The sequence below is a fragment of the Hymenobacter jejuensis genome (assembly GCF_006337165.1).
In the GTDB taxonomy this organism is placed as follows: Bacteria; Bacteroidota; Bacteroidia; order Cytophagales; family Hymenobacteraceae; genus Hymenobacter; species Hymenobacter jejuensis.
Genome location: NZ_CP040896.1, coordinates 57,672 through 115,342 on the forward strand (window position 1 = coordinate 57,672; position 57,671 = coordinate 115,342).

At 55.1% G+C, this 57,671-nt stretch carries 52 protein-coding genes, 1 other RNA gene and 1 riboswitch (2 of these 54 cut by a window edge); of the genes, 25 read left to right on the forward strand and 28 right to left on the reverse strand.

What is annotated here, in order from left to right; genetic code table 11:
- A protein-coding gene (ffh, locus tag FHG12_RS00160) for a signal recognition particle protein (RefSeq protein WP_139513487.1) crosses the window boundary here: on the reverse strand, positions 1–1,081 show its 5' portion. 263 nt of this gene lie to the left of the window's left edge; only the first 1,081 of its 1,344 coding nucleotides appear in the window; it begins with the start codon at positions 1,079–1,081; its stop codon lies off the left edge, out of view.
- A gap of 236 nt (positions 1,082–1,317) precedes the next feature.
- Between ffh and FHG12_RS00165 the strand changes: the two genes are divergently transcribed.
- On the forward strand, positions 1,318–2,637 hold the full coding sequence (locus tag FHG12_RS00165) for a glycosyltransferase family 4 protein (RefSeq protein WP_230471233.1): 1,320 nt from the start codon (positions 1,318–1,320) through the stop codon (positions 2,635–2,637).
- A gap of 22 nt (positions 2,638–2,659) precedes the next feature.
- Here FHG12_RS00165 and FHG12_RS00170 read toward each other — a convergent pair whose 3' ends face one another.
- Positions 2,660–4,522: a hypothetical protein gene (locus tag FHG12_RS00170; protein ID WP_139513488.1), complete on the reverse strand. Its 1,863-nt coding sequence runs from the start codon at positions 4,520–4,522 to the stop codon at positions 2,660–2,662.
- 186 nt (positions 4,523–4,708) lie between these two features.
- Here FHG12_RS00170 and pseB point away from each other — a divergent pair, with 186 nt between their 5' ends.
- The 10 genes from pseB to FHG12_RS00220 all read left to right on the forward strand — a co-directional run bounded on the left by pseB (position 4,709) and on the right by FHG12_RS00220 (position 16,326).
- On the forward strand, positions 4,709–5,728 hold the full coding sequence (pseB, locus tag FHG12_RS00175) for a UDP-N-acetylglucosamine 4,6-dehydratase (inverting) (RefSeq protein WP_139513489.1): 1,020 nt from the start codon (positions 4,709–4,711) through the stop codon (positions 5,726–5,728).
- Between the two features lie 255 nt (positions 5,729–5,983).
- Positions 5,984–7,138, forward strand: coding sequence for a UDP-4-amino-4,6-dideoxy-N-acetyl-beta-L-altrosamine transaminase (gene pseC / locus FHG12_RS00180; RefSeq protein WP_230471234.1), 1,155 nt, complete (start codon positions 5,984–5,986; stop codon positions 7,136–7,138).
- 57 nt (positions 7,139–7,195) lie between these two features.
- Positions 7,196–7,888 carry a glycosyltransferase family protein gene (locus FHG12_RS00185; protein ID WP_230471235.1) on the forward strand — a complete coding sequence of 231 codons (693 nt, stop codon included), beginning with the start codon at positions 7,196–7,198 and terminating at the stop codon, positions 7,886–7,888.
- A 1-nt stretch (position 7,889) separates the two neighbouring features.
- Positions 7,890–9,377 carry a UDP-2,4-diacetamido-2,4,6-trideoxy-beta-L-altropyranose hydrolase gene (gene pseG / locus FHG12_RS00190; protein WP_139513492.1) on the forward strand — a complete coding sequence of 496 codons (1,488 nt, stop codon included), beginning with the start codon at positions 7,890–7,892 and terminating at the stop codon, positions 9,375–9,377.
- A gap of 4 nt (positions 9,378–9,381) precedes the next feature.
- Positions 9,382–10,431, forward strand: a complete 1,050-nt coding sequence (gene pseI, locus FHG12_RS00195; protein WP_139513493.1) for a pseudaminic acid synthase — start codon at positions 9,382–9,384, stop codon at positions 10,429–10,431.
- Positions 10,432–10,471: 40 nt separating this feature from the next.
- The gene (locus tag FHG12_RS00200; protein ID WP_139513494.1) at positions 10,472–11,419 is read left to right on the forward strand and encodes a hypothetical protein; all 948 of its coding nucleotides are present in this window, start codon (positions 10,472–10,474) and stop codon (positions 11,417–11,419) included.
- Entirely contained in the window at positions 11,406–12,110 is a 705-nt protein-coding gene (locus tag FHG12_RS00205; RefSeq protein WP_139513495.1) for a PIG-L deacetylase family protein, read from the forward strand. Before FHG12_RS00200 ends, FHG12_RS00205 begins: the two co-directional genes overlap by 14 nt.
- Before the next feature lie 26 nt (positions 12,111–12,136).
- Entirely contained in the window at positions 12,137–13,420 is a 1,284-nt protein-coding gene (locus tag FHG12_RS00210) for a hypothetical protein (protein WP_139513496.1), read from the forward strand.
- 14 nt (positions 13,421–13,434) lie between these two features.
- The gene (locus FHG12_RS00215; protein WP_139513497.1) at positions 13,435–14,835 is read left to right on the forward strand and encodes a DUF7033 domain-containing protein; all 1,401 of its coding nucleotides are present in this window, start codon (positions 13,435–13,437) and stop codon (positions 14,833–14,835) included.
- Positions 14,836–14,850: 15 nt separating this feature from the next.
- On the forward strand, positions 14,851–16,326 hold the full coding sequence (locus tag FHG12_RS00220; RefSeq protein ID WP_139513498.1) for a lipopolysaccharide biosynthesis protein: 1,476 nt from the start codon (positions 14,851–14,853) through the stop codon (positions 16,324–16,326).
- Here FHG12_RS00220 and FHG12_RS00225 read toward each other — a convergent pair.
- Positions 16,319–16,960, reverse strand: a complete 642-nt coding sequence (locus tag FHG12_RS00225; RefSeq protein WP_139513499.1) for a hypothetical protein — start codon at positions 16,958–16,960, stop codon at positions 16,319–16,321. The genes FHG12_RS00220 and FHG12_RS00225 overlap by 8 nt on opposite strands.
- 695 nt (positions 16,961–17,655) lie before the next feature.
- Here FHG12_RS00225 and FHG12_RS00230 point away from each other — a divergent pair.
- The gene (locus FHG12_RS00230; RefSeq protein WP_139513500.1) at positions 17,656–18,477 is read left to right on the forward strand and encodes an SDR family oxidoreductase; all 822 of its coding nucleotides are present in this window, start codon (positions 17,656–17,658) and stop codon (positions 18,475–18,477) included.
- Between the two features lie 58 nt (positions 18,478–18,535).
- Complete coding sequence (locus FHG12_RS00235) at positions 18,536–21,163, forward strand: MGH1-like glycoside hydrolase domain-containing protein (protein WP_139513501.1); 2,628 nt, start codon at positions 18,536–18,538, stop codon at positions 21,161–21,163.
- A 107-nt stretch (positions 21,164–21,270) separates the two neighbouring features.
- On the opposite strand, the gene FHG12_RS00240 is transcribed toward FHG12_RS00235, so the two are convergent.
- From FHG12_RS00240 to FHG12_RS00255, 4 genes are all read right to left on the reverse strand, one after another.
- Entirely contained in the window at positions 21,271–22,749 is a 1,479-nt protein-coding gene (locus FHG12_RS00240; RefSeq protein WP_139513502.1) for an amino acid permease, read from the reverse strand.
- Positions 22,750–23,078: 329 nt separating this feature from the next.
- A riboswitch (SAM riboswitch) is annotated at positions 23,079–23,170 on the reverse strand.
- Positions 23,171–23,243: 73 nt separating this feature from the next.
- Positions 23,244–23,996 carry an EcsC family protein gene (locus FHG12_RS00245; protein WP_139513503.1) on the reverse strand — a complete coding sequence of 251 codons (753 nt, stop codon included), beginning with the start codon at positions 23,994–23,996 and terminating at the stop codon, positions 23,244–23,246.
- Between the two features lie 128 nt (positions 23,997–24,124).
- The gene (locus FHG12_RS00250; protein ID WP_139513504.1) at positions 24,125–25,135 is read right to left on the reverse strand and encodes a Gfo/Idh/MocA family protein; all 1,011 of its coding nucleotides are present in this window, start codon (positions 25,133–25,135) and stop codon (positions 24,125–24,127) included.
- Between the two features lie 53 nt (positions 25,136–25,188).
- A complete protein-coding gene (locus FHG12_RS00255) occupies positions 25,189–26,325 on the reverse strand; it encodes a DegT/DnrJ/EryC1/StrS family aminotransferase (protein ID WP_230471236.1) in 1,137 nt (378 codons plus the stop codon).
- 156 nt (positions 26,326–26,481) lie between these two features.
- On the opposite strand from FHG12_RS00255, the gene FHG12_RS00260 reads away from it, so the two are divergent.
- On the forward strand, positions 26,482–27,423 hold the full coding sequence (locus FHG12_RS00260) for a DUF6565 domain-containing protein (protein WP_139513505.1): 942 nt from the start codon (positions 26,482–26,484) through the stop codon (positions 27,421–27,423).
- A 72-nt stretch (positions 27,424–27,495) separates the two neighbouring features.
- Here FHG12_RS00260 and FHG12_RS00265 read toward each other — a convergent pair whose 3' ends face one another.
- From FHG12_RS00265 to FHG12_RS00295, 7 genes are all read right to left on the reverse strand, one after another.
- On the reverse strand, positions 27,496–28,404 hold the full coding sequence (locus tag FHG12_RS00265) for a glycosyltransferase family 2 protein (RefSeq protein WP_139513506.1): 909 nt from the start codon (positions 28,402–28,404) through the stop codon (positions 27,496–27,498).
- Between the two features lie 15 nt (positions 28,405–28,419).
- Positions 28,420–29,109 (reverse strand): cell division ATP-binding protein FtsE, encoded by a 690-nt coding sequence (locus FHG12_RS00270; RefSeq protein WP_139513507.1) that lies wholly within the window; start codon positions 29,107–29,109, stop codon positions 28,420–28,422.
- 74 nt (positions 29,110–29,183) lie between these two features.
- Positions 29,184–29,387, reverse strand: coding sequence for a fructose-6-phosphate aldolase (locus FHG12_RS00275; protein ID WP_139517639.1), 204 nt, complete (start codon positions 29,385–29,387; stop codon positions 29,184–29,186).
- A gap of 88 nt (positions 29,388–29,475) precedes the next feature.
- Positions 29,476–30,132 (reverse strand): fructose-6-phosphate aldolase, encoded by a 657-nt coding sequence (gene fsa / locus FHG12_RS00280; RefSeq protein ID WP_139513508.1) that lies wholly within the window; start codon positions 30,130–30,132, stop codon positions 29,476–29,478.
- A gap of 115 nt (positions 30,133–30,247) precedes the next feature.
- Positions 30,248–31,948, reverse strand: coding sequence for a M28 family metallopeptidase (locus tag FHG12_RS00285; protein WP_139513509.1), 1,701 nt, complete (start codon positions 31,946–31,948; stop codon positions 30,248–30,250).
- A gap of 309 nt (positions 31,949–32,257) precedes the next feature.
- Positions 32,258–32,354: signal recognition particle sRNA small type (ffs, locus tag FHG12_RS00290), an RNA gene on the reverse strand.
- 186 nt (positions 32,355–32,540) lie between these two features.
- Complete coding sequence (locus tag FHG12_RS00295; RefSeq protein WP_139513510.1) at positions 32,541–33,059, reverse strand: carboxypeptidase-like regulatory domain-containing protein; 519 nt, start codon at positions 33,057–33,059, stop codon at positions 32,541–32,543.
- A 322-nt stretch (positions 33,060–33,381) separates the two neighbouring features.
- On the opposite strand from FHG12_RS00295, the gene guaA reads away from it, so the two are divergent.
- Both guaA and FHG12_RS00305 read left to right on the forward strand, forming a co-directional pair.
- Positions 33,382–34,914: a glutamine-hydrolyzing GMP synthase gene (gene guaA / locus FHG12_RS00300; protein WP_139513511.1), complete on the forward strand. Its 1,533-nt coding sequence runs from the start codon at positions 33,382–33,384 to the stop codon at positions 34,912–34,914.
- A 121-nt stretch (positions 34,915–35,035) separates the two neighbouring features.
- A complete protein-coding gene (locus FHG12_RS00305; RefSeq protein WP_139513512.1) occupies positions 35,036–35,734 on the forward strand; it encodes a type 1 glutamine amidotransferase in 699 nt (232 codons plus the stop codon).
- Between the two features lie 45 nt (positions 35,735–35,779).
- On the opposite strand, the gene FHG12_RS00310 is transcribed toward FHG12_RS00305, so the two are convergent.
- Complete coding sequence (locus tag FHG12_RS00310; protein ID WP_139513513.1) at positions 35,780–36,466, reverse strand: DUF1361 domain-containing protein; 687 nt, start codon at positions 36,464–36,466, stop codon at positions 35,780–35,782.
- A gap of 351 nt (positions 36,467–36,817) precedes the next feature.
- On the opposite strand from FHG12_RS00310, the gene FHG12_RS00315 reads away from it, so the two are divergent.
- The 5 genes from FHG12_RS00315 (at position 36,818) to FHG12_RS00335 (ending at position 42,763) form a co-directional block, all read left to right on the forward strand.
- Positions 36,818–38,845, forward strand: a complete 2,028-nt coding sequence (locus tag FHG12_RS00315) for an ABC transporter substrate-binding protein (RefSeq protein WP_139513514.1) — start codon at positions 36,818–36,820, stop codon at positions 38,843–38,845.
- A 69-nt stretch (positions 38,846–38,914) separates the two neighbouring features.
- Entirely contained in the window at positions 38,915–40,240 is a 1,326-nt protein-coding gene (gene hemL, locus FHG12_RS00320; protein WP_139513515.1) for a glutamate-1-semialdehyde 2,1-aminomutase, read from the forward strand.
- A gap of 249 nt (positions 40,241–40,489) precedes the next feature.
- A complete protein-coding gene (locus FHG12_RS00325) occupies positions 40,490–41,353 on the forward strand; it encodes a hypothetical protein (RefSeq protein WP_139513516.1) in 864 nt (287 codons plus the stop codon).
- Positions 41,354–41,446: 93 nt separating this feature from the next.
- Positions 41,447–41,983, forward strand: coding sequence for a dCTP deaminase (gene dcd, locus FHG12_RS00330; protein WP_139513517.1), 537 nt, complete (start codon positions 41,447–41,449; stop codon positions 41,981–41,983).
- Positions 41,984–42,241: 258 nt separating this feature from the next.
- Positions 42,242–42,763, forward strand: a complete 522-nt coding sequence (locus FHG12_RS00335) for a hypothetical protein (protein WP_139513518.1) — start codon at positions 42,242–42,244, stop codon at positions 42,761–42,763.
- Between the two features lie 90 nt (positions 42,764–42,853).
- On the opposite strand, the gene gldC is transcribed toward FHG12_RS00335, so the two are convergent.
- The 6 genes from gldC to FHG12_RS00365 all read right to left on the reverse strand — a co-directional run bounded on the left by gldC (position 42,854) and on the right by FHG12_RS00365 (position 48,782).
- Positions 42,854–43,189, reverse strand: coding sequence for a gliding motility protein GldC (gene gldC, locus FHG12_RS00340; RefSeq protein WP_139513519.1), 336 nt, complete (start codon positions 43,187–43,189; stop codon positions 42,854–42,856).
- A 131-nt stretch (positions 43,190–43,320) separates the two neighbouring features.
- Positions 43,321–44,445 carry a DNA polymerase III subunit beta gene (gene dnaN / locus FHG12_RS00345; protein ID WP_139513520.1) on the reverse strand — a complete coding sequence of 375 codons (1,125 nt, stop codon included), beginning with the start codon at positions 44,443–44,445 and terminating at the stop codon, positions 43,321–43,323.
- A gap of 138 nt (positions 44,446–44,583) precedes the next feature.
- On the reverse strand, positions 44,584–46,314 hold the full coding sequence (gene gldG, locus FHG12_RS00350; protein ID WP_139513521.1) for a gliding motility-associated ABC transporter substrate-binding protein GldG: 1,731 nt from the start codon (positions 46,312–46,314) through the stop codon (positions 44,584–44,586).
- Entirely contained in the window at positions 46,314–47,039 is a 726-nt protein-coding gene (gene gldF, locus FHG12_RS00355; protein WP_139513522.1) for a gliding motility-associated ABC transporter permease subunit GldF, read from the reverse strand. Before gldF ends, gldG begins: the two co-directional genes overlap by 1 nt.
- Before the next feature lie 103 nt (positions 47,040–47,142).
- Positions 47,143–48,051, reverse strand: coding sequence for a gliding motility-associated ABC transporter ATP-binding subunit GldA (gldA, locus tag FHG12_RS00360; protein WP_139513523.1), 909 nt, complete (start codon positions 48,049–48,051; stop codon positions 47,143–47,145).
- A gap of 35 nt (positions 48,052–48,086) precedes the next feature.
- Complete coding sequence (locus FHG12_RS00365) at positions 48,087–48,782, reverse strand: SDR family oxidoreductase (protein WP_139513524.1); 696 nt, start codon at positions 48,780–48,782, stop codon at positions 48,087–48,089.
- Positions 48,783–48,852: 70 nt separating this feature from the next.
- On the opposite strand from FHG12_RS00365, the gene FHG12_RS00370 reads away from it, so the two are divergent.
- Entirely contained in the window at positions 48,853–49,572 is a 720-nt protein-coding gene (locus FHG12_RS00370) for a GIN domain-containing protein (protein ID WP_165699256.1), read from the forward strand.
- A 37-nt stretch (positions 49,573–49,609) separates the two neighbouring features.
- On the opposite strand, the gene purU is transcribed toward FHG12_RS00370, so the two are convergent.
- Positions 49,610–50,446 carry a formyltetrahydrofolate deformylase gene (gene purU / locus FHG12_RS00375; protein ID WP_139513526.1) on the reverse strand — a complete coding sequence of 279 codons (837 nt, stop codon included), beginning with the start codon at positions 50,444–50,446 and terminating at the stop codon, positions 49,610–49,612.
- Between the two features lie 26 nt (positions 50,447–50,472).
- Positions 50,473–51,186: an SDR family oxidoreductase gene (locus tag FHG12_RS00380; RefSeq protein WP_139513527.1), complete on the reverse strand. Its 714-nt coding sequence runs from the start codon at positions 51,184–51,186 to the stop codon at positions 50,473–50,475.
- Positions 51,187–51,301: 115 nt separating this feature from the next.
- Here FHG12_RS00380 and FHG12_RS00385 point away from each other — a divergent pair, with 115 nt between their 5' ends.
- Positions 51,302–52,033, forward strand: a complete 732-nt coding sequence (locus FHG12_RS00385) for an MlaE family ABC transporter permease (protein ID WP_139513528.1) — start codon at positions 51,302–51,304, stop codon at positions 52,031–52,033.
- Between the two features lie 88 nt (positions 52,034–52,121).
- The gene (locus FHG12_RS00390; protein WP_139513529.1) at positions 52,122–52,925 is read left to right on the forward strand and encodes an ABC transporter ATP-binding protein; all 804 of its coding nucleotides are present in this window, start codon (positions 52,122–52,124) and stop codon (positions 52,923–52,925) included.
- 70 nt (positions 52,926–52,995) lie between these two features.
- Here FHG12_RS00390 and FHG12_RS00395 read toward each other — a convergent pair whose 3' ends face one another.
- From FHG12_RS00395 to FHG12_RS00410, 4 genes are all read right to left on the reverse strand, one after another.
- Positions 52,996–53,535: a YfiT family bacillithiol transferase gene (locus FHG12_RS00395; RefSeq protein WP_139513530.1), complete on the reverse strand. Its 540-nt coding sequence runs from the start codon at positions 53,533–53,535 to the stop codon at positions 52,996–52,998.
- Between the two features lie 121 nt (positions 53,536–53,656).
- Positions 53,657–54,277: a bifunctional nuclease family protein gene (locus FHG12_RS00400; protein ID WP_139513531.1), complete on the reverse strand. Its 621-nt coding sequence runs from the start codon at positions 54,275–54,277 to the stop codon at positions 53,657–53,659.
- A gap of 160 nt (positions 54,278–54,437) precedes the next feature.
- On the reverse strand, positions 54,438–55,415 hold the full coding sequence (locus FHG12_RS00405; protein WP_139513532.1) for an electron transfer flavoprotein subunit alpha/FixB family protein: 978 nt from the start codon (positions 55,413–55,415) through the stop codon (positions 54,438–54,440).
- A gap of 89 nt (positions 55,416–55,504) precedes the next feature.
- A complete protein-coding gene (locus FHG12_RS00410) occupies positions 55,505–56,245 on the reverse strand; it encodes an electron transfer flavoprotein subunit beta/FixA family protein (RefSeq protein WP_139513533.1) in 741 nt (246 codons plus the stop codon).
- A 75-nt stretch (positions 56,246–56,320) separates the two neighbouring features.
- Between FHG12_RS00410 and FHG12_RS00415 the strand changes: the two genes are divergently transcribed.
- A complete protein-coding gene (locus FHG12_RS00415) occupies positions 56,321–56,659 on the forward strand; it encodes a tetratricopeptide repeat protein (RefSeq protein WP_139513534.1) in 339 nt (112 codons plus the stop codon).
- Here the strand turns inward: FHG12_RS00415 and FHG12_RS00420 are convergent.
- Positions 56,626–57,671: the 3' portion of a cobalamin B12-binding domain-containing protein gene (locus FHG12_RS00420; RefSeq protein WP_139513535.1), read on the reverse strand. Its footprint extends 67 nt past the window's final position; 1,046 of the gene's 1,113 nt are visible here — the last part of the coding sequence; the start codon falls outside the window, past its right edge — the gene reads right to left on this strand; it ends in the stop codon at positions 56,626–56,628. The two genes, FHG12_RS00415 and FHG12_RS00420, sit on opposite strands and share 34 nt — an antisense overlap.

A 57,671-nucleotide genomic window follows, 5' to 3' on the forward strand; every position in this document is an offset into this window, starting at 1 on the left:
CGTCTTTAATGGCTTTGCTCATGCCCGGAATCATGCCGACCAAGTCCTTTAGGTTGCCCATCTTCTTGATCTGCTCCAGTTGGGAGAGGAAGTCATCGAAGTTGAACTGGTTCTTGCGAATCTTTTGGTTGATGCGCTTGGCCTCGTCTTCATCGAACTGCTGCTGAGCGCGTTCTACCAGCGAAATTACGTCGCCCATGCCCAAAATGCGCTGGGCCATGCGGTCGGGGTAGAACATGTCCAGCGCCTCCATCTTTTCACCTGTCGAGATGAATTTGATGGGCTTCTCGACTACCGAGCGGATGGAAAGAGCCGCACCACCGCGCGAATCGCCGTCGAGCTTGGTGAGCACTACGCCGTCGAAGTTGAGGCGGTCGTTAAAGGTCTTGGCCGTATTTACGGCGTCCTGACCCGTCATCGAATCGACTACGAACAGCGTTTCCGAAGGGTTGATAGCCTTCTTCACCGCTTCGATTTCGCGCATCATTTGCTCGTCGATAGCCAAGCGGCCGGCGGTGTCGATGATGACTACTTTCTTATTGTTCTTCTTGGCGTAGTCGATGGCGTTGCGCGAAATCTCGACCGGATTCTTGTTTTCCGGCTCCGAATACACCTCCACGCCAATCTGTTCGCCCAGCACTTTCAGCTGGTCGATAGCGGCGGGGCGGTACACGTCGCAGGCCACCAGCAACACGGTGCGGTTCTGCTTTTTGATGAAGCTGGCGAGCTTGCCGGCAAAAGTGGTCTTGCCCGAGCCTTGCAAACCGCTCAGCAGCACAACTGCCGGATCGCCTTTGATGACAATATCCTGCTTCTCGCCGCCCATGAGCAAGGTAAGCTCGTCGTACACGATCTTGACCATGAGTTGGCCCGGCGATACGGCCGTGAGCACGTCGCGCCCCATTGCCTCGTCCTTGATCTTGTCGGTTACTTCCTTGGCTACCTTGTAGTTAACGTCGGCATCAACAAGGGCCCGGCGAATTTCTTTGATGGTCGCCGCAACGTTGATCTCGGTAATGCTGCCTTGGCCTTTCAGGGTCTTGAAGGCGCGATCGAGTTTGGTACTTAAGTTATCGAACATCGGTTGATGTACTGAGTAGTTGTATTGTAATAAGCTGATTTACTTCAAATTACGAAGATTAAGCCAGCACAAGTTTTTTGCAAGGATAATGCGGTTGGCAAATCAAAAAACGCCGCAAACTCTTGTCGCATTGTAGCGCTGCTTCGCAAATTGAAACGAGAAGCCGCGAAGAATTGCTCCCAAAATTAGCCAGAAAACCTCGAAAGCCGACGACTTCTTACCTTCGTGCTTTCACCTTGTTCCATTCCCCGTCCTTGGCCCCTGCCCGCCTCCTCGTCATTACGTATTACTGGCCGCCCTCCGGAGGCGCAGGTGTGCAGCGTAGCCTCAAGTTTGTCAAGCACTTACCGAGTTGCGGCATTGAGCCAACGGTTATTACCGTCGACCCAAATAAAGGTGCTTACCCAGTCCTCGATGAGTCGTTGGCGGCGGAAATTCCGGCGGGCGTACGCGTCATTCGCACCGATACGTCCGAGCCATTTGGGAGTTACAAGAAGCTAACCGGCCGCCAGCAGATCCCGTACGGCGGCTTTGCCAACGAGAGCAAAACGAGTTTGCAGCAACGCTTTTTCAAGTTTGTGCGCGGCAACGTGTTTATCCCCGATCCGCGTCGCGGCTGGAACAAGCATGTACTCCAAGCGGTGAGCGACTTAATTGCCGCCGGGGAGCATTTCGATGCGGTGCTGACCAGTTCTCCACCGCATTCTTCCCAACTAATCGGGCTGGAGCTAAAGAAGCGATTCGGCTTGCGTTGGCTGGCCGACTTGCGCGACCCTTGGACGGACATATACTATTACAAGGAGCTAAATCACACCCCACCTGCTCGTTGGCTTGATGCGTGGTACGAACGCCAAGTACTGGAACAGGCTGATGCCGTGCTGGTTACCAGCCCCGATACCAAACGGCTTTTTTTGGGCAAATCGCCTCAGCTGTCGGCCAAGAAATTTCATGTGTTGCCCAACGGTTACGACGAAAGCGATTTTAACGCTCCTTCTTCGCCACCCACTGACTGTCTGCTGATTACGCACACGGGCACCATCACCGAAACCTACCACATCGAGCTATTTCTGGCGGCCTGCGCCGAGTGCGCCCGGCGCCACCCCAATGTGCCGTTGCGGCTGCGTTTTGTGGGCAAAGTATCGGAAGAGGTGCGGCGGCAGATTGCGCAAAACGGGCTGTCAGGAATTACAGAACTGCTGGCCTTTGTGCCTCACCACGAGTCGGTGACGCACTTGCTGCACGCCTCCGTGCTGCTGATGGCAATCCCGGACGTGGTGCCCAATTTTGGCATCTTACCGGGCAAAGTCTTTGAGTATCTGGCTGCTAATAAGCCCATTATCTGCATTGGCCCTGTGGGGTCCGACGCAGACAATTTACTGGAAGAATGCGGCGCCGGGCGAGCCATTCCTTACGATGCCTACAACGCCATGCTCGACCATCTGGAAACCCTCGTAGCCCAGTGGCTCGTCAACCCCAACCTGGACTTGCCTGCGCTCAACCACGCCCGCTACTCCCGCAAAGCCCTGACGGGCCGGCTCGCGAAACTGGTTCGGTAAAACGATCGTGCCGGTTGGTACGCTACCGCAGTTTTTCCCACACTCCTTTTAGCTTGCCCGGTACCCGACTGGCAAGCTGAGCGCGCCAATCGGCCCAAGCAGAACGCGGCAATTGTCGTCCGTGCCACGCGCTTATAGCCTCGGCTACTCGCTGTGCCAGCGTGCGGTAATGCGCCCGGTGGTAATGCCGCAGGTTGTTGGTGACATCAGCGGGCGTCCGGACAAAATCGCGTACGTCGATGAGAAAGCAATTATCAGCTTCGGCCACAAATTCAGCAAGCGCCTGATTCATAATAACATGCCGCTCTTTGGCACCTGGCTCGTTAGAACCAGGCACTTCAATTTCGGCACCGTTCAAGAAGAAAACAGGCACTGCACTGGGTAGCTGCTCGCGCAGCCAGCGAAGGTTTTGCTTAAAACGGAGAGGTGAAATCTGGCCTTCAAACTGAAAATCGTGGCGGAAGCGCTGCAGGAAGGCTTCGTCCATGCCGCGGAAGCGCCGCTGCTTGTAGCGAGCCGCTAGTGCTGCCAGGTCGGCAGTTGTGAGGTCGTGGTAGCCGCCAAAAGGAATATCCAGACCGGTTGCTTTTTCACGGTACACGTCCTGGGTATAATCCATCAACGGACTGTAAATCAAAGCATCATAATCAGCCGACCATAGTTTGGTATCGAATGCCTCCTGCCCCAAAAACGGCAAAGACGCCGCAAGGCGTTGTTGCTCGGGAGCGGGCAGTTCACGGCCGGCCCGCAACAGCGCCGTATGTTCGATGTGAACCGGAACCTGGTTTTCGTTGACGTAGTTAAACTCTTCAATTACAGATAGTTGAAAAGCCTGCAAAAACGGCGTCATCTGCCCTAAGTCGCAGCCACCCTTCAGCAACACCCGCAACTGCGTTGAATCGACGGTTGGTGAATCACCTACAACAAGTTGCTTATCAACATCTTGCGCATCAACCGTTATCCAATCGGGGCGGTCGGTGGTGTTGAGCTCTGTGGCCACTTCGCCTTGCACTTCCAGCGCCGGGAAACCAAGCCATGCGCACGTAAATTGCTCGATGCCAAGGTGCAGGATGCGGCAAGAAAACACGAGTTGTTCCAGGCGGTTTTCGGGCTGGTTGAGGCAATAAATGCCCACTAAGCCGTAGTCGCCAAAACGGTCGTGGACGCGCACAGTGCCCCAGCGGCGGCTTGGATCGGAGAAGCTCGCGCGCAACTCCTCTTTTGTAACGCGCTTCTTGGTGAAGTTCAGTTGATTAGACCGGTTGATCAATTCCTCAATCCGGTCGAGATCGGGAATGACGGCGGCGCCTTCGCGAAACGCAATGTGTACTTGCGAATCGCGCAGAAAGGCCACGTTGTCTTGGTAAGCGGACCGCGCCTGCTGCTGCCGTTCGAGCAATTTGTATTGCTCCAAACGCGAAAACTCGGGGTCAGGTTTGCCGCTTGCGCGCAGTACAGGCGCCCAGTGCGGCAAGTCGGCAGGGTCGGCTACCTGCAGCTTGGGGTTGTAGTACTGCGCCTCGGCCCGGTTGATGGGGTTGTCGTCGAGAAAGAGCGCATTAGGAGCCCGCAGCTGCATCTTTTCCAGCAACTCCTTGATTATGGGGCCTTTAGGTTGCCAGCTAATCTGAGGAAATACAAACAGATCGCGAATGCCAAGCTCTATTAACTTGGCTTCGGCCGCTGCAAAATCATTTTTGGAAACGATGGTATGTACGATGCCGCGGGCCGCGGTGTCGCGCACCAAAGCCAGATTTTCTTCCAGGGCCTCTACTGCCCCTTCCGAGAGCGTACCGCGCCAAAACGTGTCGTCGAGGTCCCAGATAATGACTTTGACGGGTTCGGGAAGGGCAACTTTGGGAACGGTATCTGAAATAGCGGTCATGGTGCGCTCGGCGAAGCCTCTCTACCGTAAGTAGTTCCGATCGGTGCCACGAAGCGGTAGAAAAGCCTCGTGGGCTCGGTATGGCAAACCTGAAGAAGCCGCCAGCGCACAAAAGTACGCAACCTCGTTCCGGAATGCCTACTTTTGCCCTCCTTATGCCAACCAGTACAGGTTGCTTTCTTACGTATGGCCCTCGACTTAAATCATAAATCCATCCTGGTGACCGGCGGCACCGGCTCATTCGGCAAGCAGTTTGTGCAGACCGTATTTGAGCAGTTTCCGCAGGTGAAACGCTTGGTTATTTACTCGCGCGACGAGCTGAAGCAGTACGAAATGTCGCAGGTATTCCCGCACGCCAAGTACCCGGCCATTCGTTATTTCATTGGCGATGTGCGCGACGGAGAGCGCCTGAAGCGGGCCTGCGAAGGTGTCGACATCCTTGTGCACGCCGCAGCGCTCAAGCAAGTGCCCGCCGCCGAGTACAACCCGATGGAGTGCATCAAAACCAATATTTTCGGCGCCGAAAACGTGATCAATGCTGCACTCGACTGCGGCGTGAAAGACGTGGTGGCCTTGAGCACAGACAAGGCCGCAGCGCCGATCAATCTCTACGGCGCCACGAAGCTTTGTTCCGATAAGCTGTTTGTGGCCGCCAACAACATGAAAGGCCGGCGCGATCTGCGGTTTTCGGTGGTGCGCTACGGCAACGTAATTGGCTCGCGTGGCTCGGTGGTACCGTTTTTCTTGCAGCGCCGGCATAGCGGTGTATTGCCCATCACCCACCCCGACATGACGCGCTTCAACATTTCCTTGGAGCAAGGCGTTGATCTGGTGTTGTATGCGCTGGAGAACGCTTGGGGCGGTGAGATTTTCGTGCCTAAAATTCCGAGCTATAAGATCACGGAAGTAGCCAAAGCCATCGGCCCGGATTGCCGCCAAGAGATTGTAGGCATCCGCCCCGGCGAAAAGCTGCACGAAGAAATGATCACCGAAACTGATGCCTTAAGCACTGTCGAGCTGGACAAATACTACGTGATTCTACCTTACACACCGCAGTGGGACACGGAAAAATTCATTCAGCATTTCGGGGGTAAACGCGTGGCAGCCGGCTTCCACTACGATTCGGCCAACAACGACGAGTGGCTCGACGCCGAACAGATCCGCGAAGAAATCCGGCTGCACGTAGACGCTACTTTTCAAGCTTAAGCTCTCAAAAATTATCACTAAAAAAGGCCGCCTTATGCAAGGCGGCCTTTTTACATAAATGATTAATAATCAATTGTTTATGAAATGATCTTTTCCTCACCACGAAAGGTTGAGAACGCATAAGGCAGAAGCATCGACCTTGTGCGCTGACTTGGCTTTGAAATCATTTGGGGCCGCAGAATGCTTTACCTTTGCGGCCCTGCCTACCGGCTGATTCGGCCTAACCGCTCGTACTTTTCATTCCTGCTTTATCACGTGGAGACACCCATTCCTTACGGTCGCCAACACATTACCGCGGCCGACGTGCAGGCCGTAACCGAAACCCTGCTTTCGGATTTTCTTACGCAAGGGCCCAAAGTGGCGGAGTTTGAGGAAAAATTTGCGGCCTATATAGGTGCCAGCTATGCCGTAGCAGTCAGCAATGGCACAGCGGCCTTGCACTTGTGCACGCTGGCGCTCGAGGTGCAGCCCGGCCAGCGCGTGATCACCACGCCTATCACCTTTGCGGCGTCGGCTAACTCGGTGCTCTATTGTGGCGGCGAGGTGCATTTTGCCGACATCGACCCAGCTACCGGACTGATTGATTTACAGAAGGTTCGCCAGCTTTTAGCAGCTCATCCCAAAGGCTATTTTCATGGCCTTATTCCGGTAGATTTTGCGGGCTTGCCCGTGGATCTTGAAGCAGCGCGTCAGCTTTGCGACGAGTTCGGCCTGTGGCTGATCGAAGATGCTGCGCATTCGCCGGGCGGCTTTTTCACCGATAGCCAAGGCGTAGCGCAGTGGTGCGGCAATGGCCAGTACGCCGACTTGGCCATTTTTTCATTCCACCCGGTCAAGCACATTGCCACGGGCGAAGGCGGCATGATTACCACCAATCGTAAAGATCTGTACGACAAACTGTTGCTACTCCGCACCCACGGTATCACCAAAGATCCGGGCTTGCTGCACCACCACCACGGCGGCTGGTACTACGAAATGCAAACGCTGGGCTACAACTACCGCATGCCCGACATGCTTACCGCTTTGGGTATCAGCCAATTGCAGCGTGCCGACGAAGGCCTTGCACGGCGGCGGCAACTGGCCGCGCGGTATGACGCAGCGTTTATAGCTATGCCCGGCGTACAGCCTTTGGGCACAGCGCCGGGACATGCATACCACCTGTACGTGATTCAGGTAGACGACCGCAAAGGCCTCTACGACTTCCTGCGCACAAAGCAGATTTTTGCGCAGGTACACTACATCCCGGTGCATACCATGCCGTACTATCAGCAGCTGGGCTGGAAAAAAGGAGATTTCCCGCATGCGGAGGCGTACTATGATCACTGCCTGAGCATTCCGATGTTTCCCTCGCTCACGGATGAGCAGCAGGCGTACGTTGTGGCTTGTATCCAGGAGTTTATCACTCACTAAGTGCCTCGTATGACCTTACCGGCGGCGCCCCGTATCGGCATTATTTCCCAGGCTCGCATGACAAGCACCCGCCTACCAGGCAAAGTGCTTATGGCAGTCGGCGGCCGGCCCTTGCTACATTACCACATTGAACGGCTTGCAGCCAGCCAACTACCTATTTATCTGGCTATTACCAGCAATGCTACCGACGACGCGCTGGCACAATTTGCGGCGGCAGCGCATCTGCCCTGTACCCGCGGCGATGAGCAAGACGTGCTACGCCGCTACCAGCAATGTGCCGCCGAAAACAATCTGGATATCATCGTACGCGTCACTTCCGATTGCCCTCTGATCGATGGAGCGCTGGTGGCGCAGGGCGTGCAGCAGTATCTGGCCCAGGGTGATGGCAGACTTTACTTATCCAACGCATTGGAGCGCACCTTTCCGCGTGGCTTCGACTTCGAGATTTTTTCCCGCGAGTTGCTAGAGGAAGCTCATCGCGAGGCAACCTTGCCCAGCGACCGCGAGCACGTCACGCCCTATATCCACCAAAATCGATCAGGGAACGTTCACTTTCAGCACTTTACCCGCTCCCACGATCGCAGCAACTACCGCCTGACGGTCGACACGGCGGATGATTTTCGCCTGATCCAAGTGTTGATTGAACAGTACAATGCGGCGTCGCTTCCCGCCGAAGCCCTAATCGAGCTGCTGGATGCGCACCCCGAGCTGGTAGCCCTGAATGCCCACGTAGAACAAAAAAAGTTGTAGCATGAGCGCAGGGCCGCGGGTAATTTTTCGGGCCGACGGCAACTCCCGCATTGGGTTGGGGCACATTGTGCGCTGCCTTGCCCTGGCTGAAATGCTCGGCAGCGCCTTCCGCTGCGAATTTATCATCCGGGAACCCGACGAGGCTGTCCGCCTGCAAATTCTGGGCGTTTGTGACTCCTTGACGGAGATACCCGCGGCTCTTGGCCTGCCTGATGAGCCTGTCTGGTTGCTGCAACAGGTGCAACCCCACGACATTCTGGTGCTGGACGGCTACGGATTTGATTCGAAATACCAGCAAACGCTTAAGCAACGTCGGCAGGCGCTGGTGTGCCTCGATGACTTGGCTAATCAGCACATTTGGGCCGACGTCGTGATCAATCATGCGGGCGGTATTGCGCCAAGCGCATACTCCTGCGAACCGGGCACGACGCTGTGTTTGGGCCCTGCCTATGCATTGCTTCGGCCTGAATTTCATAAGTCCACCCAATCGCTTAATTATCAGATAGATAGTAAATCTATCTTTTTGAACATGGGCGGCGCTGACCCCGAAAACCATACGCTGACACAGCTACTGGCGCTGCGACATCGGTTTCCTCACCACCTACTGCATGTAGTAACCGGCGCTGCTTATCCGCATCAAAAGACCTTGGAAGATGCGACTGCTACCCTAGCCAATGTGCGCCTGCACCACTGCCTCAACGCAGGTGCCTTAGCGGCGCTGCTTGCGGAGTGCAGCATGATGGTGTGCCCGCCGAGCGGCATGGCCTACGAATGCTGCGCCGTGGGCGGCTTGCTGCTGCTGCATCAGATCGCTGATAATCAACGTAACCTGCTTGCCTACCTGACTTCATCGGGCCTTGCCTTACCGGTCGCGGCAATTGAAAGCTTGTCGGATGATGGACTAGCGGCAATTGCTGAGCAGATGCGCCAACTCCAACGCCAGGTTTTTGATGGACTTGCCGGACAGCGTTTGGTGAAAGTTTTCAGTGCATTATACCTAGCGTTTAAGCTCACTGCACGCCAAGCGGCGGCTGCCGACGCAGCGCAATACTTTGCCTGGGCCAATGACGCTGACGTACGCCGCAACGCGATCCACTCCGAGCCGATTGCATGGCCGACGCACCTTGCTTGGTTTAGTCGCCGCCTCGCCGACCCAGACGCTTATTTGTATCTATTTGAAGATCAAGGCATACCAATCGGGCAAGTGCGCATCGAGTTCGACGACAGCAAGGGCACCATCGACTATTCGGTGGCCGCTGAGCACCGCGGACGCGGCTTGGGGCTAGCGATTTTGCGACGCGCCATTATGGAGATTCGCCGCGACCGTCCGGACGCGGCTGTGTTGGTGGGCCAGGTAAAAACCCAAAACCGGCCTTCGTGGCGGGTATTCGAGCAACTGGGTTTTGTGCGCCAAGACCCCGTAAGTTTGCACCACGAATCGTACGAAGTATTCCGGCTGGACATTGCGCCGTCGGGCCACCTTTCCTAATTCCATGCAGGATATCATCATCGGCAACCACCGCATCGGTGAGGGCAACGCACCATTTATCATCGCCGAAATGTCGGGCAACCACGGCCAATCGCTGGAAAAAGCCCTGGAAATCGTGGATGCCGCCGCCGATGCGGGGTGTCAGGCGCTGAAAATTCAGACCAGCACCCCCGATATGCTGACCCTCGACAGCCGCGAACCCGATTTTATCGTCCGCGGCGCCAACGATGACTGGGAAGGCCAATCTTTATACGAACTCTATACCACCAACCACACCCCTTTTGAATGGCACGCGCCTATTTTTGCTCGCGCTGCCGAGCGCGGCATGGTGGGTTTCAGCTCGCCCTTTTCGGTGGAAGCCATTGATTTCCTGGAAACTCTGAACTGCCCGATTTATAAGATTGCCTCGTTTGAAAACAACTGGCCTGATCTTATCCGGCGGGCGGCGCGTACGGGCAAACCCGTAATTATTTCCACGGGCATGGCCGATCTGGCCGACCTCGAACGCATGGTGCGCACCGTGCGCGACGAAGGCAACGACCAGGTGGTGTTGCTGAAGTGCACGAGCACCTACCCCGCCGTGCCGCTCGATACCAATTTGCGAACCATTCCGCACCTGCGGGCTATGTTTGGCTGCCAAGTCGGTCTTTCCGACCACACCATGGGCACGGGCGTGGGCGTAGCAGCCACGGTTTTGGGCGCTACAGTTATTGAAAAGCACCTTACGATCCGGCGCTCGGATGGCGGCCCGGATTCTTCCTTTTCAATGGAACCAACCGAAATGCGTCGTCTGGTGCAGGAGTGTCAGCAGGCCCAACAAGCCTTAGGCACAGTACATTACGGCCCCACAGCTGCCGAGCAGAAGTCGCTGGCTTTTCGCCGCTCCATCTACGTGGTGAAGGATATTGAAGCGGGCGAGCTGCTGACCGAAGACAACATTCGCGTCATCCGGCCGGGGCATGGCTTAGCGCCCCATTACTTGCCACAGGTGCTAGGCCGACCGGCGCGGCAGGCCATTCGGCGGGGCACGGCGCTTACGTGGTCCGTATTGTAAGCCACGCGGTTAAACGACCCATTTTTCTACCTTCACGGCTATGGAAATCCGGAAATTTGACAACGGGAGCTACATCATTGCTGAGTGCCTACACATCGGCAATAACTTTCGCATCGGGCCCAATACTACGATCCGGGCCACCGAATGCCACATCGGCAACAACGTAACGATCGGCGCGGGCAATGCCTTTTTGATCGGCCAGCGCTTGGAAATCGGGGATCTGACCATCTTTGGCAACGCCAATAACCTGACCGCCCGTACTGTTACGGTGGGCGAATATGTCTTTTGGGATTCGAATGTAGTTGTGGGCCACGGAGGCAAATTCAGCGAAGACGCCCACCTGCGCGTGGGTTCATATTCTATGATTTGCGCCCGTATCACGCTGAATGTCAACCACTCCATTTCCATCGGCGAGTACGTCGGCATTGGAGAGGACGTCGCCGTCTGGACGCACGGCTCCTACCTCCCTGTGCTAGAGGGCTTTCCGGCCGACTTTGGCCCTGTGAGCATTGGCGACAAGGTGTGGCTGCCAGCCAAATCGACGGTACTGCCCAACCGCCGGATAGGCAACAATGTAGTTATTGGAACTAACTCTTTGATTAACAAGGATTTACCCGATGGCTGCTTAGCTGGCGGAATTCCGGTGAAGATTTTGCGCGAGAAAATCTATCCCAGTCAGGATACCGGGCGCAACGAAGAACTAGTGCGGCGCATCATTCATGACTATCAGCAGTTGGCGGCCTACAAGCAACTCTCTGTTGAAATTTCTTACGACACGCATACGCAGCAAGTACGCTGCAACGGCGCAGTCTTCCACCTCGATACCATGAAAACCAGCGGAACCTTTACGGCTGTGGAAGAAGATTTTCGGGACTTTTTGCGCCGCCGCGGCATTAAGTTTTACAACGGACAACCTTTCTCGTCCGTTTTGCCAGAAGAATACCGTCGTCTTTTAGCCGTATCCCCCGACGCCGATGGAGTTGACTAACAAGAAGATATTGGTTGTAGTGGCCCACCCCGACGACGAGTTGCTGGGCTTGGGAGCCAGCATTCACCGTCTGGTGCAACGGCAAGGGTGCACGGCTCGGGCCATTATTCTGGGTGAAGGCATTACGTCACGATCGGCCGTTCGCGATCCGGAAAAATGGTCAGCCGCGCTGACAGTGCACCGCAGCAATATCGAACGGGCAGCTACCGCCATCGGCTACACCTCTACCGGCGTGTATGATTTTGCCGATAACCGCTTCGATTCGGTAGATCTACTGGATCTGGTAAAGGTTGTGGAGCAGGAGAAAGAAGCCTTTCAGCCTGACATCATTTTCACCCACCACGGCGGCGACACCAACATCGACCATCGCCGCACGTTCGAAGCCGTGGTGACGGCTTGCCGACCGCTGCCGGGCGAACCCATGCGCACGATTCTAGCTTGCGAAACGCCTTCGTCAACTGAGTGGCAAGCGGCAAATTATCCCAACCCATTTTTGCCCAATTTTTTTCTGGCCGTGTCGGAGGCGGATGTAGACGCTAAAATTTCCGGCATGGAAGCCTATGAGTTTGAGAAGCGTACCTACCCACACCCCCGCTCCCCGGAAGCACTTCGTATTTTGGCGCAGCGCTGGGGCATTGTGATCGGCCAGCCGTATGCGGAAGCTTTTATGCTGGTGCGCCACATTGGCTAACCTGCTGAAGCGATGACCGAAAGAACATGGTGACCCGGCTAGTAGCACGCCTGCAGGATATTTTGTACGTCCGCTTTACGGATCATTTTGCTTCGTTCCCAGCACATGTGCTGGCCAGCATCTCCCCGCCCAATCCGCTTAAGCGGCTAGTCAAAACACTGGGCTACAGCGTGGTAAGGCTACTCGGCAATGTGTTTCGGCCCATTCGCAATCCCGAAAACCTGCATGGCGCGGTGTGGCTGTATGTAGTTAGCCAGAACAATTACGAATCGCTGCAATTCATCCGGGAAAGCCGCCCAGACACGGTGCTGGTAGCAGGCCAACAAAAGGAAATTGGCCGGTACAACAAACTAGTCAACCGCCTTTCCCTTCGTCGTAAGCTACTGTACTACTGGCAATTACCCATTGCCATTTGGGGCTTATACAAACGAGAAGGCAAGAGAGCCTGGCGCTTTTTCGATCTGATTTTCAACGCTATTGGCTACTACGAAGTGTACGTGCGGACGCTGCACCACTACCGTCCGCGGGCCATTATTTTCGCCAACGACCACAACGACGATGCGCGCGCGTTGCTGCTGGCTGCCCGCGCCTGTGGCATCCCGACCGCCTACGTGCAACATGCGAGTGTTAGCACCAATTTCCCACCGCTGGGCTTCGATCTGAGTTTGTTGGAGGGGCAGGATGCGCTCGACAAATACCGTCAGTGCGGCCCGATCCGGGGCCGTGTTGAATTGGTGGGCATGCCCAAAGCCGACTCTTTTTTGACACAACGTAATCTAAATCAACACGTTGCGCATGTTGGTATCGCTTGCAACATTCTGGACGATACGGACGCAATCGCGGTCGTGGTTGAGTACTTGCTGCGTGAGTTTCCTGCGCTCACGTTCACCTTCCGCTCGCACCCCAGCGACCGGCGCGACTTTGTTTTCCTGCGAGCGCACCCGCAACTGCTGGCATCGGATGCGCGCCGGGAAAACATATTCGAGTTTCTGCTTAAACAGGACGCGTTGATTGCCGCTGATACCTCAACTCACCTCGAAGCTACCCTCCTGAATGTAGCGAGTCTGTATTACCGTTTCAATCCGCACGGCGTTGCGGAAGACTATTATGGCTACGTCGCGCACGGCCTCGTCGATCAGGCCCATACGCTTCCCGACTTAGCTGCCCTGCTTCGTAAATACCAGGCATACAAGCCATTGGATCATTATCACCGGGCAGCTTATTACAACGCAACACTTGGCACGCCTGACGAGGGCTACAGCCAGCGGCGCGCGCTGAGCATAGTGCAAGCTTGGCTTCCGTTGGTCTAGTATCTTCGCGCGTAATGGCTTCTGCTCAATCTGTTACGCCTTCTCGGCTCGCCTCAGCGGCGGCCTCCACCCAAGCCAGACTGGCATATATACTGCTGCATTTTAGGGTCGCCTACCCCGGTGCCGCAGAGGTTTCGATTGGCTATGAGGGTACGGGCTCCCAAGTAGAAATAACGGCTGGCGCTGGGGCTTTCTTTAGCCAGACGTCTTCTTATCCGCCCGCGCCCACTTGGCGCGAGTGGCACGGCCGGCGAGTGCCGTTTTTCTTCGACGTTGCTCCGGCTGCTGAGCTACTGAAGTTTTCTTCAGAACGCGTTGTTATTCAAGCAGATATAATTTCAGGAGCGTTTTATCTGTTGAGTGGATGGCAGGAATATTTCTCGGAAGCCCGCGACCAACATGGGCGGTTTCCGTTCCAAGCCAGTGTGCAGCAGCGCTATGGCTTCGTGACACTACCCGTGGTAAATTATTACTTCGACGTGCTTAAAACAGCGGTCGAGCACATTACGGGGCGGAAGTTGCAGTCGCGTCGCTGGACGGACGAAGCACCATTTGCCACGTTTGTAACGCACGACATCGACAACCTTCACAGCGCCTGGAAAGCGCCCGCTAAAGCAGCCCTGCGCCGGCGCAATTGGCTGGCCTTCGGTCGACAACTGTGGCTTCGTTTCACCCATCCCGACGCCTGGGACAACCTTGAACACGTGCAAACAGCTGTAGCTGAGCACAATGCAAAGAGCACGTTTTTTTTGTTGCCCCAGCATCAGCCGGCGCCCAACGGCACACCTAATGCAGACTACCGACTCCAGAGTATCTGGCGGAGGATGCAGAGTTTGCAGGCCAAAGGAGCAGAATTAGCGCTACACGGCAGCATTGGCACCGCGACTAACATTGATCGGCTGCGCGGCGAGGCTTCTAAAATAAATACTTCAGAATCAGATACTTGCGGATTGCGCTTTCACTACTTAAGCTGGGAACCCCGCATCACGCCCCAACTTGTTGACCAGCTGCATTTTGCCTTTGATTCGACGCTTGGGTTTGCCGAGCATTTTGGTTTTCGCCATTCCTACTGCCTTCCCTTCTATCCCTTTGATTTTGAGCACGGTAGAGCGCACAACTTTCTCGAGATTCCGCTTAACGTGATGGATGCCACGTTGCACCACCCAAAGTACCTTCAGCTCCAGCCCACTGAAATTCTGCCGGCGCTCACGCCGATGCTACAGGAAATCGAGCGGTTTGGGGGCATCTTTACCCTGCTGTGGCACAACGAAAACTTCGACCCGGCCAACGAACTGACCGGGCCGCGGCAGTTCCACGCCATCATGAAGTACCTTCGCAGCCGCAACACCGCATTTCTGACGGGCTCTGAAATTCTGGCGGCGCAAAATCGGCGGGCAACCGGCGATTCACACTGATAAGGCATAACTGAATTGGGCATCGTTCAGCGGCAAGGGCTGCGCAACACTGTTATTTCGTATTTCGGACTGGGACTAGGCTTCGTCAATACGACGCTGCTGCTGCCTAGCTTCCTGGAACCCAGGCAGATGGGCCTGACTACGGTGCTGGCATCTATTGCCACGATTTATGCGCAATTATCGGCGTTTGGCTTTGCCAGCATGGGCATTCGGTTCTTTCCGTATTTCCGCGACGCCCAAAACCGCCACCACGGGTTTTTGCCGCTGCTGCTTGGGCTGCCGTTGCTCGGGTTTGCCGTCATCACGGTGCTGTACCTGCTGGGACGCCCGCTGGTGCTGCAGCTATACACCCACGACGCCGATTTGCTGGGTCCTTACTATCTGTGGGGCGCGGTGCTGGCGCTGTTTACGCTGCTGTATTCGTTGCAGGACGCGTACCTTAAAAGCCTGTACCACACGGCTTTCTCTTCCTTTTTGCAGGAAGTGCTACTGCGTATCCTGATCGCGGTGGTGGCCTTTCTGTTTGGCAAAGGCTACCTCACGTTTCACGAGTTTGTGCTGGCGTATATCGGCGTCAACAGCTTGATAACGTTGGTGTTGACGGCCTACTTGGCCGCCATTGGTGAGCTACACTTACGGCCGACGCGGGCTGTGCTGCGGGTGCGGCCGGTGCGGGAATTGGTCAATTTTGGAGCGTTTGCACTGCTATCAAACATCTCGGGTACCATCATCATGTCGGTCGATTCGCTGATGCTGGGTTCGAAAAGCAGCTTTGCCGATGCCGGGATCTATGCCATCGCCATGAACATTAGCACGGCGCTGGTGATTCCGGCGCGGGCGTTGGGCAAAATCGCTTTTCCCCTGCTGGCCGATTATTGGAAGCAGCAAGACCTCACCCGCATGGCCAACTTTTACCGCCGCACCACGCGCCTGCTTGCGGTCGCGGGTTGCTGGCTGGCGCTGGGGATTGGCCTCAACCTCGATTTTATTTATTCACTCATTAAGCGCCCCGAGTACGCGGCCGGCACTACGGCGGTGCTTTTGCTGCTGGCCGGGCGGCTGTTCGACAGCATTACGGGCGTCAATGGCCTGATCGTGGTGACGTCGCCGCGGTACCGTTACGATCTGATTTTCAACATCTCCCTGGCCGTGGCTACGGTGGTGCTCAACCTGCTGCTGATTCCGCCATTGGGGCTGCAAGGGGCCGCCTTGGCCGCACTGCTTGCTTTGGTCAGCATCAATGTGGCGCGCACGTGGTTTGTGTGGCAAAGCTACCGCATGCAACCATTTGACTATCAGATAGTTATGATATTGGGTGCGGCCGCTCTTGCGGGGTTAGCAGCTTGGAGCCTGCCCTTGATTCACTCCATCTTTGTGACGATGCTCTTGCGCTCCGGTTTGCTTACGGCGCTGTATGCGGGCCTTTTGCTAGCCACTCCGTTGCGCCACGACCTGTTGGCTTTTATCAGAAAGACAAGCACCTCTAAATAAGAGACTTAAGCCGAGAAAGCACGTTCTCGACGGTAATGGGCTTGCGCTTGGGCTTTTGCGTGGTGGGCGTGAAAAAGCCGCGTTGGGCGTAGTCGATGTCGATGTGGTGCTTCTCAAACAGCTCCAGCACCACTTTCTTATCCCACTGCTTGCTGACGATGCCCGTCGCGTCGTAAGGAAACAAATCGTTGTGCGGATACAAGTCGCGGTTGAGCGTGTAGAAGGAATCTTTGACGCGGTGCGCCCGCTTGTTACCAAAGTACTCGAACTGCCACGGGTTTTCGTGCTTGCGCACGTAGCGCCGCATCTTCTCTTTGTTGAATAGAGAGGCCTGCAAACTAATGCGGTAGGCATCTTTCTGGCCTACCGTCCACAAATCAGGGTGGAACGACGGGGTGAACGGGCCTAGGTTACCCGGATCGGACAGGCCTACATACGTGATGTCGTGCGCCTGCATCAGGTTAACCAATTCCTGAATCTTCGCCGGTTGAGCAAATCCTTTCAGGAAGTAGTCTTCTTGCAGATACAACACGTAGTCGCTTTCAATCGTGTCGAAGGCGTTCAGAAAGCATTCGCTCCAAGTCAGTTCCGCTTGGCCTGTGCGCAGGCTGGCCTGCGTTGGACGGATATCCAACCCGGGAAAAGCATAGTCTTTATGCTCGGTATTTAGGTATATTTTCTGCTGACAATCAGGCCAATACGCTTTAAACAACGTGAAAAACGGACCCCAACAATCATCGTAGCTATCCGTGCTGTTAACCAGGATAGAGTATTCTGTATTCATACCCATTCGCGTTAATATAAGAAGCTAACCGGGTGGGAAACTCTCTAGTAACAGTCAGCAACAACGACACTCATCAACACTGCTACTGGAACTTGCGGGAACGTACCCCAAATGTATATAACATTTTTTATTATTTTTTATGTTAATCGAATTTTAATCCTAGTATAACGGGATATTCCTAGCTATAGTCCTGCGCTTAGCAATAAGTTATATTCAGCGATGAAGACCAGCAAGATTGCGTTCTACAAGGCTCTCTAACGCATATTTAGGACTACCTGGCACACGCAAAGTTGCCGTTCCTGTTGCATAACCCTCACAGAGCCACGTGTTTTTCAAATTTATAATTACTTAATTATCAATTCATTATACAAATAATAACAAGTTTTCTTGTTTAGTTTTGCGCAACGCAACTGGTTTCCAAACGTAACGTATCGCTGGCTTGAGCGAACAAGGGACTAGGAAAGGCCCTTTGCCACTTGCCGCTGCATCGGAGACGTAGAATTCCTATACTCGCCGTGCTGTTGTTTATCCAACTCACCTGATCTATGGCCGACTCTACTCTTACTACACCCCGTCTGGACAAACAAATTGCGCTCGTAACGGGCGCTAGTTCGGGCATCGGCACGGGCGTGGCCAAGTCGCTGGCCGAAGCCGGCGCGACAGTAATCGTCAACTATGTGCACGATGCCGAAGGCGCCGATGTAGTGGTCAAAGAAATTGAAGCGGCCGGCGGCCAAGCCCTTGCCCTGCAAGCCGACGTAAGCAAGGAAGCCGACGTGCTGAAGATGTTTGGCCAGATTCTTGACCGGTTCGGCACCCTACACATTCTGATTAATAACTCTGGCGTTCAGCAAGATGCTCCTTTCACGGAGATGACGCTGGAGCAGTGGCAAAAGGTGATTGACGTGAACCTAACCGGCCAGTTTCTCTGCGCCCGCGAAGCCGCTAAGGAGTTTATCCGGCGCGGCGTGCAGCCCGAAGTATCCAAAGCGGCTGGCAAAATCATTTGCATGAGCTCGGTGCACGAAGTAATTCCGTGGGCTGGCCACGCCAATTATGCGGCCTCCAAAGGCGGCGTGATGCTGCTCATGAAAACCATGGCCCAGGAGCTGGCGCAGCACAAAATCAGGGTAAACACTATCGGGCCGGGCGCCATCAAAACGCCCATCAACAAGGAGGCCTGGGATACGCCGGAGGCCGCCGAACAATTACTCAAACTCATTCCTTACGGCCGCATCGGCGAGCCCCACGACGTGGGCGAAGTCGCGGTGTGGCTCGCCTCCGACGCATCGGACTACGTGCACGGCATCACGCTTTTCGTGGATGGCGGCATGACACTTTTCCCGGGCTTTATCGGCAACGGGTGATGTGCCCGGCAGCCAACGAGCTGCCTTTTTTCACCTCAATGGGCACCTATTTACTTCCATGACGCAGGAACAACATCGTTTGGCTGAAAACAAAGCCCAAACGGCCAACTGGCAAAAATTTGGCCCCTACCTTACCGATCGGCAATGGGGCACCGTTCGAGAAGACTACAGCGCCAACGGCAATGCCTGGGAATACATTACGCACGACATGGCCCGCAGCAAAGCCTATCGCTGGGGCGAAGAAGGCATTGGCGGCATCAGCGACGACGAGCAGCTGCTGTGCTTTTCGGTGGGCCTCTGGAACGGAGTCGATGGCATTCTGAAGGAGCGCCTATTTGGCCTCACCAACGGTCAGGGCAACCACGGCGAGGACGTGAAAGAGTGTTATTACTACCTCGACAACACGCCCACGCACTCCTATATGAAGATGCTGTATAAGTATCCGCAGCAGGAGTTTCCGTACGTGCAGCTGGTGCAGGAAAGCAAGCGACGCACTCGCGAACAACCTGAATACGAGATACTTGACACTGGCATTTTCGATAAAGGCCGCTACTTCGACGTGTTCATTGAGTACGCCAAAGCCGGCCCCGACGATATCCTGATTCGGGTGACGGCCCACAACCGCGGCGTGGAAGCGGCACCGCTGCACATTGTGCCGCAACTGTGGTTTCGGAATACCTGGGCCTGGGATTTTGGCATTGCACGCCCCAAAATAAGCATTGGCGGCACCAGCACGTTGCAGACCGAGCACGAGCTACTGGGCTCCTACAAGCTGTACTGCGCCCAAGACCCCGAGTTGCTCTTCTGCGACAACGATACCAACGGACCGCGCCTCTACAACCTGCCGCCCGAGCGGCTTTTTTTCAAAGATGGCATCAACGATTACATCCTCAACCATGATATCGCGGCCATCAACCCGTTGGAGCGCGGCACCAAGGCGGCGGCCCACTACTCTTTTACTATCGAGGGCGGCACGAGCCAAACGGTGTGCCTGCGGTTGAGCAACAACACCGACCTGGAGCAACCTTTTGCGGGCTTCGAGGAGGTATTTGTGGCGCGGCAGCAGGAAGCCGATGAATTCTATAGGCACTTCGAAGAATCGCTGGCCACACCTGACTTGCAACGCATTCAGCGTCAGGCATTTGCCGGAATGCTCTGGAGCAAGCAGTATTATTATTACGATGTAGCCCAGTGGATCGATGGAGACCCGGCTGTGCTCACGCCGCCGCCGCAGCGCCAGAAGGGCCGCAACAGCAACTGGCGCCACCTGCGCAACGCCGACATCATCTCGATGCCGGATAAGTGGGAATACCCGTGGTACGCCGCCTGGGATCTGGCCTTTCACTGCATTCCGTTGGCCATGCTCGACCCCGAGTTTGCCAAAAAGCAACTCCTTCTGCTCACGCGCGACTGGTACATGCACCCCAACGGCCAGTTGCCGGCCTATGAGTGGCACCTAGCCGACGTAAACCCGCCAGTACACGCCTGGGCTACGTGGCGCGTCTACCAGATGGACCAGAAGCAGAACAACGGCCAAGGCGACATTGCCTTTCTGGAAGCCGTTTTCCATCGGCTGCTGCTCAATTTTACGTGGTGGGTCAATCGCAAAGACAAGGATAACCGCAACATTTTCGAGGGCGGATTCTTGGGCCTTGACAACATCGGCGTATTCGACCGCAGCGCGCCCCTGCCGACCGGTGGTTACATCGAGCAAGCCGACGGCACGAGTTGGGTGGCGATGTACGCCCTCAACCTGATGCGTATTGCGCTGGAGCTGGCCAAAACCAACCCAGTTTATCAGGACATGGCTAGCAAGTTTTTCGAGCACTTTCTCTACATCGCCGAGGCCATGACCAAGGTGGGCGATGAAGCCTACAACCTGTGGGATGAAGAAGACGAATTCTTTTACGACGTGCTGCATACCCCTGACGATGAGCGCATTCACTTGAAAGTACGCTCTATCGTAGGTCTGATTCCGCTGTTTGCGGTGGAAGTACTCGACGACGAAATGCTGGCGGCCATGCCTGAATTTGAGTACCGGCTGAAGTGGTTTCTGGACAACCGGCCTCATTTGGCCGAGTTGGTGTCGCGGTGGCAGGAACCGGGCAAGGGCGAGCGGCACTTGCTTTCCCTGCTCCGCGGGCACCGCATGAAAAAGCTCCTTCACCGCATGCTCGACGAGTCCGAATTTCTCTCCGAATACGGCGTGCGCGCCCTCTCGCGCTACCACCTCGAGCATCCGTACGTGTACGAAACCCCCGAGATGGATTTCTCGGTGCGCTACGACCCCGGCGAGTCGGTTTCGGATTTGTTTGGCGGCAACTCCAACTGGCGCGGCCCCATCTGGTTCCCGATTAACTACTTGATAATCGAGTCGTTACAGCGTTTCCATTTTTACTACGGCGATACTTTCGAAGTAGAATATCCGACGGGCTCGGGGCAGTTCAGCACCCTTAAAGAAATCGCCGCGGCCCTCTCCGAACGCCTGACCAAGCTGTTTGTTCGCAATAAAAAAGGCCAACGACCCGCGTTTGGCAAGTACAAGCTGCTGCAAAAGGACCCGCATTTCCGCGACTACCTTCTGTTCCACGAGTACTTCCACGGCGACAACGGCAAAGGCCTAGGTGCCAGCCACCAAACCGGCTGGACTGGCCTGATTGCCAAATTGTTATATACCCCAAAATAGCATAGCAGCCACAGCGCCAAGCGGCGGAATTGGTTTTTACTCCTGAATTGCTTATAACAAAAGAGCCGGCGCAATGCGCCGGCTCTTTTGTTATAAGCAATTTCATATCAACTAATAACCTCTTGCGGGGCGGGTTGCGCTTCAGCCTGAATGCCTTGCCGCAGCTTGCTGTTTTTCTTGCCATAGCCGAAGTAGATCGCTAATCCAATGGCCAGCCACACAAACAGACGAATCCAAGTGTCGGCGGGCAATGACAGCATCATCACTAAGCAGGTTAGGATGCCCAAGATCGGCACCAGCGGCACCCACGGCGTGCGGAACGGGCGCGGCGTGTTAGGCTCGCGCTTGCGCAAAATCAAGATGCCAATGCACACCATCACAAAGGCCAGCAACGTGCCGATGCTCGTCATTTCGCCGACGACACTGATGGGCACCAGCCCGGCAAACAGGCTAATAAACACGCCCAGCAGCAGATTGGACTTGTGCGGCGTCTGGAAGCGCGGATGAATCTGGGAGAAAACGCCGGGTAGCAGCCCATCGCGCGACATGGTAAAAAACACCCGCGACTGGCCCAGCAAATCGACCAGAATCACGGAGGTATACCCAATCAGAATGGCGATAATGATGGCTTGGCTGAGCCAGGCATAAGGCGTCTTTTCGATGGCAATGGCCACCGGCGCCGCGCTGTTTTTGAACTCCGTGTAATTGGCCAGACCCGTCATGACGTGCCCGAACAGCACAAACAAAATCGTGCAGATCACCAGCGAGCCGATGATGCCGATGGGCATGTTGCGCTGCGGATTCTTCGTTTCCTGTGCCATGGTGGCTACGATGTCGAAGCCGATAAACACGAAAAACACCACCCCGGCACCCCGTAAAATGCCGCTCCAACCAAACTCGCCAAAGTGGCCTGTGTTGGCCGGAATATAAGGATGGTAGTTGGCTGGGTTGATGTACTGCCAGCCTAGCACGATAAACACGGCCACTACTGAGAGCTTCAGGGCCACCACAATGCCGTTGTAAACGGCCGAGCCTTGCGTACCACGAATGATGATGGCCGTGATGAAGAGCACGATCAGGATGGCGGGCAAGTTGATAAAACCCGACACCACCGAGCCGTCGGCCAGCGTAACTTTTTCGAAGGGCGAAAGCACGAGCTGCGCCGGCATGTGAAGGTCGTATTTGGCCAGAAAGCGCACCAAGTACTGCGACCAGCTGATGGCCACAGTCGCGGCACCCACAGAGTATTCGAGCACCAAATCCCAGCCGATGATCCAGGCAAATAGCTCACCCAGAGTGGCATACGCGTAGGTATAAGCAGAACCCGCCACGGGCACCATAGAGGCAAACTCGGCATAGCACAAAGCCGAAAAGGCGCAGCCAATGGCCGCCACCACAAACGACAGCGTGACGGCCGGTCCGGAGTGGTTGGCGGCTGCAATGCCGGTGAGCGAAAAAAGCCCCGCCCCAATGATTACCCCGATGCCGATGGCAATCAGGTTGAGGCCACCTAAGCTGCGTTTGAGAGTATGAGAGCCGGTTTCGGCAGCTTCCTGCCGCAGAAGTTCCAATGATTTTTTTAACATACAATACGGTTCGGACAAGGCGGGCCACCGGCCGGCTTATCACGATAGAAACGGGAAAAAAGGCTGTGGACTACGCAGCTTGGCTATACCAGAATCACTTTACTGATTCGTATATAAGCACTTGATTATCAAGGTCTTATATACGAATATAAGTTCTGACTCAATTAGGAGCCACAAGCTGCGGCAGTACCGAAAAACAATCAGCAACAACAACCAAATGCGAAGCTGCAGCAGGCACGATCAGCCGTTATCAGAACGGAGCCAGCAGCCGTACGAGCGCACAACAGGAACGGGGCAGCAAGGTTGTTGGAAAAAGCCACGGCAACTTGTTTTTATATGGTCAGGACTTGGCACCGTTTCGGATGGCCCGAGGGTTGCCGGCGTTTCATAGAGCCTGTCTCTCCACGCCTCGGTATAAAAACAATCCTTTGATGGGGAAAGAATTGATGCCGCAAAGGTACGTACCGCAACTTTGCATTACCAAATGCGATCTGTCAGGCGGCCCTTTCGGCGGGTACAGCAGCATCCGACTCGAGAAAGCGCCGCATGCGGAAGCAGTTCATGGCGGTTTCGCCAAGCTGCTCGATCAGGCGGTAATTAGCTACCGCTCCTACTGCTGCCCCAATGAAGGGCATCAGCTGGGCCATCTTTGCCAGATCGATGTAGTCGCGATACTCTTGCTGGAAAGTGCGCCAGTCAAAAGCTTGCACATCGGTGGGCAGCTGGTGGCGATACTCTTCCCAATTGACTACGCGGTGGTACACTTCGTTGCGGGTGTGCTGGCTCGAAAAGGCCAGCTGAAACACATGCAGTAAGTACAAGCGTTCGGTGTAGTCGCGCACATCGTATCCGTACAGCGACGCCACGTCAAATAACAGCTTGATTTTGAGGCCTAACAGCAACGGAAAATCGGCCAGCCCCAGCAGGAAGCCGCCCGCGCCTGTTACGGCTCCTTCGGCCGAAGCCGTGTTGCGGTAGGATCGCACGCGGCAGCGAACCGACTTTTCACGCTCTTCCAGCGAGGCATCGGCAGTGGGCCGGCGCGTGAGGTACGAAGAGCCGTACAGCACACCGCGCACCATCTGCTTGATAGTGACTGTGATGGCTTCATGCAAGCGCTCAGGCAGCCAGGCATTAAGGCGCATCTGTACCCGTCGCGTGAAGCGGTTGAGGTATGAGGGCGGTCGCTGCATCTGTTCTTGCCACGTCCGCAGCTCCGCATAAGCTAGCTGTTCGTAGGAAGTCATAGTATATAGATACGCAGAATAAAACCTACAGGCTCAATTCTTTACATCTATTCTGGCTAAAAGATTCAGGGGTCGATCTATTCTTTCCCCCGGCACGACTTCCGCAACAAGCGCCGAACTCGCCCAAACTATCTCAACCGATATATCCGCTCAATGATCTCTACCACTTTCGCGCCTTCCTGCGCATTGGTTGTAACAGCGGCCCCATGCTGAATCACATCTATCACATTATCAATTACTTGCGCGTGGTTGGCAGCGCTCCCTTTGTACGCCCCATATTCGTTCGCCGGATTGGTGGGGGGCAACGCAGGTAACGTGTAGTCGCGTAGGTGGCAATATTCGACTTGATCCAGGTACTGCCCTCCGATTTTGAGGCTGCCGTGCTCGGCAATCACCGTGATGGAGCTTTCGAGGTTACGGTCCCAGACCGCGGTGCTGTATTGAAGCGTGCCCGAACCTCCGCGCACCAAGTCAAAAGTAACGAGGCCACTGTCTTCAAACTCCGTGATGCCCTGATGGTTGAAGTCTCGAAAACGAGCCTGTAGGTTGGTAACATCGCCAAAAACCCAGTACAACAAATCGATGAAGTGGCTGAACTGCGTGAAGAGTGTGCCGCCGTCCTGGGCCTGGGTGCCGCGCCAGCCGCCAGGACGATAATAACGCGCATCACGGTTCCAAAAGCAGTTGATCTGGACGAGGTAAATCTGACCGAGTCGGCTTTCGTTGTAGACTTGCTTGAGCCAAGCGGCCGGGGGCGAGTACCGGTTCTGCATTACCCCAAACACCAACTGGCCTGTTTGCTGCGCTGTATACACAATATCCTCAGCATCAATATATTGAAGAGCAATCGGCTTTTCAACAACGACGTGCAAGCCGTGGTGCAACCCCGCAATGGCTTGGGGTGCGTGCAGGTTATTGGGAGTTGCCACGGTCAGGACATCCGCGGCTATCTCGGAAGCAAAAAAGGCGTCTAAAGAATTGAAAAACGGCACCCCAAATTCTGCTCCCAATTCTGGTCGTAGCTCTGCGCGCACGTCGACAATGCCCACCAGCTGTGCCCGTTCGTGGCGAGAAACCAAAGCAGCATGCCGACGGCCAATGTGTCCTACCCCACAGATGACGAAGCGGATCGGCGGCATAAGCTTATTACTCTCGGCTTGATGTAATGCTTTGATTTCCAAACAATAGGCACTTAAAAGCGGCGTATTATATCCACAATATACTCTACCTGATCGTTCGTCAACATAGGATGCATGGGCAGAGACAACACCGAACGGGACAACTTTTCGGCTACTGGGAATTGGCCGGCTTTGTAGTTCAAATAATGATAAGCGGGCTGCAAGTGCACGGGCAACGGGTAATAGATAGCGCTGGGTACACCTTGCGAGAGCAAATGCTGCCGGAGTTGGTTGCGGCGCTGCTCATTTTCAAGGGTGAGAGTGTATTGGTGAAAAACATGCGTGCTGCGGGGGTCGCGGGCAGGTGTATGCAGGCCGGCAACATCAGCAAGCGCAGCATCATAGTGGGCCGCGATGCGCTGCCGGGCAGCCGTCCAAGTGGCTAAGTATCGGAGCTTTACGCGCAGCAGGGCGGCTTGCAGTGTATCGAGACGGGAGTTGAGGCCGATGTGCTCGTGGTGGTATTTGCGGGTCTGGCCGTGGTTGGAGAGTTGGCGCAGGTACGTGGCACGGTCGGGGTCGCGGGTGAAAAGCGCGCCACCGTCGCCGAAGGCACCAAGGTTTTTGGAGGGAAAAAACGACGTCGTTCCCACCGCGCCCACCGCGCCGGCCTGCATTTGCCTACCATCGGCAAAGGTGTAGGTCGCGCCAAGGGATTGCGCGTTATCTTCTATTAATACAATACTCTGAATATCAGCAATTTGCAACAACCCCTCTACATCAGCACATTGCCCAAACAGGTGCGCAACGATGACCGCACCCGTACGCGGCGTGAGTGCCGCAGCCACCGCCACCGGGTCGAGGCCAAACGTATCGGGCCGCACATCGACTACCACCGGCCGCAAGCCTAGTATTGCAACTGTCTCAATAGTAGCCACATACGTAAAAGCTGGCACAATGACTTCGGCGCCCGGCGTAAGACGGAGACTCATCAGTGCCAATTGCAGGGCATCGGTACCGTTGCCACACGGAATCACATGCGGGCCACCGAGATACCGGCTCAGTTCCTCGGCAAATTGTTCAACGTCAGCACCTTGAATGAACGCTGCTTCGCGCATCACCTTACCTAGGGCCGCATCAAGTTCTGGCTGAATAACGGCGTGCTGAGCCGCAAGATCGAGCAGTTGGATGGGTGTGGCGGTGACAGTCAAAGTAAGGACGGCTACGGATATGCTTCAAAAATAAACGGCCTGTTGGAAGCGCTGCTAACGCAACCTGCTCCGCAACCTGCGCTTGCTTGGCGTCGTTAGTTAGAGAAAAATATTCGCAAGCGGATATTTCGTTTATGAAATTAAACCCTTGTTGCGATGCTTAAAAAGATCCTAACTATCAATGCGTTAACAGCGCTGCTGGCAGTAGGCGGCTTGACTGTTACCCAACTGGGATGTACGCCAAACCAGAAAAAAGAGACCTCGCAAGAAAGCGATAAAGCCTATAACGATTTCAAAACCTTCGTGTCGAACGCGGAAGCAAAAGCCGATAGCGTGGGCGACGAAACGGAAGAGGCTTACAACAACGAAACCACCCAGATGAAGTCGAAATTTGACTCGAAAGTGGCTGCCGTTGACAAATACGCTGACCAATACGACAACAACCGCCGCCAGGAAATCGAGCAGTTGCGCACCCGCTACACCACCGCCTACGACAAGCGCGACGTGGCATGGCGTAACCGGCCCAGCGCAGTCAAAACTACCACCACAACTACTACCAAGACCAGCAGCAGTGACAACGCGCCAGCCGAAACGGGCAAATACTACAAGCTCAGCAACCCGGCGGCCAGCATGACTGCGGCTAATGCGCGTAGCACCTACGAGAACTTTGTGAAGATGATTAAGGCCAACGAGGACCGCTACGAGATCGCCGACTGGCGCAACATCAACGCTGAGTGGCGGGCCATGGACGCAAAATACGACGAGATCAAAAAAGACGTTAGCGGCTCTGATAAACTGGAAATCTCGAAAGAAAAGCTCAAATACGCCGCCTTCAAATCGTTTGACAAAGCCGAATCGCGTGTGTCGCAGGGCGCTGACCTAGCAACCGGCCATAAAGAAGAGGCAGCCGCCAAAGGTGGTGGCGTGGAAGTTGGGCAGAGCGCCAAAAACGTGGGCGCCGACGCCACTAACGCCGGCAAAGGTGTAGTTAAAGGCGCCGAGAACGTAGGCAAAAAAGTAGGCAGTGCCGTAAAAGGCGCTTACAAAGACGTAAAGGCGGAAGTCAAAAACACTGACAAGAATCCTGATAAGAACTAGCTGCAACTTGCATTTAATCACAAAAGGCCGGACATGTCCGGCCTTTTGTGATTTATTATATCTCTTTACTAATCAAATACTTACCGACAACTCCTCCAACAGCCAATACAGCTTTAGGGCGTCGAGTTGGCGCAAATTGGGCTTGCCGGAGAGCAGATTGAGCTGTACTTGCTGGTAACGCAACCGAAACGCCGCTCGCACTGCTTCGCTTAGTCCCAAACGGCGCAGGCGCAGGGCCGTGCGCAGGAGCTTGGTTTCGCGACCGAGCCCTTCCGTCAAATACAGGCGCGCGAGATTGCGCACGGCATCGTGGGTCTTTTGCAGAAAGATCTGCGCGCTCTCCAGGCCATCGTGGAGCACGGGGTTGTCGAGGTGATGAACGGCCACCCCAGCTGCGCGTAACAGCCAACCAAATTTAGTGTCTTCGTGCCCATAGTCGGTAAGCTGCTCATCGAGTCCAAAGCGCCGAAAGACATCTGTCTGTATCAGCATATTATTCAGGGTCAGCTGGTTATGCGAATTGCGTTGACGCAGAGCCGCTGGGCGCGCTTCCCGCAGCCGGCCGTAGAGCCACCGCAACCGCAACGCCGGATCGGTTGGCGGCGCCGCCGGATAAATCGTGCCGCCCACCAGCACAGGCGCCCGATCGCGGTTGTGCGCGTAGCGGGACAGAAAATCGGCGTCGGGCAATACGCTGTCGTTATCAAGCAATAACAGCCACGGATGGTGTGCCACCGCCGCCAAACGGTTGCGAATGATGGCTCGGCCTACGTTTTCCGGTAGCTCCTCGTAGCGCACCGCTGCTAGGGAAGCCAGCCCACGATTGAGCGCCGCAAACGCGACTTCCGAAGCATCATCTAGACAAATAATCTCGACAGGACCGCCCCAGGCCGACGCTTGCGCTAGTAAGGTGCGTACCAGCCCCGTCACGTCGCGGTTGTACACCGGAATCAGGATGGAAAGTCCGGGCGCAATATCCATTGCAGCAACCCCTGACTACTCGGGTAGCACCACAGAAGCCCGCGCAGAATCGAGCAGCTGACCGTTTTCACACTTCAGCACCCGCTTTGGGTACTGCTTGATAATCTGATAGTTGTGTGTAGCCATCAAGACGGCCGTACCGGAGTTGTTGATCTCTACGAACAGGCGCATGATGCTGTCGGCTACGTCGGGGTCGAGGTTGCCGGTTGGCTCGTCGGCCAGCAGCAGCAGCGGTTCGTTGAGCAGCGCTCGCGCAATGACAACGCGTTGCTGCTCACCGCCGGAAAGCTGGTGAGGCATTTTGGCCGCCGAGTTGGCCAATCCTACGCGCATCAGCACCTCGGAAATGCGCTGTTGAATTTTTGCTTTGCCGCTCCAACCCGTGGCGCGGAGCACAAACGTGAGGTTTTCGGCCACGGTGCGGTCGAAAAGCAATTGGAAGTCTTGGAAAATAATGCCCAGCTTCCGACGCAGAAAAGGCACCTTGCCCAAGCTCAGCTTCTGCAACGGATACCCGACTACCGTACCCACACCAGCACCCAATGGCAAGTCGGCGTAGAGCGTTTTCAGGAGCGAGCTTTTGCCTGAGCCTGTGCGCCCAACGAGGTAAGCAAATTCACCTTTTTCAAGCTCAAACGAGACTTTTTGCAGCACCGTGTTCACGTCCTGCATGATATAGGCGTCGTGCAGCTCAATAACTGACATGCGATTCGGGTATTAGGGAAACGGGCAACGCGGCTTCGGGGAGGTGGAAATCTCAGCCTTGCAGGCACCCAATATCAAATTTCCAGCTTCTGTAGTTTGCCAAATTCCAGGCCTTCAATAACGCCGGCCAGCTCGGTTTCCTTGCCTTCCAGACCGTAACGGTGCAGATCCTTCAGCGGACGGTCGGCGCGGAAATACGCGATGAGCACAAATGCTTCGTCGCGCAGCTGGATATAGTCCGGAATCTTGGCCTTGCCTTTTACCTTGATGATGTACACTGCTGGGAAGAAATAGCGGAGTATAATTTGAGAAATACGCAGCACAGGCACTTACCAAACCATACTCCGGCCTTGTTATTTGAAACGGTTACCCGTTAACTTTCTTGTGGTCAGCCAGAAACTGGGCCAAGCCTTTGTCGGTGAGCGGGTGGTTGAGCAGGCCCGTAATCACGTTGAGCGGACAGGTTACCACATCGGCACCCAACTCAGCGCACTGAATCAGGTGTGGCACGTGGCGCACGGAAGCCGCCAGCACTTGCGTAGGATACCCGTAGTTGCTGAAAATATCTACGATCTGCTGGATCAGCTGCAACCCGTCGTGCCCGATATCATCAAGGCGCCCTACAAACGGCGATACATAGGTGGCGCCCGCCTTCGCCGCCAACAATGCCTGCCCAGCCGTGAAAATCAGCGTGCAGTTGGTTTTGATGCCTTTTTCGGAGAAGTGCTTGATGGCTTTTACGCCGTCGCGCGTCATGGGCACTTTTACCACGATGTTGGGGTGCAAATCGGCAAACATCTCCCCTTCCCGCACCATTTCGTCAAAATCTACAGCGATCACTTCCGCCGACACATCTCCGTCCACCATTTCGCAGATCTGCTTATAATGAGCCATGATGTTGTCCATGCCCTTGATGCCTTCTTTGGCCATCAGCGAAGGGTTGGTAGTGACGCCATCCAGTACGCCAAGTTCTACGGCTTCCTGAATGTCTTTGAGATTGGCGGTATCGATGAAAAATTTCATGCAGCAGAAGGTTAAAAAAGAATGCTCAAAGCTAACCGTTTTGGGGCACTAAAGCAGATACGCTGCCGAAGCGTTTCCTTTTCGGCTGCTTCGCAAAAGCGAGCTCACGCTTGTTTTATTCCTGTAGGCTCTTGTCGCGAGCGCCCTTAAATTCGGAAGTGGCGCGCCATTTTGGGAATGTAGTTTCGCTGGCCAAGCGCTGGCCCACCATGAAATAGAGTTGAGCATCCTGCGTAATTCCGCGCAAGTCCCATTGTGGATCATACTGATCCTGAGGCTTATGATACTGCTGGGCTGTGTAATTCTGCCGCAACTGCGCGACGTAGTCTTTGCCTTTTTCACGGCTTTCGAAACCACCGCTGGCATACAGCGAAGGCACACCCACGTGGGCGAAGCTGAAGTGATCGGAACGGTAAAACATGCCGGTTTCGGGGTTCTGATCGGGCAAAATGTAACGATCCTGGGCTTTGGCGGCGTCGCGGGCATACTCTTCCAACTCCGATTGCCCATACCCGATCACCGTCAAATCCTTCATCGGCCCGTATGGCCAGAGCATGTCCATGTTCAGGTCGGCCACGGTTTTGGCCAGCGGGTAAAGCGGATGCGCTGCGTAATAGGCCGAGCCCAGCAAACCCTGCTCTTCGCCGGTCACGGCCAGAAACACAATGGTGCGGCCGGGTTTGGTGGGAGTTTGGGTGAAGGCTTTGGCAATACTCAGAAGCGCTGCCAGCCCCGTTCCGTCATCAACGGCACCGTTGTAAATGGAGTCTCCGTTGATGGCTTTGCCAATACCAAAGTGATCCCAGTGGGCCGAATAGATGATGTATTCTTCGGGGCGAGTTGCGCCTGGCAGCACGGCCAGTACGTTTTTGGAAACCCGACGATTCAACTTATTTTGAATGCTGGTGCTCAGCGTCAACCCCAGCGGACGGGCTTTGAAGCCTTTTGTATTGGCAGCGGCGTAGGCTTCGTCGTAGTTCTGGCCGGCGGCGGCAAACAGGCGCTTGGCCGCGTCCAGCGTGACCCAGCCTTCTAGGGCACACTTGCTGGCGCCTTTGTCTGGCGTTTGGGGCCGTAGTTTGGCGCCTAGCGCACCACTTTGCACCACCGACCAGGGATAGGCGGCGGGCTTGGTGTCGTGGACGATGAGCAGGCCGGCGGCGCCGTGGCGGGCGGCCTCCTCGTACTTGTAGGTCCAGCGGCCGTAGTAGGTCATGGCTTGGCCCTTGAACACGGTCGAGTCCGCGCCCGCGTTGCCCGGGTCGTTGACCAGCACGACCACGGTTTTGCCCCGCACGTCCCGCCCGGCGTAGTCGTCCCAGCCGTACTCGGGCGCCACCACCCCGTAGCCGGCAAACACCAGGGGCGAATTTTGCACCGCCACCACCGGCTTCTCTTGCTCGGTGAAGGCCACGTAATCGGTTTTGTAGTTCAGCGTCAGGCTTTTGCCTTTGCCCTTAATCTGAATGGTTGGAGCAGGCGTGGCCGTGATTTCCACCATAGGCACATCCTGAAAGTAGCTGCCGTTGGGGCCAGGCTGGAGGCCGAGCTTCTTGAATTCATCAGCCAGATAAGTGGTTACCTTTTCTTCGCCCGCCGTGAACGGCTTACGGCCTTGAAACTCGTCGGAGGATACGGCTTTGAGGTAGCCCTCGAGATCCGCTGACGACACTTCAATAGTCGGCGTTGCGGCAGCAACCGCAGCGGCGGTCGGGTTTGTGGTGCTGACGGTTTCAGCGGTGGGCTGGCGCTGGCAGCCGGCCAACAACCCCAAACCAAACAAAGGAATCAGCACACGTTGGTAAGAAACAGGCATAGGAGCAGCGACGTTGATTCGGAAAGTAAATTTTAGGAGTAAACAACACAATAGTAGCTAATTATACACGCCTGTAGCCAAATTAAGCAGCAGAATACCCTTCGCCAGAATTTCACGCATTTCTTACAATGTTTAACATAACTATTTGATAATCATATACTTATATCAAAAATCAAAATATTCATTCTTGGCAGGACAAACAAAAACCCCGTGGCGAAAAGGCCACGGGGTTTCGATAGATATGTTTCTGGACCTTGCCAGAAGCTAACTCAACAAGTCCTTTAACAACACTTATTGAGGTAAGGGCAAAAAAAAGCGAACCAATATCGCACCGCTCAACCACCTACCCTTGCTACCTTCCGGTCCTGGGGGAGTTCAGCAGGAGCTGGTCGTACTGATTCGCCGGGACAAATATACGTAGGGATTGTAAGAACGCACAAGTTTTTTTGGTTTCTGAGCGCCGAATTGCGGTTTCTGTCATCCATCGAGGCTGCAATACCCACCTAACTAACTACTTACAAAATCCTAGCCTGTACGTCAGGCCAAAATAAATCGGTGTGGCCTAACTGACCTCACCAGCAACAAGCCCTGCTTATCGATCACGCTTGCCGCGATTTTTTTCCTTGGCTGTTGATGTCGGCATCAAACTTACTACCACTGGCAGGAAGTTACTGGCAAACAACTCTTTGTCCTGATACCCTCCGTAGCTATATAATATGGCGTTGGTACCGGCTGGGGCTTGCAGCGTGTACTTCCCTTCAGCGTCGGTAATGGTGAGGGCAGCCGATCCCTTCAGGCTCACCGTCACGCCGGCCATTGGTAGATTCTGTTCGTTCGTGACCCGTCCTGTTATAAGCACAGGCTTCATGTGTGCCACTGCGTCGAGCTTTGATTTCTCAACAATAGCGGAGGCAGGCTCGGCAGATGCCGTGTTTGCAAAATCAGGGGCAGTGCTAACCGTTTCTTTATCAGGCCTTTGCTCATTAATGGATGCAGGCGACGTTACGGGCACAACAGCCAATTGCGGCTCGGTATTTCCAGATTGTGCCACGGCCACCGAAGTAAGAAACAACGAAGCGAGAACGGCGAGGGAGCGGAGTAGGTAGCGCATGGGCGTAAGTAGACAGGAGTAATTGCTGATCTAAATTCTTACTCTTCTAAGCGCTGAAAAAGGCTACTGCTTAACCCAATGTGACCGTAAGATTTTCCGCAAAACATATAACAATTGCGATACAATGGCCCTCCTTTCATTTGCCGCGATGGTTGAGCTATAGGATTATAGAATTATTCAGAGCAAATGTGACTTAATAGCCCTTATAAATTGACTGATTTTAAGAAAACAGTTTTGGCTTTGAAATGCGTCGGCAAGCGAGCTCCCCTCCTTTGAACCCCTCGTCGTTTTGCCTGCTCATCTCCCCTGCCTACCTTTGCCCATGCCGCAACAAATTCTGATTCTCGATTTTGGCTCCCAGTACACGCAGCTCATTGCCCGACGCATTCGCGAGCTGAACGTCTACTGCGAGATTCATCCATATACACACGCCCCGGACCTCACTGAGGACATCCGGGGCGTGGTGCTTTCGGGCTCGCCGTGCTCCGTACGCGACCCCGAAGCCCCAAATCCCGATCTTAGCCGCTATTTGGGCCGGGTACCGGTTCTGGGCATTTGCTACGGCGCGCAATTGCTGGCTCACCAAGCCGGGGGCGAGGTGTTGCCAGCCACCATTCGCGAGTACGGGCGCGCCCGGCTTAGCCACCTCGACCGCAGCAATGCGTTGGTGCGTGACCTGAGCCTCGATTCGCAGGTTTGGATGTCGCACGGCGATACCATTAAGGTGCTGCCGGCCGGGTTTGAAATCATCGCTAGCACGCCTGAGGTTGATGTAGCCGCTTATCACCTTGAGGGGCAGCCTACTTACGGAATCCAGTTTCACCCCGAAGTAACGCACTCGAGCGAAGGCAAAACGCTGATGCGCAATTTCGTGGTGGATATCTGCGGCTGCGACCAAAGCTGGACTCCGGAACACTTTGTGGACAGCATGGTGCTGGCGCTCCAACACACCATCGGCCCCGATGAAAAAGTTATTTTGGGCCTTTCGGGGGGCGTCGATTCGTCGGTGGCGGCGTTGTTGCTGCACCGCGCCATCGGCGATCGGCTTTATGGTATTTTTGTCGACAACGGCCTGCTGCGTAAAGACGAGTACGAGGGCGTCTTGCACGCGTATAAAGGCCTGGGTCTCAACGTACAGGGCGTGAATGCGTCGCAGGAATTCTACTCGGCCTTGGCAGGTCTCTCCGATCCCGAGCAGAAGCGCAAAGCCATCGGCCGCACCTTTATCGAAGTCTTTGACCGTGAGGCACATAAAGTAGAAGGTGCAAAGTGGCTGGCCCAAGGCACCATCTACCCCGACGTGATCGAGTCGGTGTCGGTGAAAGGGCCGGCCGTGACCATCAAGAGTCATCACAACGTAGGTGGCCTCCCCGACCGCATGAACCTCAAAATTGTGGAACCCCTGCGGGCTTTGTTTAAAGATGAAGTGCGACAAGTGGGTGATACTCTGGGACTTCCGCACAACATCCTGCACCGACATCCTTTTCCCGGTCCGGGGTTGGCCATTCGCATTCTCGGCGACATCACGCCGCAGAAAGTAGATCTGCTCCAGCGCGCCGACGCCATTTTCATCGATTCGTTGCGCCAAACCGGCCTTTACGACCAAGTGTGGCAAGCGGGCGTGATGCTGCTGCCGATCCAGAGCGTAGGTGTAATGGGCGACGAGCGCACGTATGAGCAGGTAGTGGCGTTGCGCGCCGTAACCAGCGTCGACGGCATGACTGCCGACTGGGCCCACCTGCCCTACGACTTTCTGGCCGACGTGTCGAACAAAATCATCAACCAAGTGCGCGGTATCAACCGCGTGGTGTACGATATTTCGTCGAAGCCGCCGGCTACCATTGAATGGGAATAGCGCGCGTTTGGCAAATAAAAAAAGGCTGCTGGCTTTACGTCAGCGGCCTTTTTTATAAAAGCTTGGTAGTCTTTAATGTGCAGTCATTAGGGCACTCTTCTGATTTCTTTTGCAGACAATAATGCGGATTCATTGCCTCCAGCATATTTCTTTCGAGACGCCCGGCAGCATCCTCGAATGGGCCGAGCAACACGGATGTGAGCTTACGGTTACCCGCTTGTTCGAGTCCGAACCAAGTTTTCCTGACCCTGCTCAGTTTGATTTGCTCATCGTGTTGGGCGGGGCAATGAGTGTGCACGACGAAGCGGTTTTCCCGTGGCTCCGAGCTGAAAAAGCGCTTCTACGGACGGCAATTGAGTTGGGGAAGCGCGTGTTAGGGATTTGCCTCGGGGCACAGCTCTTGGCCGAAGCTCTAGGTGGCCGCGTGTATGCTAATGCGGAGCCGGAAATTGGCTTTCTGCCGATTCAGTTTGCTCCCGAGGCCGCGCAGCACCCCGTATTCCGCCATGTTTCTTTGGCTTCCACAGTGATGCACTGGCACGGCGAAACCTTCTCATTACCGGCCAGCGCAACCGTTCTGGCTTCTTCGCAAGCCTGTGAAAACCAGGCATTTGCTTACGGCACAAAGATAGTCGGCGTACAATTTCATCCGGAATTGACGGAAACCATTCTCGATCAGATGCTTACGCACGATGCCCACGAGCTGATACCTGCACCCTTTGTGCAAACTGAGCAGCAGATTCGGGATGGAGTTTATAAGCTGGCAGAAAGCCGCAAGATGCTGTTTGGGATATTGGACGCGTATTCTATAAACATTTGAATGTCAGATTTTTATAGAATAATCTATTACATAAAAACCAGATAATCAATTAGTTGTGGCGGTATCACCTGCTCGACCGAGCTGCCGCACCGTCATGTACCCTAGCAGCAGAAAAACGCCAAAGAGTAACGTGACGCCCCAAGTGCCGCGGTGCGCAAATGGATGCAGCACCCGGTTGAGGATGTCGTAGAAAAGCTCCAGTGGGTTAGTGATCACATCCCAGCTATTGAAACGCATGTAGCGGCCCAAATACACGCCAAAGCTACTGAGCATCAGCGCGATTGTGGCAAACAGCCAACTGGCTGCCACGCCCAACCTACGTTGTACCAAGGCCTGCATATCCAGCAGCGAAGCGTAAGCCAGCATCAGTCCGTTCCAGGCGCAACTCAGGATTAGGGCCAGGTCATACCAATACGGCACGCCAACGCGGGGCTCGAGGTGGAAAAGGTCGGTGAGAATGTACGGTGCGTTCGGAAAAAACAGCATCCATACCGCTCCGACTGGCAGCAATACCCGGGCGCGCAATGGCCCGGCCGCTGTGCCCAGCATGGTGCTCATGCCAAACGGGATGAGCGCCAGAAACAGATTCCACAACAGAAAAATAAAGGTGAGCTGGTGCGTCATGAACACCCGAAGCGTAATCAGCACCACGCTTAAGGTGAGGGATGCCCCCAAAATAAACAGGAGACTAAGCCGTTGGCGCAGGGCGTGGGCAGGAGGTGTAAAATCCATTATCTAAACTCTGGTGAACTAAGTAGCAACAACGAAACCAGTGCGGCAACTTATGCATTTCAGCTACCCTACTACGAGAAATCCGTGCGGAAAGCTGAAGATGGGCATGGCCTTGGTTTGATAAGATATTGAATACTAGAGCATAGGGTTGCTTAACGGTCGCAATTGCGTTGAACAAGCTGGTGCCGTTAGGCTGCTTAGTTTTGGCATGGTTCAGGTAAAATAGTGCTTCTCAAAAGCGCTTTGCGGGGCTAAAAATTACCTTCCCCGCCGTTCCTGCGTACCTTTGCTACTACGGAAAACTTCTGTCGCGACTGCGTTTATTTCTTGTTTCTAACTCTGGCTCCTCGCATGAGGCATCTCTTCGCTCTGCGGTTTTTCTGTGTCTTGCTGGCGGCCCCCTTTACTGCCCAAGCTCAGCAACCAACTACTCGCCCGGCCACTACGCCCCCACCGCGCACGGCCACCCCGCCGAAGACCACTACCCCCACCGTGAAGCCTGGAGCCGCCGCCAAGCCTGGCACAACCTCAGGGACCAAAACCACTACCGCGCCTACGGGCACGGCGTCGCCAAAAACCAGTGTTCCGGCCAAGACAAGCTCCGCACCTGCCAAAACGAGCGTGCCAGCCAACACCTCTGCAATCACCAATAAATCAACGACTTCCGTCACCGCTGATCCTTCGCCGACTGGTGCAGCCAAAGCTGCGGCTCCAGCGGCGAAACCCCAGCCGCCCCTGCCCGCTAACTTGGGTTCCAGCGATCAGTCGGTGCGGTATCAGAACGGTAAAACGCTGATTAACCAAGCTCGCTACGACCTCGCGATGCAGGAATTGGAGCCGCTTACAGCCCCGGCTGCCAAGTTTGCCAAGGCCCCAGAAGCGGCTTATCTCTACGCCGTGGCAGCTACCCGCGCCAAAAAGTGGGCCGATGCCGAGCAAATGCTCAATTTGCTGCGCACCGAGTATCCGTCGTGGCCCGGCATGCCGGATGCATTTTTTCTGCAGGCGCAGGTTTCCTTCGAGCAAGCCGAGCCGGACAACGCTTTGACCGTGCTCAACCAAATTCCGACGGGCCAGCTAGACGCCGAGCGGGAGAACATGAAGGCAACTTACCTGCCCCGCATTAAAGACAAACCCTTGTTTCAGAACTTGTTGCGCAAATACCCGCAAGATGCCGCTGTGGGCCGCGCCTACGCCAACAAGCTCGTCAGCGATGGCTGGTATACCGACGCCGACAAAAGCACCCTCGATCAGCTCATCACCCAATTCAGCCTCGACCGCAACCGCTATACGCCGCGGCCGCGGGCCATCAAGAAAAGCAGCTACAATGTAGCCGTGCTGCTGCCTTTCGAGTTTAACGATCCAAGCTGGGAGAAAATCCGAAAGAATCAGTTTGTATCGGATTTGTATGCCGGAATGCGCATTGCGCAGGACTCGCTTCAACGTGAGAACCGCCCTGTACAGCTGTTTGCTTACGATACCGGCGCCGATACCCTCCAGCTCAAGCAGGTGCTAGCGCTGCCCGAACTAGCCGGCATGGACATGATTATCGGACCGGTTTACAAATCGGGCAGTAAGATCTTGGCGCGCTACGCCCGCGAGCGTCAGATCCTGTGTGTCAACCCTTTATCTCAGGACGGCGAGTTGGTGCTCGACAACGAGTGGCACTACTTGTTTGAACCCAGCAATATCACCCAAGCCCGCCAGGCCGCACAGTTTGCGTTTTCGCATTTCACGGGCCGCACGGCTGTCGTTATCTACGAAGACACCAAGAACGAAACGGCGTTCGGACAAGCTTATAAAGCTGCTTATGAGGCTTTAGGCGGCAAAGTACAAGTGTTGCGCATGGTCGATTCCGACGCTGAGGAAGCACTTAATACAGCTTTTTCGGGCATCGATTTGAAAACGGTTGGGCATTTGGTTGTTGCTTCGGATAACCGGAAAGCCGGGCCGTATGTGATGGGCCTGCTGCAAGCCCAAGGAGCTCGCATTCCGTTGATTACCTACGCTTCGTGGCTGGAAAACCCGCGCATCAGCCTGGGCCAGCTCGACGCCCGCGACGTCTATTTCATCGATCCTCACCACCTCGACAAGACGGCTTTCGGCGTGCGGCGCTTCCGGCAACTATACATACAGCGACAGAATCTGCCGCCTTCCGTTTTTGCCAACATCGGCTTCGAGCTGCTCTACTACTTCGGCTCCCAGCTGCACCAGTTCGGGCCGGCTTTCCAGCAAAATCTGGCGGCTTCGGGGCCCGTTTCGGGGTCTGTGTTTCAAGGCATCGGATACCCCAACGGGGCGCATGACAACCAGTACGTGCCCATCACCAAACTCGAGCACCTAGAAATCGAGGTACTGAACCCCGTCGGCCTGCGGTAGGTTATACCCGCGCCACCGGTTTACATTTCCGAGCTGAAGCTTTCTTGCTTGTTCTTCAAATCCGTTTCTATGTCAACTCCCGTTTCCCCTTCTCCTGAACTCACCCTCGCTACCAGCGACGCCTTGTTCACGCGTGCCAAAGACCACATTCCGGGCGGGGTCAACTCGCCGGTACGGGCTTTTCGAGCCGTGGGCGGTCACCCCGTGTTCATGCAGTCGGCCAAAGGCGCATGGCTTACCGATGTCGATGGCAATCAGTACGTTGACTTCATCAATTCTTGGGGACCTATGATTCTGGGGCATGCGCCTGAGGTCGTGTTAGCGGCTGTGCAGCAGGCTATTCCGGGGTCATTGTCCTTCGGAGCACCTACCCGGCGCGAAGTGGAAATGGCAGAATTGATCAAGCAAATGGTGCCCAGCATCGAAAAGGTGCGGCTGGTCAATTCGGGTACGGAAGCCACCATGTCGGCCATTCGGGTGGCGCGGGGCTACACCGGCCGCGACAAAATCATCAAGTTTGAAGGCTGCTACCACGGCCACGGCGATTCCTTCCTGATCGCGGCGGGCAGCGGCGCCCTCACGCTGGGCACCCCCGATTCGCCTGGGGTTACGGAAGGCGTGGCCCGCGACACAATAACGGTTCCGTACAACGACCTCGACGCCGCCCGCAAAGCCATTGAAGTCAACGAAGGCCAGGTTGCCGCACTCATCTTGGAGCCAGTAGTGGGCAATATGGGTTTGGTGGCACCCGTAGAAGGCTATTTGCAAGGCTTACGCAGCTTGTGCACGCAGCATGGCATCGTCCTGATATTCGACGAAGTAATGACGGGGTTCCGGTTGGCCCGCGGCGGCGCGCAGGAGCTGTACGGCATCACGCCCGACATGACCACGCTGGGCAAAATCATCGGCGGCGGCATGCCAGTAGGTGCCTACGGAGGCCGCCGCGAGATCATGGATTGCGTGGCCCCCGCGGGCAAAGTTTACCAAGCTGGTACGCTGTCCGGCAACCCCATTGCCACGGCGGCTGGTATTGCCCAACTAACGTATCTGCAACAGCACCCGGAACTCTACGACGAGCTCAACCGCATTACCACGCGCATCGTGGACGGCACGCGGCAGATTACGCAGGAACTGGGCCTGAACTATACCGTCAATCAGGTTGGCTCCATGTTCAGCGTATTCTTTACGTCCGAGCCAGTAACGGACCTAGAGAGCGCTAAGACCGCTGATTTAGAAGCCTTTGGCCGTTATTTCCGGGCGATGCTGCATCGCGGCATTTACTTAGCCCCTGCTCAGTTTGAAGCCCTATTTGTATCTACAGCCATCACCGATGAGCTGGTGGACCTCTATCTGAATGCCTGCCGCGAATCTATGCGCGAAGCGCATGGGTTATAACCATTTGAATGACAATTAGTTATAAAAATAAGAGTTAAAATAACTAGTTAAAGCTTCGCCAACTCAGATAGCAGCCTCCACGGCAAGCTATTAGGTTGGCGAAGCTTTTTCGTTAAGAATAACATCGGGCTTTCCCATTTGCAGGGTAGTTTTTCTGGCTACCCGCTAATTCACGCTGATTTATCGGCATTCGCTGCTGAAACGGCAAGCAACAGCGGTTACCTTTGTAGCTAAACTGCCTTTGCCGCTATGCTCCGACTTCGCCCCTTATCTTTGGTGTTTCTGCTGCTGTGGCTCGCCGTACCTGCAGCGTTGCGGGCCCAATCCGAAACGCCGGCTGCCGCCAACAAACGCCTGTTCGACCGTTCCGTGGACGAGCTTAATTTCCAGACCATGGAAACCGTGTACGATAAGTCGTTCACGCGCCGCAAGTTTCCGGTTACGCTACGTACCCACGAGCAGCGCCGCCAGTTCGATGACTACGCCGGCAATGCCGAGCTCAAGCGGTTGTTTCTAAATTACAACGACATAGCCGAGCGCTTCAAAGGCCACTTTGGCAAAGGCCGCACCGATTTAGCCGAATTTCAGAAGCAGCTAAACGCCATTCTGATCGACAAAAACTTTGAGTTTTTCATTCGCGTGCTGCCTCGCGACGAACGTGTGGCGCTCATTCGCTCGCTCCAACGGGTGATCAAACAGGCGACGGCGCAGTTTAACGCCTCCGAAGATCCCGCTCCTGAGGAAGTAGCCGACGATGGCGCCGCCGTGCCGCCTGCCGACGGAGGCACCGAGTCGGTGGCCGCAGCGCCCGTTGAGGACCCCGCACCGCGCCCCGAAGGCAATCTGGCCGAAACCGGTTCGGCGGCCTCGGCTCCTGCACTGCGCGCTTCCGATGCGCCTTCCGCTCACGACTGGCTCGATTACCTGACGTTGGTCGTGGCCGGTGCTTCAAGCCTAATGCTATTGTATCTGATAACCAGCGTCTTGCCAGATTTGCGCGCGCGCATCGATAGCTTGGCCGATGATCTGGAGCAGCAACAAACCGGCGTTCGGCCCGCCCGCCGCCCAACTGGTGCTCTTCCCGAAGATCGCTACGACGACGAAAACGAATAAATACGAATGCCGCAGGATAAGCTGCAAAGCACCGAAAGCGTGACAGAACAGCCTCAGCAGCAACAAGATTGATAATCTCTGAAGTAAGACCGCATGATCCTCACCGACCAGCAGATCCTCGCCGAAATCGAGCGTGGCAATATTGTTATTGAACCGTTTGATCCGGCCTGCCTCGGCACCAATTCGTACGACGTTCACCTTGGCCGCTACCTCGCCACCTATCGCGACGCGGTATTGGATGCGCGCCGCCATAATGAAATCGACGTGTTTGAAATTCCTGCCGAAGGCTTTGTGCTTCAGCCCAATACGCTCTATTTGGGCGTAACGGAAGAGTATACCGAAAGCCACGCGCAGGTTCCTTTTCTGGAAGGCAAGTCAAGCGTCGGCCGGTTGGGCATTGATATTCATGCTACGGCGGGCAAAGGCGACGTGGGGTTTTGCAACACGTGGACATTAGAAATATCTGTTACTCAAGCCGTTAGAATCTATAGCGGCATGCCTATCGGCCAGCTTATCTATTTTGCCGTGCAGGGCGACGTCAACACGTTTTACAACCGAAAAGCCAACGCCAAATACAACGAGCGCACCGACAAGCCGGTCGAATCGATGATGTGGAAGAATAACTGGTAGATTCCGCTGCCGTCGCAGCGCCGATGATGCAACAAGCCCCTTTCCCACAACGCTATAAGCAGCGGGAAAGGGGCTTGGCATTTTAAAAGCGGCGGCCCATTACCCCGCCCAAAGCGATTCGGCCTCTTCAATCCATTCAAGGTTTTTAAACTCACTGGCACAGTTTTTCGTTAGTTTATGTACAAGCGCCGCGTTCCTTAGTGTTGTGCAGCGTGTTGGCCGTGACTGATTAACAGGAAACTAAACGCTATGATACCGATGAGAAAGAAACTTGCCACCGCCGCTTTATTGCTGGTTACCGCGCTTGGCGCGCAAGCCCAACAGCAAGCTATGTCAGCAGCTCCCCGGGACAAAACGCAGTCTTCGCCGCGCCTTAATCCCGAGGTGCAGGCGCGGGCCAAGCGCCTTTCTACGCAAATGGCGCGCGATCTGCGTCTGAACGGTTATCAGGCCTCTCGCCTCGAAGCCATCAACCAAGACAAGGTGGCGAAAATGGCTGCCATTGAGCAAAAGCACGCCGACAATCCCAAATTGGTGGATGAGCAATGCTTAGGTGTGTGCAAAGAGCGCGACCAGGAGTTGCGTGCCGTCCTGAGCAACGACCAATACAGTAATTACTACGATTCGCGCACGGCGTACTATAAGTTCGACAAGGACTTTGCCGCTCGCTCGTCTAATATCCTAATGGTCAATTCCGTACAGAACCCTCTGCCAGCCAACAGCAAAGGCGCAGTACTGGCTCCTTCACGTACACCGGCACCTGCCAACCGCGGTCGCTAACTCAAACTTAACTTCTGCCTACACAGAAAAGGCCTCTGCATCTGATGCAGGGGCCTTTTCTGTGTAGGCAGAAGTTAACCCGTTAGAGCGCTAGCCTTTTTTCTGCTCTTCTTCAATGTGCTCCATTAGCTCTTTGCACAGGTCACGCATTTTCTGAGCCATTACGGTATCATTCGTAGCTGTGAGAAGACTTTCGGCCATCGAGCCAATGGTATCGACGCAGAAATACTTCATCTCCTCCACGGGCATGTCCTTGGTCCAGAGGTCGATTTTCATGGTGCCGCTTTGGTCGCGGTCCCAGAGGGCAATGTTGATGGCTTTGGCAAAGTGAATATCAGGGCCTGCGTCGGTGGCCTGCCAGCTGATGGCTTCGGGCACTTTCTGGTCATCGAGGGCTATGCTGAAGCGGATTTCGGATTTTTTCATGAATGTGTTCTTAAGTCGTCTGTCATCCTGACGCAGGAAGGACCTCATCTAGCAGAATGTTAATCGCTTACACACGACTCGTTCTGCTGTGATAAGGTCCTTCCTGCGTCAGGATGACATTAACTGAGTGATTAAACGTAGTTATTGAGCATCACCGGCATCACGAGCATCAGGATGCTTTCGTTGTCGTCGGCGGTGGTTGGCATGAGCAGTCCGGCGCGGTTCGGCGTGCTCAATTCCAAGGTAATTTCCTCAGAATCAATGTTTGACAGCATTTCCGACAGGAAGCGGGCGTTGAAGCCGATTTCCATGTCTTCGCCGTCGTACTGGCAAGGCAGCTTTTCGTTGGCCTCGTTGGAGAAGTCTAGATCTTCGGCCGAAACCGTCAGCTCCGAGCCTACCAAACGCAGCCGCACTTGGTGCGTAGTTTTGTTCGAATAGATCGATATCCGCTTCACGGAATTCAAAAAGTCTAAACGACTGATAATCAGTTTATTAGGGTTTTGAACCGGGATTACATTTTCGTAGTCCGGATAGCGCTCGTCGATCAGGCGGCACACGAGGCGCATCTGGTTGAAGCTGAAAAACGCATTGGAGTTGTTGAACTCGACGCGCACGGTAGTGGCCTCGGAGGGCAACGCGCTCTTGAGCAGGTTGAAGGCTTTACGCGGAATGATGAGGTTAGCCGTTTGCCCGGCACCTACATCAGAACGACGGTAGCGCAACAGGCGGTGGCCATCAGTAGCCACGAAAGTAACTTGGTTGTCAGCCAATTGCACCAAGATACCCGTCATGGCGGGACGCAGCTCGTCGGTGCTAACGGCAAAGATCGTTTTGTTGATGGCCCGCGACAGCGACGACGACGGAATCTCGATCGGCGTCGAACCTTTCACGACCGGCACGCGCGGGAAGTCGGTGGCGTTTTCGCCGGCCAGCTTGTAGCGCCCGTTGGCCGAAGCAATTTCAATGGTGTAGGTTTCCTCGTCCAGCGTAAAAGTAACGGGCTGGTCGGGCAGGTTCTTGAGCGTGTCGAGCAAGATGCGGGCGGGAGCGGCGATGCGGCCCGTTTCACGCGCTTCTACGGGCAACTCCGTGATCATCGACGTCTCCAGGTCGGAGGCCGTAATCGTCAGCTTGCCCTCTTCAATCTCAAAGAGAAAGTTCTCCAGAATCGGCACCACGGGGTTGTTCGTAACCACGCCGTTGATGCTCTGGAGCTGCTTGAGCAAGGCGGAAGACGAGACGATGAACTTCATAAAAGAGGGTGTTTCGCAGGGGTTGGAAGTAAGGAGACAAAGATAGGAAACGCGGCGCGGGTTTTCTAGCAGTGTCTGTCATCTCCTGCTGCAAGCTTCGGTGTCAAAACTTATGACCCTAGGGTATTTCCTTATTAGTTAAAAATTAGCATACCGCCGCTTCCGGCGCCATGCTCGCACCACACCAAATACCCCCAGCAACACCAGCGGCGCCACCAGATTCAGCGTTTGCCAGCGGGTGCGCTGCTCGGTAATTTTGATTTTATCCAGGGGGCGCAGCGTGATCTGTTTGCCGCGCACGGCAATCAGGCCGGTTTCGTCGAGCATGTAGTCTACGGCGTTGAGCACCAGCTCGCGGTTGGCAAATTCGGTATTGGCTAAGCGGTCGAAGCCGAGGCGGTACGGGTTGCCGGTTTTGGGATCGATTTCACTGCGCACAAAGTCGCCGTCGGCAATGAGGAGCACTTTGCCGGGACGCGCCTGCGGTGAAGCAGCGGGTTGAAATTGCATTGTCCCCGGCTTAGCGCGGTTGGCGTACAGCGACTTAAACTGGCCTTCCAAGAGATAGCCCACCGGCACGAAGCTTTGCTTATAGAGCTTGGCATCGGGTTCGAGGCGGGCGTCGTTGAGGTTAATCGGGACGGGCGACGGCAGCACGCGGGAATAGCGCGAAGTAAACAACAGCGGCGTCTTGCGAATACCGACCGCCTTCACCGTGTCGATGCTGGACACAAACTTGGTGTACACCGCATCGAGGTTCCGCGTAATCGGGTGGGCGCTGAACTTGTTGATGAGCGGATAGAACTGCCACGGCATGGGCTCCACATTGGGCTTGTCGCCCACCATGCCCGTCACCAGCGGAATAACGCCGGAGTTGAGGTCGAGCACCAAGTTGGGGTTGACGCGCACGCCGTACTTAAACAGAAGATCCTCTAAATTAAGCTGATACGGAAACGACAGCATGCCGCCGCGCGCCGCACTATCCAGGTTGACGCGCATGGCATCCACGAAAAACAACGCGTTGCCGCCCTGGGTCACAAACTGGTCCAGCTTAAATTTTTCGTCCTCCGAATAAGGCTTCTCTGGCTTGGCCACGATCACGGCGTCGAGGGCGCGCAGGTCGGGCACTTTGTCGAGATGCACACGGTACACGTCGTAATACTCTTGCAGTGAGCCCAGTAAGTCGCCGGCTTGCGCGTTGTTCAGCTCGCCGTGGCCTTCGACAACGCCAATGCGCTTGCGGCGACCGGGAGCCAGCTTGCGAATGGTGCTCGCCAGCTCATATTCCAGGCCTTCAATGCTTTGGTTGAGGCGCACGTCGGATGGGGCAGCCTGGTTGCCTCGCAGCAGCAGCACCTGCTTTTCTTTCCCCCCCATGGCTATCGTAGCCCACGGAAAGATGATTTTCTCGACGCGCTTGCCGTTTTCGGTAGCGGCTAGGTTGGTAGGACGCAGGCCTTTTTTCAACAGCGTAGCGTAATAGTCGTTGCGGGCCTTTTCGGTGCTGGCTGCGCTAGGATCAACGAATACATAATGCAGGTTTGCACCGCCGTACACCTGAAATTCGTTAAGTGTCTCTCTAACAGATTGTTGCAAACGCCGGAAAGCGGGCGGAAAATCGCCTTCCAGGTACACCGTTACGGTCACCGGCGATTTGAGATCGCGCAGCAGCTGCTTGGTAGCCGGCGACATGGTGTAGCGCTTTTCCTGCGTCAGGTCGAGGCGGAAGAAAAACTGCTGGCCCACAAAATTGAACAGCAACAGAGCGCCTACGAGGGCGGCAAAACGCAGCAGGTCGCGGCGTTTGCGGGAGGCTACTACGGGCGCCGCAGCGGCGCCGGATGGCGTGAGGTCGTTGGCGGGCGTCATTACCAATTGCGGCTTTGCAAAACAAGCCGCGTGGCCAGCAGCAAGCCGGCGATGAGGCTGAAGAAATACGTGAGGTCGCGCGAGTCGATCAGGCCTTTGCTGATGTCGCGGTAGTGGGCCGCAATGCCCAGTTGGCTGATGTAGTAAGCGGGCCCGCCCTCAAACACCGAAGCCAACGAATCGAAGCCGGAATACACTAGGAAGCAGCCCACCACGGCCACCAGAAAGGCAATAATCTGGTCGCGGGTGATGGCCGAAGCGAAAATGCCAATGGCCGCAAATACCGCCGCCAGCAGCACCAAGCCTACATAAGAGCCGACCGTAGCAGCCGAGTCGATGTTGCCAACGGGGTTGCCGAGCTGGTACACTGAGTAATAATACAGCAGCGTCGGAATCAGGGCCAGCAAGGCTAACAGTAAACAAGCCAGATACTTACCTCCGATAATCTGCCCATCGGTGAGTGGGCGGGTGAGTAGCAACTCGATGGTGCCGGCCTTTTTTTCCTCCGCAAACGTGCGCATGGTAATGGCCGGAATCAAAAACAGAAAGATCCAGGGGGCCGTGTTGAAAAGGGTGCCCAAATCGGCGTATCCATAGTTGAGCACGCTGCTGTCGGGGAATACCCACACAAACAGGCCCGTCGCCACCAGAAACACCCCGATGACCACATAGGCCACCGGTGAGCTGAGGAAGGCGTTAAATTCTTTGCGAAGTATGGCAAACAAGGCGGTTCGGGTTAGAAGAGACGAGGTAGATGCGCCCCGCAGGCGCCAGTCGTAGTTGGTATTATAGAATGATATTGCTACGCCAAGATCCGGCGCTCCGCCCCTATTGGGTTAAGGATTGGAACACCTGTTCCAGCGATTTTTCTTCCTGCCGTAAGCCCAACAATACCCAGTCTTGCTGGGCCGCCAAGCGCGAAATGGCGCCGCGCTGATCGGTGCCGGCGGCAGCTCGGATGCGGTAGGTATTGCTACTTTCTACGTCCACACCCAGAATGCCGGGCAGTGCCAAAAGTAATTGCTGGTCAATGGGTTGCTCAAATTCGGCCCGAATGATAGTTTCGCCTGCCGCTCCTGCCGAAAGCGCGCTAACGGGACTGTCGGCAACTAGCTGGCCACGGTTGATGATCACCACCCGGCTGCACAAAGCGGCAACTTCGGGCAAAATGTGCGTGGAGAAAATAACGGTTTTGTCGCGGCCTAACTCCCGAATAAGATTCCGAATTTCCCCGATCTGGTTGGGGTCGAGGCCGGTGGTTGGCTCATCCAAGATCAGGACGCCGGGATCGTGAATCAAGGCTTGCGCGAGCCCAACCCGCTGGCGGTATCCCTTCGACAGGGCTCCGATTTGCTTGTTTTGCTCGCGGCCCAAGCCTACGCGCTCCACCATCTCGGCGACACGTTGCCGGCGGTAGTTGCCCTTCAGGCCGTGTACCGAACCTATAAACTCCAGATATTCATGCACATACATATCCAGATAGAGCGGATTGTGTTCGGGTAGATAGCCGACGCTGCGCCGCACTTCCAGGGGCTCCTGTAGCACGTCGTGGCCTGCTACGCGCACGGTGCCCACGCTCGGCGGCAAGTAGCCCGTCGCAATTTTCATCGTCGTGGACTTGCCGGCGCCGTTCGGACCCAGAAAGCCGAGAATTTCGCCTTTGCCCACCGTAAACGAGATGTCATTTACGGCTGCCTGCGCACCGAACGTTTTGGTAAGATGTTGAACTTCAACCATTTGCTATCCTTATAGAAACACTCCGTGGGACCTGCCTATTTCTTCGGCTGCAAAGGTCGCATTTCAATGTCCACAATGTGAAAGTTGAACGGCGTTTCCAGCGCATAAACGATGGTGGCCGCAATGTCTTCGGGTTGCATCATGTGTTCGTTAGCGTCGGTGCCGGGAATATCATCGAAGAAGTTGGTTTGGACCGACCCCGGATACAGGCACGTAACCTTGATGCCATCGTTGCGCACCTCCTTAAACAGCGATTGCGAAAAGCCACGCACCGCAAACTTCGTGGCGCAATAGCCGGCCATTTTCTCGATGCCCGTGGTGCCGGCGATAGACGACAGGTTGACGATATGCCCGATCTGCTGCTTGCGCATTTGGGGCAGCACAGCCTTGGTACAATAGAACATGCCGTGCACGTTCGTGTCGAACATCAGGTGCCAATCATCCGATGAGAAGCCATCGACAGGTCCTGCGATTCCTAGGCCGGCATTGTTAATCAGGGCATGAATTTCCTCACCCAGTTCGCGCGCGGTATTGGTATATGCTTCTTTAACAGCAACTTCACTGCGTACGTCGCACTCGAAAAACTGAAAACGCTCGTGTTGCAAGTCGTCGGGAGCAGTGCGGCCCCAGCCAGCAACCACGGCGCCGCGGGCCAACAATGCCTCGGCCGTAGCCCGTCCAATTCCTTTGCTGACGCCCGTCAGAATAATTACCTTACCGGTCAGGTCCATTGCGAAGTCGATGTCTCAGTTTGCTATTTGGCCGCAAGTTAACGGCGCCCCGCGGCTTTTACGTGTGACGATGCTGCTGGTAGCAGGGGCCGGGCTATTTTCCGCTTGCCAAAAAGACCACGCCGGCGATTGTTTCAAAAGCACCGGCCGCATCGTAACCGAGCGCCGCGCCCTCGCCCCTTTTCGCCAAATCGTGGCATATGACAACGTGGACGTGATTTTGGTACCCGATACCGAAACCTACGCCGAAGTAAGGGCGGGCAAAAACCTACAGGAAGACATCGAATTACAAGTCAAAGGCAATCAGCTAATTATTCACAATACCAGCCGCTGCAATTGGGTGCGGCGCTACAATACACCGCGCGAAGTCACGCTGCATACCCCTAAGCTCACCGACCTGTTTCTGTACGGCCAAGGCAACATACGCACGGCCAGCAACTTACGCGCCGATACGCTTTTCTGCCACTTGGTTGGTTCCGGCGACTACGATCTGGACGTGACCAGCCGCTACCTCTGGTTCGATATGTACGAGTTGGGCGACTTCGCTTTGCGGGGTCAGGCTGAAGAGGCGCACATCATTGTGGGGGGCAGCGGCACGCTCAACGCGCACAATCTCCCGATTCAGCGCTGTTACATTCAGCTCAACAAGCAAAGCAGCGGCGACGCCCACCTCACGGCCACCAGTCAGCTTATAGGTACCCACGCCGGCACCGGCACGCTCTACTACACCAGTGCCGCCAGCACCGACATCAAAATCTCAGGGACTGGGACAAGTGTTAAAAGTAATTAGAATATAAATATCTGTATATCAATTAGTTATATTTTAATTAGCTGAAGATAATCGTCTTATTATTGCTTACAAAAACCTTATCCGCCAGGACTAGCTTCAGCGCTTGCGCGAGCACAATCTTCTCCACGTCGCGGCCCGACTGCGCCATATCCTGCGCATTTTGGGTATGATTGACCTGAATCACATTCTGCGCAATGATGGGGCCTTCGTCCAGATCGCTGTTGACGAAGTGCGCAGTCGCCCCGATGATCTTGACCCCACGCTCGTAGGCCTGGCGATAGGGATTGGCCCCAATAAAAGCCGGCAGGAACGAATGATGAATGTTGATAATGCGCCCTGAAAACCGCTTCACAAAATCTGGGCTCAGCACGCGCATGTATTTCGCAAGCACCAGGTAATCAGGTTTATATTGATTTATGGTTTCCCTGATCTGAGCGTCGTGCTCCTCGCGCGTCTTGTGCTCGTGCGAGATGTAGTGGAACGGAATATTGAATTTTTCGGTAAGCGGCTGAAGCGTTGTGTAATTGCCAATCACCGCCCGAATGGTGGCGTTCAGGTCGTTGTACTGCTCGCGCAGCAATAAGTCGCCCAGGCAATGGTGCTCCTTGGTAACCAGAATTACGATGCTTTTTTTCTGGTGGGGCAATAGCTCCACAAACACCTGCTCGGGCAGGGCGCTGTGCAGTTCGCGCAGCACCTTTTCGCGGTCGATATCCCCCGAAACCTCCGCCCGCATAAAGAAATGGTTGTTTTCCTTATCGACGAATTCGCCGTTGCTGATGATATTCAACCCGTTCTGAAATACCACTTGGGTAATGGCATAAATCAGACCCTTGCGATCGGGGCAGTGAATAAGCAACGTATGATTGGTCATGTGCAATGCTGCCCCTGTTTAATTATCTATATATCACCAAGTTGCGGACGAATGATTAATTCTTCTATCACTGCCTGCGGCGATAAGGAATACGCGCTGAACACGGCTTCCGCCACGTCTTCGGACTTGATGAAGCGCTCGGCGGGTAAGTCTACGCCTTCCCAGCTGGCCGTAAGGGTAGCGCCAGGCAACACGGCCGTTACGCGAAGGTTATGCGGTTTGAGCTCTTCCCGCAGCGATTTGGTCATGCCGTAGAGGGCAAATTTGGCAATGCTGTACGAACCGCCATTGGGGTACGCCATGATGCTGGCGATGGAACACATGTTGAAAATATGGCCTTGGCGGCGGGCAATCATGGCCGGGAGCAGAGCCAGCGTCAGGTCGTAGGCGCTGTAGAGGTTCACGTCGATCATGGCACGCAGGGCCGATCCGTCGGCGGGCTCGTCCTGCAAGCGCGCCGGGATGAACAAGCCGGCGTTGTTGACCAGCACTTCCACCGGCAGGCCCACGCCGCGCGCAAAGTTGGCAAAGCGCTGGGTTTCTTCTTGGCGGCTCAAATCGGCAGCGAAAGTATGCAACACGGCGCCCGGAAATTCCTGTTGCACAGCGGTTGCAAGCGCAACTAAGTCGCTCTGCGAACGGGCGCAAGTGGCAACGGCAAAGCCGGCACGCAGAAAACGCTCCACAATAGCCCGCCCGATTCCCTTGGTGCCGCCTGTTACTACGATAAATTTTTGCATTCCTTTACTTCTTCAAGCCGTTTTTACGTAAGGAAACCCAACTGCCGCCTCGGCAGTAGGCTCGTCCGTACTTTACGACGCAAGTTTTCGCTTTTCCCCTTCTGTTTCGCTTTTTATGGTCAAAACCTTCGGCGAATTTCTGCTCTTCATGCAGAGTATGCTCACCCGAAAAGAGCGCTTTGCCACGCTCTGGAACCGTACCCTTGATGAGGCCATCCTTATCGGCATCGATTCCATTTTTATTGTTGCCATCGTCAGTGCCTTTATCGGAGCCGTGACGTGTGTGCAGATCGCCTACAACCTTACCAACCCGCTTATTCCAAAATCTACTATTGGATTCATGGTGCGCGAAATGACGATTCTGGAGCTCGCGCCCACTATCACCAGCATCGTGCTGGCCGGCAAAGTAGGTTCTAGCATCGCCGGTGGTCTGGGCACGATGCGCATCACGGAGCAAGTCTCGGCCCTAGAGGTAATGGGCATTAACTCAGCCTCTTACCTAGTGCTGCCGCGCATTGTGGCCGCCATGCTCATGTTTCCGCTGCTCGTGATTCTGGCGATGGTGCTGTCCATTGTGGGTGGTTACCTGGCGGGTACGCTTTCCGGCGCCATGTCGGCGCAAGAATACATCGAAGGCATTCGCACCGATTTTGTGCCTTACAACATCGCTTTCGCGCTTATCAAATCCGTAGTTTTTGCCTTCTTGGTTTCGGCAATCTCCTCTTTTAAAGGATATTACACCGAGGGCGGCGCTTTGGAAGTAGGTGCCGCGAGTACGGGTGCCGTTACCAATTCCATCATTGCCATTCTGCTGGCCGACTACGTGCTGGCGGCGGTGTTGCTGTAAAACATATCGTCAAATGACTCTGTTGATAACCTATTGACAATAAGATAGATATATCCTGTCAACACGAGCATTCAGCTATTACAAAGAGATGATCGAAGTTCATAACGTTCAGAAATCGTTCGACGGCAACCAGATTCTGAAAGGAATCACCTGCACCTTCGAGACCGGCAAGTGTAACCTGCTGCTGGGGGGCTCGGGCACCGGCAAAAGTGTGCTGTTACAATGCATTGTTGGCCTGATGCAGCCCGACATCGGCAGCATCACCTACGATGGTAAAGTCTTCACCAACAACAAAGTACAGATCAAGCAGGAGATTCGCCGCAAGATTGGAATGCTCTTCCAGGGCTCGGCACTTTTCGACTCGATGACGGTGTACGAGAACACCGAATTTCCGCTCAAGATGCTCACGCCCGAAATGACCAAGGAGGAGCGCCGCGATCGCGTTGAGTTCTGCCTGAAGCGCGTGGGCCTGGAAAATGCAGGCAACAAAATGCCTTCCGAAATCAGCGGCGGTATGAAGAAGCGCGTGGGCATTGCCCGCGCCATTGCGCCCAACTGTACCTACTTGTTCTGCGACGAACCCAACTCCGGTCTCGATCCACTTACCAGCATCAAGATTGACGAGCTGATTCACGAGATCACCCACGAGTACAACATCACTACCGTCATCATCACCCACGACATGAACTCAGTGGTGGAAATCGGCGAGCACATCATTTTCCTGCACAAAGGCCAGAAGCTCTGGGACGGCACTAAGGAAGAAATCCTTAATGCCCAAGTCCCTGAGCTGAAAGAGTTTATCTTCTCCAACAGCCTCGTGCGCGCTGCCAAGCGGGTGGACGAAGAAACGCACGGTGGCTTCGAATCTATTATTGTCGAGCAGCAATCTTAGTTGCTTTACCCTCATGTACAACAGCCTCATTATCAATGCGATAGCGAGGCTGTTGTTTTATTCATCAAGCCTACTCCCCTTGCTTCAGCAGTAAGTTGAGGTGGGCCAGATGATGCTGCCCATGCCAAGCATACAGCGCCAGCGCCTGATCGAGCGTAAAATCGCGCTGGCTGCCGGGGTGGAAAAACCGGCGTTGCCATTGCTCCTCGGTCAAGTGCCACAGCAGGTTAGTCCAGCGCGTGTGCAAGGCCTCCAGCAGCGCGAGCGACACGGTGATGGGCGTAGCATCTACATCGGGTAAGGTGGCCCAAGCGGCTTCGTCGTAGGGACATATCGTGGGCCTGTCTTCCGTAAGAGCCAACCGGAAGCGCGTGTAGCTGTTAATGTGCGAATCGGCAAGGTGATGGATTACCTGCCGGCCAGTCCAGCCGCCCGGCCGGTACGGCAGCAGCAACCGCTCGCCGCCTACATTTCGCGCCGCTGCCGTTAGTTGGGCCGGCAAATCGGCAATCTGCTTGATGAGGATCACCCGTTCTTCTGCCGGCAGAGGCTGCGCTGGGAGAGTTGGGTGGCCGATGGGATAGCTTAGGTTGGGCGTGGTGGTTTGCATACGGAGCCGCTTGGTAGTTTGGCTGGCAAGGTACGCGCTTTGGCAAAAACGGCGGCACAACAAAAAAAGCCACTTTCCACGGAAAGAGGCTTTTTTTGTTAACTATTTGATTAGCAAGAACTTAACCGTTACGCTTATTCAATTCATCCCGAATCTTGGCGGCTTTCTCGTAATCTTCTTTTTCGAGGGCCTGGGCCAACATTTTAGTCAGCTCATCCAGAGAAACCTGGCCGCTGGGCTCGCGGGGTGTTGGCGCGGGCGAGCTACCACCGTCGGTATCGTCGTCCTCGTCCTCATCGTCGTCGGCATCTTCATCGGTGTTCTCGTCGAGATCACTCAAGATGATACCAGCTTCGCTCAGCACGCTTTCCACTGTATAAATCGGGACCCCAAACCGCAGGCCAATGGCAATCGCGTCGGAAGGCCGGGCATCCAGCTCGAAAGTAGTAGCCCCGTCGGAGCACACGATTTTAGAATAGAAGACGCCTTCTTTCAAATCCGAAATCAGTACCTCCAGAATAGCTACGTGCACGTGCTCGGCAAACGACTTAAACAAATCGTGGGTGAGCGGACGGTTTGGGTTGATCTTTTCGATTTGGATGGCAATGCTTTGCGCCTCAAACATGCCAATAATGATAGGCAAGCGCCGGTTGCCGGTTTTTTCGCCCAAAATCAGGGCAAACGAACCGGATTGCGACTGGCTGGAAGAAAGGCCAAGAATTTCGAGCTGGATTTTTTTCAAGGGTCTTGGGGACTTCGGGTCTCTAGGATTGGGTTGCGACCTTATTACGTGCAAATAAAGCAAAGCTTTATGTTCGTAACAGGTCGGAAGAAAAAAAGACTTGGCAGGTTAGGGTCAGTTTCCGGCGAAACCCGGTTTCTACCTCCTCAAGCCTTACTTTCTACCCTAATTCCTTAACAGCTTGGGTTAGTTTCGGAAGTACGTCGAACACGTCGCCCACAATGCCGTAATCCGCTGCCTTAAAGAAAGGAGCTTCCGGGTCTTTGTTGATTACGACAATTACTTTCGACGAGTTGACACCTGCCAAGTGCTGAATTGCGCCCGAGATGCCGCACGCAATGTACAGATTCGGCGACACCGTAATGCCGGTCTGGCCTACGTGCTCGTGGTGAGGGCGCCAATCGACGTCGGAAACGGGCTTCGAGCAGGCAGTAGCCGCGCCCAAAGCTTTGGCCAAATCCTCGATCAGGTTCCAGTTTTCGGGGCCTTTCATGCCGCGTCCGCCGGATACTACTTTATCGGCTTCGGGCAACAGAATGCCACCGGCCTGGTCCTGCATTACCACTTGCTTAGGAGCATCGGCGAAGTCAGCGTCGCTGAGCTGGGCCGAAAACGATTCCACCGGCGCCGTTTGGCCGGCATTGTGCAGGGCCTCGATCGAGTTCTTCTTAACGGCAATGATCTTACGATCGCCGGACAGCACTACGTCGGCGAACGCCTTGCCGGAGTACGCACCGCGCTTTACCGTGAATTTGCCACCATCGGTCTTGGGCAGCTCTACCACGTTGGTGGCCAAGCTAGCCTTCAGCCGCACCGACAGGCGCGAGCCAACCGAAGCACCAATGTTGGAGTTAGCCAGCACAATTACCTGAGCCTGCTCCTTCTCGGCGGCCGCCGCGATGAGCTTGGTGTAGGCACCGTTTACAAAATCTTTCAAACGGGGCTCGGCATCGTATAATACTTTGCTGATGCCTTGCTCGCCTAAATGCGCGAGGTTGGCTTCGGTAGCCTCTCCTACTGCCACCGCCGTAGCGGTTGTGCCAAGCATTTGGGCCACTTGGCTTCCGTAAGAAGCCACTTCCAGCGAAGATTTTTTTACTTCGCCGTTATCACATTCAACTACTACTAGAACGGACATTCTTTGGAATTTAAAAGGGTAGCTGCCACGCGTCGAATCTATATAAGTAACTGACAATCAGAATCTTAGTATTCAACACGCAACATTTCTTAGATCACTTTCGCTTCGTTGCGCAGGAGCTTGATCAGCTCGCCGGCGTTTTCAGCGGGGATGAGCTTTACGCCTTGCTTTTTGGGCGGCAGGGCGTATTCGGCTACTTCGGTGCGGGCGGGTTCGCCTACGGCTTCTACCACCTTCAGGGGCTTGGTCCGGGCGGTCATGATGCCGCGCATGTTAGGAATGCGAGGCTCGCACATCGGCTGCTGGCACGAGGCCACGAAAGGCGTTTGCACTTCCACGATCTCTTTGCCACCTTCAATTTCGCGCTCCAGCGTAGCAGTGGTGCCGTTCATATCCAGCTTCATGGCCGGCGCTACGGTCGGGATGCCCAGCATCTCGCCTACCATGCCGTGCACCTGAAAGCCGTTGTAGTCGATGCTTTCTTTGCCCATCAGGATGACGTCATAGCCACCGTCTTTTGCAGCGTTTGCAATCTGTTCTGCCACAAAAAATGCATCCTTCGGGAAAGCATTTACCCGAATAGCGTCATCGGCGCCAATGGCCAAGGCTTTGCGGATGTTGGGCTCCGTGTCGGCTTCGCCCACGTTGAGCACCGTAACCGTTCCGCCACCCTGCTGCTCTTTCAGCTCGATGGCGCGGGTGAGGGCATATTCGTCCCAAGGGTTAATTACAAACTGAACTCCAGCCTTGTTAAACTCCTTGTTATCGGGCGTAAAGGTGATTTTGGTAGTCGTGTCGGGGACGTTGCTGATGCAAACAAGAAACTTCATCTAGGCTGCTTAATTGGACAGATAATACGGGAAAGCCCCTAATTTGGGGGCGAAGATACAGAAAACTCCCACCCTATGGAAACCGCACCCAGCCGTCTGCAACAACTCCTTGCCTTCTACGCCGACGATCCAAACGATGCCTTTACGATCTATGCATTGGCTACGGAATACCGCGCTACGGAGCCAGAAAAAGCGATGGAATTTTACCAGAAACTGCTGGACGAGCATCCGGATTACGTGGGCACTTACTACCACGCCGGGAAGCTACACGAGCAACTAGAGAATCCGGAAGAGGCCGAAAAGGTTTATCGGAAAGGGCTACAAATAAGCCGGCGGGCCGGGCAGATGCACGCAGCCAGCGAGTTGCAGCAAGCGCTTAATCAGCTATTGGGCCTTGACTTCGAAGACGAGTGAGCCTTGACGAAGAGCTCCCGGGCAACTTCCACCGCTTGGCGGGCATCGGCAGCATAGGCATCGGCGCCTACGGCCTTCCACAGCTCCGGGTCTTCGTTAAACGGCGCTCCCCCAACCATTACCTTCATGCGGGCGCATTCGGGGTACTTCTCTTTTTCCTGAATGAGTTCTCGAATGCCCACTACGTGATGCCCCATTGAAGCGCCAACCACCAACAAGTCAGCACGTTGCGCTATCATGGCCGGCCAAATGCTGTTGATGGGCGTACTGGCGCCCAAGAAATACGCGTCCCAGCCATCCCCTTCCAAAAAGTCGCTCACAATGCGCACCGGCATGCTATGCAGGTCGCCGGAGAGCGTAGTAGCCAACAACCGGCGCTGGGTTGGGCGGTTGTTCATCAGATAAGGATGCACCAGCGCCATTGCCAACTCGGTGGCGGCCGTGCAATAATGCTCCTGCGCCACCGAAATTGCGCCTTCGTGCCACAGGTTACCCACTTTGCGCTGGGTTTCCTGGAAAACATTCACGTATAGATCGCGCACATCCGTACCCCGCTTGGCTTCCTGCCGGATGAGCGTAAGCGCGTCGGTGCGGTTACCGGCCAGCAGCAGATTCAGGTACTTGGCTGCCAGCTCCCAATGCGGATTGACCAGCGGCTTAGGACTTACTGCCCGCGCCGATACGGGGACCGTCAGGTGCGTGATAGCCGAATTTAAATAGCTGGCCGTCAGGATGTAATCATTAATGGGCAGACGCTGGCTGAGCACTTGCTTCAGAGCCCCGAGCTGCGCGCGCAGTTCGGCGTCGCGCTCCACCGACGGCCCCGGCGACAAATGGCGCTCGTGTTCCAGATGGCCTTCTAATAGCGACTGGCTATCCATCAGTACCGAATCGGCCAGCGGGCGGCACAGGTGCTGAATGGACTGCCCCACATTGTACTCCTGGCGTGGCCGCGGCGGCCACACTCCGGCTTCGCTGGCATATTGCTCGTAAAGTCCGGCGGCGGTGACCG

Bases quoted from the DNA above. Each gene is read 5' to 3' on its own strand.
- guaA (WP_139513511.1), top strand. From the start codon at position 33,382: ATGCCGCAACAAATTCTGATTCTCGATTTTGGCTCCCAGTACACGCAG.
- FHG12_RS00170 (WP_139513488.1), bottom strand. From the start codon at position 4,522: ATGACCGCTATTTCAGATACCGTTCCCAAAGTTGCCCTTCCCGAACCC.
- FHG12_RS00365 (WP_139513524.1), bottom strand. From the start codon at position 48,782: ATGGACCTGACCGGTAAGGTAATTATTCTGACGGGCGTCAGCAAAGGA.
- pseG (WP_139513492.1), top strand. From the start codon at position 7,890: ATGAGCGCAGGGCCGCGGGTAATTTTTCGGGCCGACGGCAACTCCCGC.
- FHG12_RS00265 (WP_139513506.1), bottom strand. From the start codon at position 28,404: ATGGATATTGCGCCCGGACTTTCCATCCTGATTCCGGTGTACAACCGC.
- FHG12_RS00185 (WP_230471235.1), top strand. From the start codon at position 7,196: ATGACAAGCACCCGCCTACCAGGCAAAGTGCTTATGGCAGTCGGCGGC.
- FHG12_RS00305 (WP_139513512.1), top strand. From the start codon at position 35,036: ATGCGGATTCATTGCCTCCAGCATATTTCTTTCGAGACGCCCGGCAGC.
- fsa (WP_139513508.1), bottom strand. From the start codon at position 30,132: ATGAAATTTTTCATCGATACCGCCAATCTCAAAGACATTCAGGAAGCC.
- FHG12_RS00295 (WP_139513510.1), bottom strand. From the start codon at position 33,059: ATGCGCTACCTACTCCGCTCCCTCGCCGTTCTCGCTTCGTTGTTTCTT.
- FHG12_RS00325 (WP_139513516.1), top strand. From the start codon at position 40,490: ATGCTCCGACTTCGCCCCTTATCTTTGGTGTTTCTGCTGCTGTGGCTC.
- pseB (WP_139513489.1), top strand. From the start codon at position 4,709: ATGGCCCTCGACTTAAATCATAAATCCATCCTGGTGACCGGCGGCACC.
- FHG12_RS00390 (WP_139513529.1), top strand. From the start codon at position 52,122: ATGATCGAAGTTCATAACGTTCAGAAATCGTTCGACGGCAACCAGATT.
- FHG12_RS00405 (WP_139513532.1), bottom strand. From the start codon at position 55,415: ATGTCCGTTCTAGTAGTAGTTGAATGTGATAACGGCGAAGTAAAAAAA.
- hemL (WP_139513515.1), top strand. From the start codon at position 38,915: ATGTCAACTCCCGTTTCCCCTTCTCCTGAACTCACCCTCGCTACCAGC.
- FHG12_RS00380 (WP_139513527.1), bottom strand. From the start codon at position 51,186: ATGCAAAAATTTATCGTAGTAACAGGCGGCACCAAGGGAATCGGGCGG.
- FHG12_RS00285 (WP_139513509.1), bottom strand. From the start codon at position 31,948: ATGCCTGTTTCTTACCAACGTGTGCTGATTCCTTTGTTTGGTTTGGGG.
- FHG12_RS00315 (WP_139513514.1), top strand. From the start codon at position 36,818: ATGAGGCATCTCTTCGCTCTGCGGTTTTTCTGTGTCTTGCTGGCGGCC.
- pseI (WP_139513493.1), top strand. From the start codon at position 9,382: ATGCAGGATATCATCATCGGCAACCACCGCATCGGTGAGGGCAACGCA.
- FHG12_RS00235 (WP_139513501.1), top strand. From the start codon at position 18,536: ATGACGCAGGAACAACATCGTTTGGCTGAAAACAAAGCCCAAACGGCC.
- FHG12_RS00385 (WP_139513528.1), top strand. From the start codon at position 51,302: ATGGTCAAAACCTTCGGCGAATTTCTGCTCTTCATGCAGAGTATGCTC.
- gldC (WP_139513519.1), bottom strand. From the start codon at position 43,189: ATGAAAAAATCCGAAATCCGCTTCAGCATAGCCCTCGATGACCAGAAA.
- FHG12_RS00410 (WP_139513533.1), bottom strand. From the start codon at position 56,245: ATGAAGTTTCTTGTTTGCATCAGCAACGTCCCCGACACGACTACCAAA.
- FHG12_RS00240 (WP_139513502.1), bottom strand. From the start codon at position 22,749: ATGTTAAAAAAATCATTGGAACTTCTGCGGCAGGAAGCTGCCGAAACC.
- gldG (WP_139513521.1), bottom strand. From the start codon at position 46,314: ATGACGCCCGCCAACGACCTCACGCCATCCGGCGCCGCTGCGGCGCCC.
- purU (WP_139513526.1), bottom strand. From the start codon at position 50,446: ATGACCAATCATACGTTGCTTATTCACTGCCCCGATCGCAAGGGTCTG.
- FHG12_RS00230 (WP_139513500.1), top strand. From the start codon at position 17,656: ATGGCCGACTCTACTCTTACTACACCCCGTCTGGACAAACAAATTGCG.
- gldA (WP_139513523.1), bottom strand. From the start codon at position 48,051: ATGGTTGAAGTTCAACATCTTACCAAAACGTTCGGTGCGCAGGCAGCC.
- FHG12_RS00215 (WP_139513497.1), top strand. From the start codon at position 13,435: ATGGCTTCTGCTCAATCTGTTACGCCTTCTCGGCTCGCCTCAGCGGCG.
- FHG12_RS00395 (WP_139513530.1), bottom strand. From the start codon at position 53,535: ATGCAAACCACCACGCCCAACCTAAGCTATCCCATCGGCCACCCAACT.
- FHG12_RS00210 (WP_139513496.1), top strand. From the start codon at position 12,137: ATGGTGACCCGGCTAGTAGCACGCCTGCAGGATATTTTGTACGTCCGC.
- FHG12_RS00370 (WP_165699256.1), top strand. From the start codon at position 48,853: ATGCTGCTGGTAGCAGGGGCCGGGCTATTTTCCGCTTGCCAAAAAGAC.
- FHG12_RS00205 (WP_139513495.1), top strand. From the start codon at position 11,406: ATGGAGTTGACTAACAAGAAGATATTGGTTGTAGTGGCCCACCCCGAC.
- FHG12_RS00270 (WP_139513507.1), bottom strand. From the start codon at position 29,109: ATGTCAGTTATTGAGCTGCACGACGCCTATATCATGCAGGACGTGAAC.
- FHG12_RS00310 (WP_139513513.1), bottom strand. From the start codon at position 36,466: ATGGATTTTACACCTCCTGCCCACGCCCTGCGCCAACGGCTTAGTCTC.
- dnaN (WP_139513520.1), bottom strand. From the start codon at position 44,445: ATGAAGTTCATCGTCTCGTCTTCCGCCTTGCTCAAGCAGCTCCAGAGC.
- FHG12_RS00260 (WP_139513505.1), top strand. From the start codon at position 26,482: ATGCTTAAAAAGATCCTAACTATCAATGCGTTAACAGCGCTGCTGGCA.
- FHG12_RS00250 (WP_139513504.1), bottom strand. From the start codon at position 25,135: ATGCCGCCGATCCGCTTCGTCATCTGTGGGGTAGGACACATTGGCCGT.
- FHG12_RS00415 (WP_139513534.1), top strand. From the start codon at position 56,321: ATGGAAACCGCACCCAGCCGTCTGCAACAACTCCTTGCCTTCTACGCC.
- FHG12_RS00200 (WP_139513494.1), top strand. From the start codon at position 10,472: ATGGAAATCCGGAAATTTGACAACGGGAGCTACATCATTGCTGAGTGC.
- FHG12_RS00245 (WP_139513503.1), bottom strand. From the start codon at position 23,996: ATGACTTCCTACGAACAGCTAGCTTATGCGGAGCTGCGGACGTGGCAA.
- dcd (WP_139513517.1), top strand. From the start codon at position 41,447: ATGATCCTCACCGACCAGCAGATCCTCGCCGAAATCGAGCGTGGCAAT.
- FHG12_RS00335 (WP_139513518.1), top strand. From the start codon at position 42,242: ATGAGAAAGAAACTTGCCACCGCCGCTTTATTGCTGGTTACCGCGCTT.